Source organism: Devosia sp. Root685, from assembly GCF_001427875.1.
Taxonomy (GTDB): Bacteria; Pseudomonadota; Alphaproteobacteria; order Rhizobiales; family Devosiaceae; genus Devosia.
Window position 1 is genome coordinate 228,961 of the sequence record NZ_LMHK01000001.1, and the last position, 56,318, is coordinate 285,278.

General features: G+C 61.5%; 55 protein-coding genes and 1 other RNA gene (2 of these 56 only partly in view). 37 read left to right on the plus strand and 19 right to left on the minus strand.

All coding sequences use genetic code 11. The features are described from left to right. Positions 1-1,354, minus strand: the 5' portion of a protein-coding gene (locus ASD83_RS01085) for a sensor domain-containing diguanylate cyclase (protein ID WP_156385675.1). It extends 392 nt beyond the left edge of the window; only the first 1,354 of its 1,746 coding nucleotides appear in the window; it begins with the start codon at positions 1,352-1,354; the stop codon falls past the left edge of the window. Positions 1,355-1,456: 102 nt separating this feature from the next. Further along, positions 1,457-3,793 carry an ATP-dependent helicase gene (locus tag ASD83_RS01090; protein ID WP_056307120.1) on the minus strand — a complete coding sequence of 779 codons (2,337 nt, stop codon included), beginning with the start codon at positions 3,791-3,793 and terminating at the stop codon, positions 1,457-1,459. Between the two features lie 199 nt (positions 3,794-3,992). Between ASD83_RS01090 and ASD83_RS01095 the strand changes: the two genes are divergently transcribed. After that, on the plus strand, positions 3,993-6,167 hold the full coding sequence (locus tag ASD83_RS01095; protein ID WP_056307122.1) for an esterase-like activity of phytase family protein: 2,175 nt from the start codon (positions 3,993-3,995) through the stop codon (positions 6,165-6,167). A 170-nt stretch (positions 6,168-6,337) separates the two neighbouring features. Then, complete coding sequence (locus tag ASD83_RS01100) at positions 6,338-9,964, plus strand: AsmA-like C-terminal region-containing protein (protein WP_056307125.1); 3,627 nt, start codon at positions 6,338-6,340, stop codon at positions 9,962-9,964. On the opposite strand, the gene ASD83_RS01105 is transcribed toward ASD83_RS01100, so the two are convergent. The 5 genes from ASD83_RS01105 to ASD83_RS20835 form a co-directional block, all read right to left on the minus strand. Continuing rightward, entirely contained in the window at positions 9,945-10,175 is a 231-nt protein-coding gene (locus ASD83_RS01105) for a ribbon-helix-helix domain-containing protein (RefSeq protein ID WP_056307126.1), read from the minus strand. The two genes, ASD83_RS01100 and ASD83_RS01105, sit on opposite strands and share 20 nt — an antisense overlap. A 15-nt stretch (positions 10,176-10,190) precedes the next feature. Continuing rightward, positions 10,191-10,685, minus strand: a complete 495-nt coding sequence (locus ASD83_RS01110) for an SspB family protein (RefSeq protein WP_056307128.1) — start codon at positions 10,683-10,685, stop codon at positions 10,191-10,193. 113 nt (positions 10,686-10,798) lie between these two features. Continuing rightward, positions 10,799-11,155: a transfer-messenger RNA gene (gene ssrA, locus ASD83_RS20550) on the minus strand. Between the two features lie 82 nt (positions 11,156-11,237). Beyond that, positions 11,238-11,399 carry a hypothetical protein gene (locus tag ASD83_RS20830; protein ID WP_156385676.1) on the minus strand — a complete coding sequence of 54 codons (162 nt, stop codon included), beginning with the start codon at positions 11,397-11,399 and terminating at the stop codon, positions 11,238-11,240. Further along, on the minus strand, positions 11,386-11,547 hold the full coding sequence (locus tag ASD83_RS20835; protein WP_156385677.1) for a hypothetical protein: 162 nt from the start codon (positions 11,545-11,547) through the stop codon (positions 11,386-11,388). Before ASD83_RS20835 ends, ASD83_RS20830 begins: the two co-directional genes overlap by 14 nt. A gap of 146 nt (positions 11,548-11,693) precedes the next feature. On the opposite strand from ASD83_RS20835, the gene ASD83_RS01115 reads away from it, so the two are divergent. After that, positions 11,694-12,224, plus strand: a complete 531-nt coding sequence (locus tag ASD83_RS01115) for a thermonuclease family protein (protein ID WP_244489075.1) — start codon at positions 11,694-11,696, stop codon at positions 12,222-12,224. Positions 12,225-12,226: 2 nt separating this feature from the next. On the opposite strand, the gene ASD83_RS01120 is transcribed toward ASD83_RS01115, so the two are convergent. Together ASD83_RS01120 and ASD83_RS01125 are read right to left on the minus strand one after the other, a co-directional pair. Continuing rightward, positions 12,227-12,466, minus strand: a complete 240-nt coding sequence (locus ASD83_RS01120) for a YdeI/OmpD-associated family protein (RefSeq protein WP_244489076.1) — start codon at positions 12,464-12,466, stop codon at positions 12,227-12,229. Continuing rightward, complete coding sequence (locus tag ASD83_RS01125) at positions 12,463-12,861, minus strand: RidA family protein (protein WP_056307131.1); 399 nt, start codon at positions 12,859-12,861, stop codon at positions 12,463-12,465. Before ASD83_RS01125 ends, ASD83_RS01120 begins: the two co-directional genes overlap by 4 nt. 159 nt (positions 12,862-13,020) lie before the next feature. On the opposite strand from ASD83_RS01125, the gene ASD83_RS01130 reads away from it, so the two are divergent. Genes ASD83_RS01130 through ASD83_RS01140 form a run of 3 tightly spaced genes read left to right on the plus strand, consistent with a single transcriptional unit; the run spans position 13,021 to position 15,255 of the window. Then, positions 13,021-13,593, plus strand: coding sequence for a DUF1003 domain-containing protein (locus tag ASD83_RS01130; protein ID WP_056307133.1), 573 nt, complete (start codon positions 13,021-13,023; stop codon positions 13,591-13,593). A 39-nt stretch (positions 13,594-13,632) separates the two neighbouring features. After that, a complete protein-coding gene (locus ASD83_RS01135; RefSeq protein ID WP_156385678.1) occupies positions 13,633-14,529 on the plus strand; it encodes a thymidylate synthase in 897 nt (298 codons plus the stop codon). Between the two features lie 21 nt (positions 14,530-14,550). Continuing rightward, positions 14,551-15,255: a phosphotransferase gene (locus ASD83_RS01140; protein ID WP_056307137.1), complete on the plus strand. Its 705-nt coding sequence runs from the start codon at positions 14,551-14,553 to the stop codon at positions 15,253-15,255. Between the two features lie 78 nt (positions 15,256-15,333). On the opposite strand, the gene ASD83_RS01145 is transcribed toward ASD83_RS01140, so the two are convergent. The 3 genes from ASD83_RS01145 to ASD83_RS01155 are packed head-to-tail and all read right to left on the minus strand — an operon-like array spanning position 15,334 to position 17,938. After that, positions 15,334-16,932, minus strand: a complete 1,599-nt coding sequence (locus tag ASD83_RS01145; protein WP_056307138.1) for a copper resistance CopC/CopD family protein — start codon at positions 16,930-16,932, stop codon at positions 15,334-15,336. Between the two features lie 51 nt (positions 16,933-16,983). Then, positions 16,984-17,502: a YcnI family protein gene (locus tag ASD83_RS01150; RefSeq protein ID WP_056309774.1), complete on the minus strand. Its 519-nt coding sequence runs from the start codon at positions 17,500-17,502 to the stop codon at positions 16,984-16,986. A 52-nt stretch (positions 17,503-17,554) separates the two neighbouring features. After that, positions 17,555-17,938 carry a hypothetical protein gene (locus ASD83_RS01155; protein ID WP_156385679.1) on the minus strand — a complete coding sequence of 128 codons (384 nt, stop codon included), beginning with the start codon at positions 17,936-17,938 and terminating at the stop codon, positions 17,555-17,557. Positions 17,939-18,131: 193 nt separating this feature from the next. On the opposite strand from ASD83_RS01155, the gene ASD83_RS01160 reads away from it, so the two are divergent. From ASD83_RS01160 to hflC, 5 genes are all read left to right on the plus strand, one after another. Further along, positions 18,132-18,449, plus strand: coding sequence for a phosphoribosyl-ATP pyrophosphohydrolase (locus tag ASD83_RS01160; RefSeq protein ID WP_413813476.1), 318 nt, complete (start codon positions 18,132-18,134; stop codon positions 18,447-18,449). A gap of 45 nt (positions 18,450-18,494) precedes the next feature. After that, positions 18,495-19,544 (plus strand): DUF4424 domain-containing protein, encoded by a 1,050-nt coding sequence (locus ASD83_RS01165; protein ID WP_082560891.1) that lies wholly within the window; start codon positions 18,495-18,497, stop codon positions 19,542-19,544. Positions 19,545-19,563: 19 nt separating this feature from the next. Next, the gene (locus tag ASD83_RS01170; RefSeq protein ID WP_056307145.1) at positions 19,564-20,088 is read left to right on the plus strand and encodes a dihydrofolate reductase; all 525 of its coding nucleotides are present in this window, start codon (positions 19,564-19,566) and stop codon (positions 20,086-20,088) included. A 63-nt stretch (positions 20,089-20,151) separates the two neighbouring features. Next, on the plus strand, positions 20,152-21,249 hold the full coding sequence (hflK, locus tag ASD83_RS01175) for an FtsH protease activity modulator HflK (RefSeq protein ID WP_056307147.1): 1,098 nt from the start codon (positions 20,152-20,154) through the stop codon (positions 21,247-21,249). A gap of 2 nt (positions 21,250-21,251) precedes the next feature. Further along, positions 21,252-22,334 (plus strand): protease modulator HflC, encoded by a 1,083-nt coding sequence (gene hflC, locus ASD83_RS01180; RefSeq protein ID WP_056307149.1) that lies wholly within the window; start codon positions 21,252-21,254, stop codon positions 22,332-22,334. A 765-nt stretch (positions 22,335-23,099) separates the two neighbouring features. Here the strand turns inward: hflC and serB are convergent. Then, positions 23,100-23,972: a phosphoserine phosphatase SerB gene (gene serB / locus ASD83_RS01185; protein WP_056307151.1), complete on the minus strand. Its 873-nt coding sequence runs from the start codon at positions 23,970-23,972 to the stop codon at positions 23,100-23,102. A 27-nt stretch (positions 23,973-23,999) separates the two neighbouring features. On the opposite strand from serB, the gene miaA reads away from it, so the two are divergent. Next, positions 24,000-24,899 (plus strand): tRNA (adenosine(37)-N6)-dimethylallyltransferase MiaA, encoded by a 900-nt coding sequence (miaA, locus tag ASD83_RS01190; protein ID WP_056307153.1) that lies wholly within the window; start codon positions 24,000-24,002, stop codon positions 24,897-24,899. A gap of 2 nt (positions 24,900-24,901) precedes the next feature. Here the strand turns inward: miaA and ASD83_RS01195 are convergent, their stop codons facing one another. Further along, positions 24,902-26,314 (minus strand): MATE family efflux transporter, encoded by a 1,413-nt coding sequence (locus ASD83_RS01195; protein ID WP_056307155.1) that lies wholly within the window; start codon positions 26,312-26,314, stop codon positions 24,902-24,904. Between the two features lie 67 nt (positions 26,315-26,381). Here ASD83_RS01195 and ASD83_RS01200 point away from each other — a divergent pair, with 67 nt between their 5' ends. The 4 genes from ASD83_RS01200 (at position 26,382) to ASD83_RS01215 (ending at position 28,176) form a co-directional block, all read left to right on the plus strand. Beyond that, complete coding sequence (locus ASD83_RS01200) at positions 26,382-26,747, plus strand: DUF423 domain-containing protein (protein WP_056309777.1); 366 nt, start codon at positions 26,382-26,384, stop codon at positions 26,745-26,747. A gap of 77 nt (positions 26,748-26,824) precedes the next feature. After that, positions 26,825-27,100 carry a glycine zipper domain-containing protein gene (locus tag ASD83_RS01205; RefSeq protein ID WP_056307157.1) on the plus strand — a complete coding sequence of 92 codons (276 nt, stop codon included), beginning with the start codon at positions 26,825-26,827 and terminating at the stop codon, positions 27,098-27,100. Positions 27,101-27,392: 292 nt separating this feature from the next. Continuing rightward, positions 27,393-27,608 (plus strand): cold-shock protein, encoded by a 216-nt coding sequence (locus ASD83_RS01210; RefSeq protein WP_056307159.1) that lies wholly within the window; start codon positions 27,393-27,395, stop codon positions 27,606-27,608. A gap of 97 nt (positions 27,609-27,705) precedes the next feature. Beyond that, positions 27,706-28,176, plus strand: a complete 471-nt coding sequence (locus ASD83_RS01215; RefSeq protein WP_162249106.1) for an NUDIX hydrolase — start codon at positions 27,706-27,708, stop codon at positions 28,174-28,176. Here ASD83_RS01215 and ASD83_RS01220 read toward each other — a convergent pair. Beyond that, complete coding sequence (locus ASD83_RS01220) at positions 28,166-29,662, minus strand: inorganic phosphate transporter (RefSeq protein WP_056307163.1); 1,497 nt, start codon at positions 29,660-29,662, stop codon at positions 28,166-28,168. The genes ASD83_RS01215 and ASD83_RS01220 overlap by 11 nt on opposite strands. Before the next feature lie 353 nt (positions 29,663-30,015). Here ASD83_RS01220 and ASD83_RS01225 point away from each other — a divergent pair, with 353 nt between their 5' ends. The 5 genes from ASD83_RS01225 to ASD83_RS01245 all read left to right on the plus strand — a co-directional run bounded on the left by ASD83_RS01225 (position 30,016) and on the right by ASD83_RS01245 (position 36,144). Continuing rightward, positions 30,016-31,785 (plus strand): acetolactate synthase 3 large subunit, encoded by a 1,770-nt coding sequence (locus tag ASD83_RS01225; RefSeq protein WP_056307165.1) that lies wholly within the window; start codon positions 30,016-30,018, stop codon positions 31,783-31,785. A 24-nt stretch (positions 31,786-31,809) separates the two neighbouring features. Further along, complete coding sequence (ilvN, locus tag ASD83_RS01230; RefSeq protein ID WP_056307167.1) at positions 31,810-32,364, plus strand: acetolactate synthase small subunit; 555 nt, start codon at positions 31,810-31,812, stop codon at positions 32,362-32,364. A gap of 103 nt (positions 32,365-32,467) precedes the next feature. Further along, entirely contained in the window at positions 32,468-33,214 is a 747-nt protein-coding gene (locus ASD83_RS01235) for a pyridoxine 5'-phosphate synthase (protein WP_056307169.1), read from the plus strand. Between the two features lie 233 nt (positions 33,215-33,447). After that, positions 33,448-34,062 (plus strand): NADPH-dependent FMN reductase, encoded by a 615-nt coding sequence (locus tag ASD83_RS01240; protein ID WP_056307171.1) that lies wholly within the window; start codon positions 33,448-33,450, stop codon positions 34,060-34,062. A 159-nt stretch (positions 34,063-34,221) separates the two neighbouring features. Next, positions 34,222-36,144, plus strand: coding sequence for a potassium transporter Kup (locus ASD83_RS01245; protein WP_056307173.1), 1,923 nt, complete (start codon positions 34,222-34,224; stop codon positions 36,142-36,144). A gap of 65 nt (positions 36,145-36,209) precedes the next feature. Here the strand turns inward: ASD83_RS01245 and ASD83_RS01250 are convergent, their stop codons facing one another. Both ASD83_RS01250 and ASD83_RS01255 read right to left on the minus strand, forming a co-directional pair. After that, positions 36,210-36,629, minus strand: coding sequence for a hypothetical protein (locus ASD83_RS01250; RefSeq protein WP_056307175.1), 420 nt, complete (start codon positions 36,627-36,629; stop codon positions 36,210-36,212). Between the two features lie 135 nt (positions 36,630-36,764). Beyond that, entirely contained in the window at positions 36,765-37,892 is a 1,128-nt protein-coding gene (locus ASD83_RS01255; protein ID WP_056307177.1) for an NADH:flavin oxidoreductase/NADH oxidase, read from the minus strand. 279 nt (positions 37,893-38,171) lie between these two features. Here ASD83_RS01255 and ASD83_RS01260 point away from each other — a divergent pair, with 279 nt between their 5' ends. Then, on the plus strand, positions 38,172-39,056 hold the full coding sequence (locus ASD83_RS01260) for an alpha/beta hydrolase family protein (RefSeq protein WP_056307179.1): 885 nt from the start codon (positions 38,172-38,174) through the stop codon (positions 39,054-39,056). Positions 39,057-39,344: 288 nt separating this feature from the next. Here ASD83_RS01260 and ASD83_RS01265 read toward each other — a convergent pair whose 3' ends face one another. Continuing rightward, positions 39,345-40,370: a LacI family DNA-binding transcriptional regulator gene (locus ASD83_RS01265; RefSeq protein ID WP_056307181.1), complete on the minus strand. Its 1,026-nt coding sequence runs from the start codon at positions 40,368-40,370 to the stop codon at positions 39,345-39,347. A 238-nt stretch (positions 40,371-40,608) separates the two neighbouring features. Between ASD83_RS01265 and ASD83_RS01270 the strand changes: the two genes are divergently transcribed. The 7 genes from ASD83_RS01270 (at position 40,609) to ASD83_RS01300 (ending at position 49,037) form a co-directional block, all read left to right on the plus strand. After that, on the plus strand, positions 40,609-41,643 hold the full coding sequence (locus tag ASD83_RS01270; RefSeq protein ID WP_156385681.1) for a Gfo/Idh/MocA family protein: 1,035 nt from the start codon (positions 40,609-40,611) through the stop codon (positions 41,641-41,643). Positions 41,644-41,654: 11 nt separating this feature from the next. Further along, complete coding sequence (locus ASD83_RS01275) at positions 41,655-42,551, plus strand: sugar phosphate isomerase/epimerase family protein (protein ID WP_056307184.1); 897 nt, start codon at positions 41,655-41,657, stop codon at positions 42,549-42,551. A 153-nt stretch (positions 42,552-42,704) separates the two neighbouring features. Further along, positions 42,705-43,934, plus strand: a complete 1,230-nt coding sequence (locus tag ASD83_RS01280; protein ID WP_056307187.1) for an ABC transporter substrate-binding protein — start codon at positions 42,705-42,707, stop codon at positions 43,932-43,934. 206 nt (positions 43,935-44,140) lie between these two features. Then, on the plus strand, positions 44,141-45,043 hold the full coding sequence (locus tag ASD83_RS01285; protein WP_056307189.1) for a carbohydrate ABC transporter permease: 903 nt from the start codon (positions 44,141-44,143) through the stop codon (positions 45,041-45,043). After that, positions 45,040-45,867 carry a carbohydrate ABC transporter permease gene (locus ASD83_RS01290; protein WP_056307191.1) on the plus strand — a complete coding sequence of 276 codons (828 nt, stop codon included), beginning with the start codon at positions 45,040-45,042 and terminating at the stop codon, positions 45,865-45,867. Before ASD83_RS01285 ends, ASD83_RS01290 begins: the two co-directional genes overlap by 4 nt. After that, entirely contained in the window at positions 45,864-46,919 is a 1,056-nt protein-coding gene (locus ASD83_RS01295) for an ABC transporter ATP-binding protein (RefSeq protein ID WP_056307193.1), read from the plus strand. Before ASD83_RS01290 ends, ASD83_RS01295 begins: the two co-directional genes overlap by 4 nt. 210 nt (positions 46,920-47,129) lie before the next feature. Beyond that, on the plus strand, positions 47,130-49,037 hold the full coding sequence (locus ASD83_RS01300) for a glycoside hydrolase family 127 protein (RefSeq protein WP_056307195.1): 1,908 nt from the start codon (positions 47,130-47,132) through the stop codon (positions 49,035-49,037). 99 nt (positions 49,038-49,136) lie between these two features. On the opposite strand, the gene ASD83_RS01305 is transcribed toward ASD83_RS01300, so the two are convergent. Then, positions 49,137-49,709: a helix-turn-helix domain-containing protein gene (locus ASD83_RS01305; RefSeq protein WP_056307197.1), complete on the minus strand. Its 573-nt coding sequence runs from the start codon at positions 49,707-49,709 to the stop codon at positions 49,137-49,139. A gap of 69 nt (positions 49,710-49,778) precedes the next feature. On the opposite strand from ASD83_RS01305, the gene ASD83_RS01310 reads away from it, so the two are divergent. The 8 genes from ASD83_RS01310 to ASD83_RS01345 all read left to right on the plus strand — a co-directional run. Then, a complete protein-coding gene (locus ASD83_RS01310; protein ID WP_056307199.1) occupies positions 49,779-50,969 on the plus strand; it encodes a glycine C-acetyltransferase in 1,191 nt (396 codons plus the stop codon). After that, complete coding sequence (gene tdh / locus ASD83_RS01315) at positions 50,969-52,006, plus strand: L-threonine 3-dehydrogenase (RefSeq protein WP_056307201.1); 1,038 nt, start codon at positions 50,969-50,971, stop codon at positions 52,004-52,006. The genes ASD83_RS01310 and tdh overlap by 1 nt, the downstream gene beginning before the upstream one ends. A 407-nt stretch (positions 52,007-52,413) precedes the next feature. Further along, positions 52,414-53,061 carry a TetR/AcrR family transcriptional regulator gene (locus ASD83_RS01320; RefSeq protein WP_056307203.1) on the plus strand — a complete coding sequence of 216 codons (648 nt, stop codon included), beginning with the start codon at positions 52,414-52,416 and terminating at the stop codon, positions 53,059-53,061. 25 nt (positions 53,062-53,086) lie between these two features. Continuing rightward, the gene (ilvC, locus tag ASD83_RS01325) at positions 53,087-54,106 is read left to right on the plus strand and encodes a ketol-acid reductoisomerase (RefSeq protein ID WP_056307205.1); all 1,020 of its coding nucleotides are present in this window, start codon (positions 53,087-53,089) and stop codon (positions 54,104-54,106) included. A 226-nt stretch (positions 54,107-54,332) separates the two neighbouring features. Then, positions 54,333-55,052, plus strand: coding sequence for an NUDIX hydrolase (locus ASD83_RS01330; protein WP_156385682.1), 720 nt, complete (start codon positions 54,333-54,335; stop codon positions 55,050-55,052). Between the two features lie 51 nt (positions 55,053-55,103). Further along, on the plus strand, positions 55,104-55,568 hold the full coding sequence (locus tag ASD83_RS01335) for a GFA family protein (protein WP_056307209.1): 465 nt from the start codon (positions 55,104-55,106) through the stop codon (positions 55,566-55,568). Between the two features lie 5 nt (positions 55,569-55,573). After that, a complete protein-coding gene (locus ASD83_RS01340; RefSeq protein WP_056307211.1) occupies positions 55,574-56,065 on the plus strand; it encodes a heme-degrading domain-containing protein in 492 nt (163 codons plus the stop codon). A gap of 3 nt (positions 56,066-56,068) precedes the next feature. Continuing rightward, positions 56,069-56,318, plus strand: partial view of a PhzF family phenazine biosynthesis protein gene (locus ASD83_RS01345; protein WP_056307213.1) — the beginning only. It continues 635 nt past the right edge of the window; the window shows 250 of its 885 coding nt (coding positions 1-250); it begins with the start codon at positions 56,069-56,071; its stop codon lies beyond the right edge, outside the window.

Genomic DNA, 56,318 nt, shown 5'->3' on the forward strand with positions numbered 1-56,318 from the left:
AATGGTCGATGTCGAACAGCACGACGGCAAGGGATTCCCCGATCCGGTCGGCGCGGCGGAACATGGCGTCCACCCGGCTCAGTAGGGCGCGGCGGTTGAGCTGGCCCGTCAGCGTGTCGGTCTCCGCCAGCCGGCGCAGGCGGCGGTTGAGGCGGCGTTGCTCTTCTTCGAGAACCCGCTTTTCCGCGAGGTTCTGGCGCAAAATATCGAGGCCGTTGAAGATGTTGCCGACTTCGCGCGCCGTGCCGTTCAGCGGCGCGGGGGCTTTGTGATCTCCACTCGCCAGGGCCAGCACATCGTCATGAAGACGCATCAGCGGCGAAAACAGCGTACGCCGGAAGACGACCGCGACGATCACGAGGACTGCGAGAATGGCAGCGGTCAACAGCGCGGCGCTGACCAGAGCTTTGAGGGCATTGTCGGCATTGCGATCCATGGCGGCCACGGCATGCCGGATCACGGCGGTCCTCAAGAGTTCCGAACTGCGCATGCCCGGAACATACTCGGCCGTCAGCACAGCAGGGGAGAGCGAGTTGTCCTCCGCATGATTTTCGGCAGCGTCGAGCGCCAGCAGGAGCGCGCCATCGAAGAAGTCCCGCTGCACGGCCGCTACCAGTCCCGTAATCTCCGGGTCGGGCAGCAGGTTGTCGGCCAGGCTGACGCTGGTGGACCACAGGCTGCGGATAATGCCCTCGGCCGCCTGCATGCGCTGCAGGTACATGGGGTCCCGCTCCGGCGGAGCCACGAGGGCCATGACCACGAAAGAGCCGAGCCGGCCTTCCTGATCGCGGAGGGTGCTGGCGCTATTGGCGAGCATCAGTTCGCCGGCGAGCCCTGGCGTTTCGGCTATGATGTGGCCGCTGACCAGATCGCGCAGTTTAGTGGCGGCGTCGGCGGCCGCAAACATGGCCAGCATGCCTCGACCGATCGCGCGCGGGTCGCGCTCGGCAAAGGGCGAACTGGCGGCGAAGTCTACTTTCCGGCGGCCATTCGCGAGCTCGGATTGCAGCCGCGCATGCGCTGCGTCGCACTCTTGGCCAGCGATGGTATCCTTGAATACCGCTTCCATATTGTAGATGGCGGCGTCAGTTTCGGCGCGTTTGGTGGCCAATTCTGCGTGCCGCGCTGCGGCTTCCGCGTCGGTTGCAGCCATGGCCGAGTTGGCGGGTCCGCGTTCGGCGGAAATGGCATTTACCGCTTCGAGCAAGGCGCTGAAGCGTTCGAGTTCGTAGGCGCCATGGCTGTGGCGCTGATAATCATTGAAATTGCTGAGGACCGCCGCGCCGCCGAGCAAGAGGCAGCCAATTGCGGCCGCGGCGATACCCATCCATTGCAGGTGCTGTATTCTGAACACGACGAACCCCGAGCATTCGCGCCATGAATGCACGAGGGCTTCTGATAAGGCGTGAACGCGATTGGTTAATTCAATCCGACACTTGGCCCGATCCGTTCGCCGCTAGCCCTTCGCCACGAAGCTTTCGAGAACTTTCTTCGTGCCGGCTTTTTCGAAATCGATCGTCAGCTTGTTTCCCTCGACGCTGATAACCTCGCCATAGCCGAACTTCTGGTGGAAGACGCGCTCGCCGACCTTATAGCCGCTCGATTGGCCGCCGAGATCGACGGAGCGCGCCACCAGTTCCCCATCTATCGTCAGCGGCCCGCCGCCCTTGCGATTGGCCTGATTGGCGCGCGCGCGCTGCCAGCCAGGGGTTTGATAGACACTCTCAAACGGATCTGCCTTGTTGAAGCGGGAGCTAGCACCGCCGCCATAGCCATAGCCGCCATAGGCGGAGCCGCGATCGGTCACGACCACCGCATCGGGCGGAAGTTCATCGACAAAGCGAGATGTCAGGGCCGACTGCCATAGGCCATGGATGCGCCGGTTCTGGGCCGACGAAATGCGGACACGCTTTCGGCCCCGGGTGATCCCTACATAGGCAAGCCGTCGCTCCTCTTCGAGGCCGGCACGACCGCTCTCATCCATGGACCGCTGGCTTGGAAAAGACCCTTCCTCCCAGCCCGTGAGGAAAACAGTGTTGAATTCCAACCCTTTAGCTGAGTGTAGTGTCATGATCGTCACGGCATCGCTGGCTTCTGCGCTATCCCGGTCCATCACCAGCGAGATGTGTTCCAGGAAGCCGCCAAGCGTCTCGAACTCTTCCATCGAGCGGCTGAGTTCCTTGAGGTTTTCCTTGCGGCCCTGGGATTCTGCCGATTTGTCGGCGGCCAGCATGTCCATATAGCCGCTCTCTTCAAGAATCTGCTCGACGAGCTGGTAGGGCGGCAAGCTTTCGGCGCGATGGGCCCAATTGTGGAATTGGTCGACAAGGCCACGCAAGGTCGTGCGCTGCTTGGGCTTGAGCTCTTCAGTGTCGATCAGCATGCTTGTTGCCGACAGCAAGGGCACGCGCTGATGGCGCGCTGTTTCCATGAGCGTCTTTACTGTGGAGTCGCCGAGGCCTCGCTTGGGCACATTGATGATGCGCTCAAAAGCCAGGTCGTCCGCCGGCTGTGCGACTAACCGGAGATAGGCCAAGGCGTCGCGGATTTCCTTGCGCTCATAAAAGCGCGGGCCGCCGACGACGCGATAATTCAGCCCCAGCGTAATGAAACGCTCTTCCAACTCGCGCATCTGGTAGGAGGCGCGCACCAGAATTGCCATGGAGTTCAAGGGTTCGCCAAGGCGCTGATATTGCTCGATCTCTTCGCCGACGGTGCGTGCCTCTTCCTCGGAGTCATAGACCTGCGTGAACGAAATCGGCTCGCCGGGCTCCGCGACGTCCGTATGCAACGTCTTGCCGAGCCGGCTTTCATTATTCGCGATGAGCGTTGACGCCGCCTTGAGGATATTGGCCGTCGAGCGGTAATTGCGCTCGAGCTTGATGACCTTGGCGCCCGGAAAATCCTTCTCGAAGCGGAGAATGTTGTCTACCTCGGCGCCGCGCCAGCCATAGATCGACTGATCGTCGTCGCCGACCACACAGATATTGGCTTCCGATGCGGGTTTTCCCTGCGCCAGCAGGCGCAGCCAGAGGTACTGTGCGGTGTTGCTGTCCTGGTATTCGTCTACCAGCATGTATTTGAATTTGCGGTGATATTCGGCGAGGACTTCCGGGTTCTCCCGGAACAGCCTGATACATTCGAGCAGAAGGTCGCCGAAATCGACGGCGTTCAGCGTCTTCAAACGCGCCTGATAGTCGGCGTAGAGGTTCGGGACCTTGCCGTTGGCAAAAAAGCCACTTTCCGCGGCCGGCACATCCTTGGGCAACCAGCCACGGTTTTTCCATGCATCGAGCAGGTTGGCGAACTGCCGGGCGGGCCAGCGCTTTTCATCGATATTCTCGACTTCAAGCAATTGCTTGATCAGCCTGATCTGGTCGTCCGTGTCCAGAATGGTGAATTGCGGCTTGAGGTCCACCAGCTCTGCGTGGGTGCGCAAGAGACGCGCAGACACGGAGTGGAAGGTGCCCATCCATGGCAGGCCCTCAAAGTTCGGCACAAACTCGTGGACGCGCTTCTTCATCTCGTTGGCGGCCTTGTTGGTGAAGGTTACCGCCAGAATTTGGCTGCCCCAAGCCATGCGCTGGTTGAGAATATGGGCGATGCGCGTCGTCAGCACGCGCGTTTTGCCGGTGCCGGCCCCGGCGAGCACCAGCAGCGGCCCCTCGGTCGTCAATACGGCATCGCGCTGTTCCGGATTGAGGCCGAGCAGATAGTCCGGCACCTGCCGGTTGAGCTGGCTCGTGATTGGCCCGCCTTGGGGGCGGGGCAGGGGGTGGGCTTCACCGGACATTGAGGGCCTTTCCTTCGCGCAGGGCCGGGGGCGGCACACTCTGCGCGGGATTGACGAATCTTATTTTGTTCTCGTTCGCAATATAGGGTTCCGGCGCTCAGATGTATAGGACAAGCGGGCGTCACCGATCCGTCATGCGACTGTCACCAGGGAGTCTTGGCGGGGCTCTATGCGAGGGCCATTCATACGGGGACCTCACATGAATATGCCACGTTTGCTGGGGGCGCTGACATCAGCCCTTCTGGCCTCGACCGTTTCGGCCAATGCCGCTGAGTATTTCAATCGCGTTTCCAGCTTCCCGGTTGCGCTCAATGCGCCCGAGGCTGAAGCGACCTCGTCGGAAATCATCACCGCGACCGACGATGGAATGACGCTGATCTATTCCGACAGCCCCAATGGCGGCATCGGGTTTGTCGATATTTCCGACGTAAAGGCGCCCAAGCCGGCCGGCTATATGGATATGGGCGGCGAGCCTACCTCCGTCACCGTGATCGGCGCCAAGGCCTATGTGGCCGTCAACACCTCGGAATCCTTCACCAATCCCTCGGGCAAGCTGGTTGTCGTCGACATCGCCGGCAAGTCCATCATTGGTGAATTCGATCTCGGCGGCCAGCCGGATTCGATCGCCCACAACAAGGACAACACTATCCTTGCCATCGCCATCGAAAACGAGAGGGATGAAGAGGTCAACGACGGCGCCATTCCGCAGGCCCCGGCGGGCTTTCTGGTTCTGGTGACGCTGGCTGACGGCGCGGTGACGCAGGAAAACGTGAAGAAGGTCGATCTGACCGGCCTTTCCGCCATCGCTCCGGATGATGCCGAAGCCGAATTCGTCTCGTTCAACGACAATGACGAAGTCGCCGTGACGATGCAGGAAAACAATTACGTCGTGATCGTCGACGCCAAGACCGCGACTATTGTCGGTGGCTTCGAGGCAGGCGAAACCGGTGTTGCCGGTGTCGATACCACGAACGATGGCAAGATCGATTTCTCGGGCGAGAACAAGGTCGTTCCGCGTGAGCCGGATGCCGTCAAGTGGCTCGACAATGATCGTCTTGTCGTCGCCAATGAAGGCGACTGGAATGGCGGTTCGCGCGGCTTCACCATCTTCAATCGCGATGGTTCGATTTCCTTCGACTCGGGCAATGCGCTCGACGTGAACGCTGCCCAGATGGGCCACTATCCCGACTTCCGCAACAAGAAGGGCGTCGAGCCCGAAGGCCTCGAAGTCGCGACCTTTGGCGACAGCCAGTATATTTTCATCGCCGAAGAACGTTCCTCCCTGATCGCTGTTTACAAAGACACTGGCGCCGAGCCGGAATTCGTTCAATCGCTCCCCTCGGGCATTTCGCCGGAAGGCCTCGTTGCCATCCCCGCGCGCAACCTTCTCGCCACGGCCAACGAAGTCGATCTCCGCGAAGACGGCCTCGGCGGTTCGCATGTCATGGTCTATGAACTCGGCGAGGGCGAACCGGCCTATCCGCAGCTCGTTTCCGAGCTTGGCGAAGACGGCCATCCGATCGGCTGGGCCGCCATTTCCGGCGCCGTTGCCGACGCTGAAAAGCCGGGCATTCTCTATGCTGTCAGCGACAGCGTGCTCTATGGCGCCCCCGCCATCTACGAAATCGACGCGACCGCCCACCCGGCTCGCATCATCAAGAAGACCGTCATCACCCGTAAGGGTCAGGCGGCCCAGAAGCTCGATCTCGAAGGCATCACGCTTGATGGCGAAGGCGGTTTCTGGCTCGCCAATGAAGGCGATAGCGACAAGCTCGTGCCGCATGCGCTGATCCATGTGAACGCCGACGGCGAAATCATCGCCGAAGCCGGCTTCCCCGTTGGCCTCCTCGCGGGCCAGAAGCGTTTTGGTGCCGAAGGCGTCGCTTCGATCGGTACGGGCGACGAACAGACCCTCTGGGTCGCCATGCAGCGCGAATGGGGCGACGACGAGAAGGGCTTTGTGAAGCTCCTCTCCTACAAGCCCGCGACCAAGGAGTGGGCCGCTGTGTCCTACCCGCTCGAAGCCGCGCCGGAAGGTGGCTGGGTCGGCCTCAGCGAAATCACCATTCATGGTGACTATGCCTATATCGTCGAGCGCGACAACCAGATCGCCGATAAGGCCGGCCTCAAGGCCATCTACCGCGTGCCGGTCGCCGAACTCGCCGGTGCCGAACTCGGCGGCAAGCTGCCGGTCGTGACCAAGGAACTGGTCCGCGACCTGATCCCCGATCTCGCGTCGAACAACGGCTATGTCGTCGACAAGGTCGAAAGCTTTGCCGTGGACAGCACCGGCAAGGGCTATGTCATCACCGACAACGACGGGGTGGACGACTCCTCGGGCGAGACCTTCTTCTGGTCCTTCGACCTCAACTAAGTCGCCTCCGCGCGCATAATCAGCGGCCGGACGAAAGTCCGGCCGTTTTCGTTTGCAGGGATTGGATTCTCCTACCGGATTCTTGTGCGGGATTTGCGCCGCGCGCACTTGCACGGGGGCGGCAAGTCCCTACACTCGCGCCAGGAATCTGACAGGCAGTTCGAGAAGCCGTGCTCAATCGGATCTACATCATCGTCGGTATTATCGCGATCCTGGCTCTGGCCGGCGCCTTCATCGCGCCGCGCTTTATCCAATGGGGGGACTATCGCGATCGTATGGAACTGCTGGCAGAAGGCGTCTTCGGCACCGAAGTCACCATCCGCGGCGATATCGATTTTGCCTTGTTGCCGGCGCCGAGGCTTGCTTTCTCCGACGTGGTGATCGGCCCGGCGGACAAGCCCGCCGCGACGGTCGGCGCGGTCGAAGCACAGTTCGCATTGATGGATTTCTTGCGCGACCGGTACAATCTCTCGGCCCTGATCCTCAAATCGCCCGTGATCGCGTTCGATCTCGACGAGAACGGTCTTCTCACCAGCGGCGTCGATCTTTCGGGCGCCGGAGAGGGCGTGGCGCTCGATCAGGCCCGCATCGAAAACGGAAGCCTGACGCTCGCCGATCGCCGATCCGGCTCGACCTACCAACTGTCCGCCATCAATGGTGACCTTCGCCTCGGCAGTTTTGCCGGGCCGTTCCAGTTCCAGGGCAGCGCCACGCGCGATGGCACGGCCTATAGTCTGCGGCTCAATAGCGGCGTGGTGGACGATGTTGGTTCGGCCCGCGTTTCCGCGTTCATCGCCGAAGTCGGTGGGCGCGGCTCGCTGACCCTTGAGGGCGCCCTTGTCACCGGGCAGGCGCCGAAATTCGACGGGACAATGACCCTTAAAGAGGCGCCGCCAACCGCCGAGCGCGCCGAACAGATCCGCGGCAATCTGGTGCTCGAAAGCAAGGTCACGGCCTCGAGCGACCGCGTCGTGCTCAATGGCTATACGCTGCTGCCCGACGAAAACCGCGCCGGCATGCGCCTCACGGGGGCCGCCAGCATTCAGCTTGGTGCCCGCACATCCTTTGAGGCGGTGGTGTCGGGCGGTGTTTTCACTCTGCCGCCACGCGATGCCGACGAAGACGCGAGCGTGATGCCCTATGAGCTGGTGCGCCTGCTCAACGAATTGCCCGCGCCGCCCTTGCCGCCCATTCCGGGTGAGATCGGCATCGACCTGGCCGAAATCGGCCTGCGCGGGGCGGCGCTGCGCAATGTGCGTGTCGATGCCAGCACCAATGGCGATATCTGGACGATTTCGCGAGCCGAAGCCGAATTGGCCGGGAATAGCAAGGTCAGCCTTTCCGGGGCTCTGCGCAACGATAGTGGCGTCGCCGGTTTCAACGGCGACATCACCATTGCCACCACGCGCCTCGATGCCCTCAGCCAACTCTGGCGCAAGTCGGGTGAGAACAGCCCCCTGTTCAACGTTCCGGCCGAGCTTTCCGGCCAGGTGATGCTGGCCGGTGACGCGCTGGGCTTTTCTCATGGCCGCCTGGTGCTGAACAACAAGGCGCATATGCTCGAACTGCGCCTTGGTTTTGGCGAGGAACCGCGTCTCGATCTGGTCGGGCGCTTTGACGACCTGGCCCCTGGCGACAGCGCCATTCTGGCGGCCATGTTCCCCGATCCCAATAGCGACCGCACCTTTGGCCGAAGTTTCCCCGAAGGCAGCTTCTCGTTCAACAGCCAGACGATCCGTATTTTGGGCCTTGAAGCGCAGGAGCTTGTGGCCGAGGGAAGCTGGTCCGGCGCTGGCCTCCATTTTTCCAAGCTCGTCAGCAGCGATTGGGGCGGCATTGGCATCAATGCGTCAGGCGATCTGGCGGGGACGCTGGCCAAACCTGCGCTTTCCGGTTCCGGCCATGTCGATATTGGCGCGGCCAATGCTCCGGCGCTCGGAGCGATCTACGGCTTTCTCGGTGTCCCGTTCAATTGGCGCCCGGTGCTTGATCGGTCCGTGCCGGCATCGCTCGATTTTGCACTTACCGATGGCGACAATCCCGGAGCCCAGCGGTTTACGCTCAACGGCACCGCTGGCGTCGCGCACCTCGATCTCGCCGTCGATATGGCCGGCGGCCTTAGTGACGTTAGAGAAGGCCATGTCCAGATTATCGGCTCGCTCGAAGCCAGCAATGGCAGCGATCTCGTTCGCCAACTCGACGCCACCGATACGCCGCTGTTTTCGATCGATGAATCCGCCTTCGTGAGCCTTTTTGCCCAAGGGGATGCGGCGGCTGGCTTCGATGCGCGCTTGTCTATCGGGCAGGGCAACGAACTTCTAGCCTTCGGCGGCGAGCTTTCGGTGCTTGAGAGCGGCGAACTGACGGGCACCGGCACACTCGATGTGGCGCTCGATGATGGTTCCGGCCTTGCTGCGCTGGCCGGGGGCACAGGTATTGGCCTTGGTTCGCTTGAGGCCAGCGCCGGCGTCGAATTTTACGGCACACAATCCATCGCCATTACCGGCATTGCCGGCGCCTCTTCCGGCACCGCCTTTTCGGGCGACATTGCCGTGGAACAGGTGGCACAGCGCCCGAGCGTTCAGGGCGCGCTGCATTTCGACCGCCTGCCGGGCGAGGGCCTGGCTGCTGCATTGCTCTCTCCTGCGGCGCTTATCTCCGGTGACGGCGTATGGCCGGAAGGTCCCCTCGCCGCCAGCAACAGCACCCGCGCCACCCGCGGCTCGATCTCCGTAACGGCGGGCGAGATCGCGCTCGGCGCCTCCGTGCTTACCGATGCGGGCTTTGACCTCACCTGGGACCAGCAAACGCTCGCCATTTCAAACCTCAAAGGCGCCATAGGCGGCGGTAGCCTCAACGCCACGCTCAGCCAGTGCTGCGCGGGCCCGCTGACTGATCGGACGATTAACGGCCGCGTGTCGCTCGATAATGTTCAGGTATCGTCTCTCTTGACCGCGGAAGCGGCCTCGGGCCTTTCCGCTCGGGTCACTGGCAGCGGCAGTTTTGCGGGCACGGGCGCATCGCTTGCCGAGGTTGTTTCGAGCCTTGCCGGCGAAGGCAATTTCGCGCTTGCCGATCTGTCGTTGGCCGGTCTCAATCCCGGCGTTTATCCCGCCCTTGCCGGGCTCGACGATGTGCTCAATATCGATGCGGAAGCCCTCGGTATTCTCGTCGATCAATCGCTGGGGCAGGGGCCGTTCACTGCGTCCACCGCCAATGGCGCCTTCGCCATCGCTGGCGGAACGCTGCGCCTCGCCAACCTGATCATCGAGGGCAATGGCGCACGGCTGGCCGGGGGGATCGATTTTGCTTTTCCGACGCTTGGGCTTAACGGCAGCTTCGTGCTGACCCCGTTCAGCTATACCGATCCATCCGGGCTGATCGAAAACGACGCGGCGCGTATACTTGCGCGGCTGAGCGGCACGGTTCTGGCGCCGGTTGTCGCGCTTGATACCACCGAACTGATCGCCGCCATTCAGGTCCGCGCCAATGAACTCGAGGTCGATAGGCTCGAGGCCCTGCGGATCGAAGACGAGGCCCGCCAACGTGCCGCCGCCGCAGAGCGCAACCGGCTTATCGAGGAGCAGCGCCGTAAAGCCGCAGAGGAAGCGGCCGCCCGTGCTGCGGCTGAAGAGGCTGCCCGTCAGGCGCTGGAGGGGCAACAGGGCACTGACGCACCCGTGCCGGTTGAGCCAGCAACGCCCGAAACGACCGCGCCCACCTTCCCGCTCAACCTCGGCTTTCAGCCCGGCGTGAACAGTTCGCCGTCCGGCCCGGTCAATCTGCTGTTTCGATAGGCTCTGCGGGCCGCGCCCGATACCAGGCAAGGATGAAAAGGCGAATGGCGGAAGAGAGGTTTGCCGCCTCCCGCGTCTCGTCGATCTCCCGCACCAAGCCAGCAAGGCTCAGCGCGCGTGCTGATGCGATCTCTTCGAGCGCCAGCCAGAATTCGGGCTCAAGGGCGATGGAGGTGCGGTGGCCGGCGATCGAAAAGGACCGCTTCTGCATCACGCGGCCTGAAGGTCAGGGCTTCTTGCGGAAGGCGTCGAGGCTGACGACTTTTTCGCCGCTCTGTTCGCCATCGGCGGCAGTTTCGCCCTTTTCGGTGCGCTCTGCCTTTGCATCGGCCGCTTCTTCTTCCGAGCCATCCTCGCGCGGAGCGGTGGTCGGGTCGAACTGCAGGCCGAACTGCACGGAGGGGTCGAAGAAACCCTTGATGGCGGCAAAGGGGATGCCCAGCGTTTCCGGAATGCCGTCAAAGCTGAGGCCGACTTCAAAGCCGGTCTCGTTGACCTTGAGGTCCCAATACTGGTTCTGCAGCACGATGGTCATTTCCTTGTCGTACTGCGTCAACAGTTTCTCGCTCAGGCGCACGCCGGGCGCGCGCGTGGCGAAGGAAATGAAGAAGTGATGTTCGCCGGGAAGGCCAGTGCGGGACACTTCGGCCAAAACCTTGCGCACGACGCCGCGCAGGGCTTCCTGGGCGAGAATGTCGTAACGCATATGATCTTCGGCCATTTCAGTTCCTTGGTCGTCGGTTTGCCCGGCAGAATCCGGAACGGCACATATCAGCCTCACGTTCCCGAACTTTTCAAGAACTAAGACATAAGTGCCGGGCGGAATAGAGGAAAAGTGCAGGCTTCTGTTGCCAGGTGCCTGCGAACCCCGCCTGTCGCCCGGCTAGGAGCGGAGGACTTAAATTCCCAGTGCTAGCACCGCTTACGCGGCGAGAGCGACCGGAGCCTTATGGTTGTCATTTGCAACTATAAGTTTTGGACCGATAACGGTGGTACCTCACCGAGCAAAAGCACACTCTTTACGCCCTCGTCGATCCTATTTCGTCCCCATTGGCTCACCTCGAAGAGGGGAGATGGTGGAGACGCCGGGTACCGCCCCCGGGTCCGAAAGGTTTATTACAATGACAGTTTATCGCCATAGCCCCGAAGGGCAGGTTCTATATAGGTCAGGGCCGGGCGAGATGCAAATGCGGCGAAGGATAATTTCCGCAACGCCACTCTGCGGACTCCCGAAACTCCCTGCGCACACCGCCACATTTGGCGGTGAAACGCTTCAAGACGGGGCGACTTCCATCTCGTCATTGGTCTGATCGGGAACGCTGCCGGATCCGCCGCCCTGGCTTAGGACGACATAGGCGATGGCAGCAATAGCAGCGGCCACGAGGATAATGATCAGAACGCGGCCAATGCCGCGATTCCCGCTAGGATTTCTCATTGCCATCCTCCTGTTTCTGCTTGCGATTGGGGTCGGGCGGAACTCCGCTCCCCTCGGGCGTTTCGTCGGCATCGCTGCCGGGCTCGACATCTTTCAGGGCGGGGTCGCGGGGTGGTTGCTTGCCATCGGGCTTGGGACTGTTCTGCATTGGAACCTCCATGGGTTTCCAATGGCCCATGGCCTCGACAGTTCCACAGGCTGCCGTTTTAAGGGCACGCACCTAGGGATTAACCCCGAATATACCCCGCAAGTGTCATCTGCCAAAAACCGACTGGCTTGGCGGGTGGATTCGGCGTGGCAACTGGCAGGCAGTTTTTTGGTGGCAGGATCAGGCGGCGCAAAAGACGCGCCTGGTTCAATCTGCCGCTGGCGCCATTGCTCTTTGGCGGCCTGATCGTCATGGCCGCCGCCGGTGTCCGCGAAACCGGCCTCGACACATTCCTCCTCGATCCGCCATCGCAGATCGTCGGCACCATAACGCCCCGCAGCTTTGGGCTTTGCGCAGGTGGAACGCGCAGAACCTGCGTCGTCGATGGCGACACATTCTGGCTCGATGGCACGAAAATCCGCATCGCCGACATCAACACGCCGGAAGTGAGCCAGCCCCAGTGCTCCAGTGAAGCCGCGCTGGGCCGCAAGGCTTCCGTCCGCCTCGCCGAACTCCTCAGCGGCACGTCGCTCGATTTGCGTGCCGCGGATCGCGACGAAGACCGATATGGCCGCAAGTTGCGGATCGTGGAGCGCGATGGCCGTTCTGTCGGCCAAATGCTCATCGCCGAGGGCCTCGCGCACGAATGGCGGGGCCGCCGCGAAAGCTGGTGCTGATTTCAGCGGTTCCAGTCCATCCGCATATAGACATAGCGAGCTTCGAGCTCTTCAAGCATCTGGCCGAGCCGCTTCTGCTTGGTCGCGTCCTGTTTGGCACTGTTGATCCACATCAGGTAGTCGTTGCGCTGATAGGGCGGGCGAGCCTGATATTGTTCGCTGAGGCCACGCTCTTCGAGAGCCACCCGCACGAATTCGGGCATGTCCTCGCGCTTGCGCAGCGGACGCAGCACCGGGCTCACGGCAGGACGGCCTGGGCTTCGATTTCGATGAGGAAATCGGGATTGGCAAGGCTAGCCACGCGCATGCCTGTCACCGTCGGCGGATTGGGCCGATTGTCCCAGACCGCCATCCAGGCGCCGAATGCGGCCCTTAGATCGATATCCTGCTGCATGACGATCGTTGTTTTCACAAGGTTTTCGAGGCCAGCGCCGGCTGCCTCCAGCACCTTCTGCATATTGGCCAGCGCCTGCGCCGTCTGCTTGGCGACGTCGCCCTTGAACACGACCTCGCCCTTCTCGTTGACGCTGTTCTGCCCGCCAATGAGCAGGATGCGGGCGTTTGCCGGCAGGATGATGCCTTGGGAAAAGACCGGGCTGCGATACATTCCCGGCGGATTTACATATTCCACGGCCATGATGTTCTCCTCGATTCTTGCGATACCCCGGTTTAACGCAAGGCTCCTGCCACGCCCTGTCAGCAAATCGGGCGGTATTCTATTACCTCTTGGTCACCGGCGTGTAGTGGCGTCGATCTCGCGCTAGAATGGGGCAGTTTACCGCTTCGCGAGTCCGAAATGTCAAACGACAAAGCCGACAAGTTTACCCATGCCGCCGAGACCTTTCTGGGCAAGGCCGAACATGCCCTGACCGAGCGGGAACGGATCGTCGTCGAAAAGGCAATCCGGCGGCAAACCCTGGCGCGTGACTCCGGCGCCACCTTCGATGAGCGGCTCACCTTCGGGCAGAAACTGGCCGATGGCGTGGCCGCATTCGGTGGCTCCTGGGCTTTTATCAGCGGCTTCGGCATCTTCCTCGTGCTCTGGACCGGCACCAATATTCTCCTCGCCGGCGGGGCCTTCGATGCCTATCCCTTCATTTTCCTCAATCTCTTGCTCTCCATGCTGGCGGCCATGCAGGCGCCGGTGATCATGATGAGCCAAAACCGGCAGGCGGCGAAGGACCGGGAAGTGTCCACCCATGACTACGAGGTCAATCTCAAGTCCGAGATCGAGATCATGGCGCTGCACGAAAAGCTCGATCACATGCGCAACGCCGAGCTGCGCGAACTCATTTCCAAGCAGCAGGAACAAATCGATCTGTTGACGAAACTGGTCGAGGGGCATCTCAAGCAGGTGGAATCGAAGTAGGCTGTAGAGGCAGCCGTCCGACAGCGCAGGAGCAGCACCGTGCGTCATCCCGAATACCAGTATCTGGACATCATGGAGCAGATCCTGGAGCGCGGCGACGAGCGCATGGATCGGACCGGCGTCGGTACCAGGTCGATCTTCGGGGCGCAGATGCGGTTTGACCTGTCCACCGGGCAGGTACCTATCCTCACGACCAAGCGGGTCTACTGGAAGACGGCCATCAAGGAGATGCTGTGGTTCCTGACCGGCGGCACAAATATTCAGCCCCTCCTGAAGGACAATGTGCGCATCTGGAGCGATTGGCCGCTCGCCGCGTATCGCCGGGCAACGGGCGACGCCATCGCACAGGACGCCTTTGAGGCCCGCATCGTCGAAGATGACGAATTTGCCCGGGAATGGGGCGAGTTGGGCCCTGTCTATGGCAAGCAATGGCGAAGGTGGCTCGGTGCCGATGGTAAGGAATATGATCAGATTGCCCAGCTGATCGACACCCTCAAGACCAATCCGTCCAGTCGCCGCATGTTGTTTCACGCGTGGAACGTTCCCGAGATCGGCAGCATGGCTCTGCCACCGTGCCACATGGTCTACCAGTTCCATGTGACGACGAGCGGCAAGCTCAGCATGCTCTGCTTCCAGAGAAGCTGCGACTGGCTCCTGGGTGCGCCCTTCAACTGTGTGGGGGCAGCTGCTCTCCTGTTGATGGTGGCGCAGCAGGCCGGCTACGAACCCGGGGACTTCATCTGGTTCGGTGGCGATGTTCATCTCTATTTGAACCATCTGGAGGTCGCCCAGGTGCAATTGGCGCGCGAGCCCCGGCCATGGCCGACAATGAAGCTCGTCCGGCGCCCCGACACCATCGATGACTATCGCATCGAGGATTTCCTGGTCGAGGATTATCACCCCCATGATGCGATCAAGGCCGACGTAGCGGTGTAGCGATTCACCTGTGGGGGCGACATGGCTGACGAGGAAGTAGCCCTGCACGGAGGTCTGGTGAATGGCGTCGTGCGCGTCGGCAACACCGTGCGCCGTCGCCATAGCGGCGACTTTTCCGTGCAGCACGCCCTTCTTGCTCATCTGGCCGCAAAGGGGTTTGGCGCCGCGCCTCGCTTTCTCGGATATGACGAGCAGGGCCGCGAAATGCTGACCTATCTTGAAGGTCACGTACCCGTTGGCGAGGGTAATTTCACCGACAGCCAATTGGCCGCCGCCGCCCGCCTACTTCGGGCTTTTCACGATGCAACGGTGGATTTTCCACTGGTGCTGGCCGGCGGCCACGAGGTCGTGTGCCACAATGACTGGACGCCGACCAATACGGTGATGACCGATGGCGTTCCCACCGGCATGATCGATTTCGACACCGCCCGGCCAGGCCTGCGCCTTTGGGACCTGACCTACTCGGTTTGGACCTGGCTCGATTTCGGCGAGCCACGCTGGGACCCGGCGGAGCAGCGCCGACGCATGGCGCACTTTATTGCCGCTTACGACCACCCCTCCTGCACCCCCGGGTTGGTGACCGCCTGCTTGCCGGGGCGCCAGGCGGGGCGAGCCCATTGGGCGGAGCAGCGGGGCATGCGCGAGGCGGTTGATTGGTGCCAGCAATGCATGAGCTGGACACTCGACAACATCACCGCCCACTTCCACCCTGACGGCCTTCACTAGATCGTTTTGCGATCCCCCGTAGCCCTCATGGCGAGGTGCTTTGCGGAGCAAAGGCTCGAACCACGAGGGCGTGCCCGCTCAAGGGATCAAAACCTCCCCGCGCGGGCGGGTGAGTTCGAACCGGCTAATGCGGATTTCAGTCTCAAGCTGCCAGGTGCCGGCGACCGGTATCGTCAAATCGTCCACCCGCCAGACGCCGTCGGCTTCCGTCGCCGCGCGTTGGATGGGCTCGACGCCAAGCTCCGGGCTGGACACGATGACGGTAACGCCGAGGACCTCCTTGGGCACATGCTCGATGTCGGAGACCATGACCTCGATGGTTACGGGCCCGGCGCTGCCGGGCGAGATCGTCACCATGGCCATGGTATTGCCATCGATCAGGTGCTCCATGATCGGCTCGGCGGCCTGTGGCGCAGGCATGTCAACGAGTGCGCGCGGCGGCGGGGTAAATCGCCAGCCCGCGACCAATGCCAGAATGGCGACGATAAGCACCATTTCCCAGCCGATGGAGCGCCGCAGCCGTTGGAGGGCCGCGGCGTTGCCAGCCAGGGCAGGCTCGGTCAGCCAATGCCGGTTCCACACCGCAAGACCAAACAGAATAAACAAAAGCAGCAGCTTGCCCGCGAGAATAAAGCCATAGGGCGTCACCCATTGTGGCCCCGGCGCTCCCATTTGAACGACTGCCAGGATCAGCCCCGAGAGCGCCAAAGGAGCAACGGCAAAGGGAATGCTCTTTGAGAAAGACGCCAGGGCCCGGCTTGCCTGCTCCGTTCCATCGCGAAGCAGTAGCCACAGCGGCAGCAGTGCTCCGGCCCAGAACAGCACACCGGCGATGTGGAGGAACACCGCCGGCCGCGTGAGCCATTGCGGCGACGCCGCGCTGGCGTGGCCGCTCAAGGCCAGCGACAAGGCCGCCAATGCGGCGGCAGCCACACCAAGCGATGTCGGGATCCTTCCCGGCGGCATTTTGAGGGCGCCGGCCGCCCAGGCGAAGGCGACGGCCGCAGCGATGGCCGTTGCCCCGTACGAGGTCGACAAGCCCGCTCCCCAGACCTGGCCATCGAAAAACGACGGCAAGGAGAGACCAAGCGCATCGAGCCCCTGTAGTCCAAGCGTGATCGGCGCAATGGCGATCCCGAGGACGGTCAGGCCAAGGGCAATTCGGCGACCTTGCGGGGGAAGTGGCGCCAACACGCCAAAGGCAGCGCCGCCAATCCCCGCAAACATGGCGACGAACAAGAGCGCTTTTCCCGCCCAGAGCGCAGTCGATACCGCGCCATCGCTTGCCACATCTGCATCGACGCCGCCGCTGACCCGTCCAATGGAAAACACCAGAGAGCCCGCAATAGGGTGTCCGTCAGCCGAGACGACGCGCCAACTCAGCACATGCGTACCAGTTGCCATGTCGGCGGGCAGGGGTGTCGTCGCGGTCGCGCCGCCCTCCGATTGCCCCGTCAGATCGACCGCGCTGCCATCAGGCCGGATCAGGCGGATTGCTAACGGCGTGACCGGCTCGTTGAAAGTAAGCTCGATCGCATCCGGAGCGACATCGACCACCGCATTGTCCGGCGGCGTGGTTGAAAGCAGTTGAGCATGCGCGAATGCGCCCTCTGCCGGCAACAGGACCAGCAGCAGAAGCAAACCGGCGAGCAGCCGCAAACGGGGAAGCAAATGCATCCCGCCCTCCTTGGAGAAATGGGGCGCGGCTGACCGCGCCCCGTAGCAACCTTAGTGGCCGGTGCTTTCAGCGGGAACAAGCTTGACGCTCGGCGCAGGCATCTCGGCGTTCTCGTCGCCGGTCACGTCGATCCAAGCCTCTTCGCCCCCGGCGCATTCCTGGATGGCGGGGAAGTAGAACTTGCCGGGCTCCAGAGTGCCGGCAAAAGTGCCGCGGAATACGAACTCGTCGTACCATTCGTTCGGCAGGTTACCGTCTTTCCAGACGATTTCCTTGACGCCTTCGGTCAGGGCCGTGCCGTGATTGTCATAGCTCTGCGCATAGGGGCCGGTGACGATCTCGAGGGTCCAGCCGGCCTTCGGCATCGGCTTGACGTTGTAAAAGCCTTCCGGGATTTGCACGCGAACCACATTGGTCGCCTCAGTGCCGCAGCCATGGGGAATGCGAAGCACGGCTTTATAACTCGAGCCAATCTTGGCCTGCGGGGTTTCAAAGGTCACGTGAGCGAAGGCGGGCGTGGCAGTCAGGACGACAGCGATGGCGGCCGAAACAGCGAAAAAGCGGATCATGATGATTTCCAGTAGCAATGTTGGTCAAAAGTCCGGCGAGGTGCCGGTTTGTTCAGACCGTTACTGGCGGCGCTCGAGCCTGACCCACGAAAGGCGGGCGCTGCAAGTGGCCGATATCGGCCGGGGCGGGATAGAAGACTTCTGACGCAATGTCGGGTGCAGCAAGGTCGATGGTGTTCGGGGTCAGGAGGGCGACCTCGTACTTCCCGATTCCCGCTACGGGACATTTTGCGACGTCAGGCTTTTCTTGCGTCTGGTCCACTGTCAGTGGCTGGCAGATCGACCAGAGATCGAGCGAGGCATAGCCCAGCGCGTCGAGATCGCGCTGAAGGCCGGCGGACTGGTGCAGCGGCGCGAGCAGAATCAGGACGTAAAGGGACAACACCGCCATGGCGGCGCCGATTTCCCTGACGATCATCCTGGCGCGATGCGGCACTTCGTTCTCCCGATAAATGCCCCTTACGATCAAACGGCGGCACGCTCAAGTGCGCAATGGTCGCGCATGTGCGCGAAGCCCTTTTGGGTGCAAGGAGGGGGAGGGCGCTTTATGATCCTGCGATGTGCGCGATTCTCGGATCGCTGAATCCAGCGGGGGCGAGAATGACAGCGATTTTGCGGAGGGCCGCCCTATGAGCCGCACCCTTGCCGATCTTACAGCCCTCGCCGCCCAGGTTTCCGATATGTACGAGCGCGAGACCGGCGTGCGCCGCGACGATGATTGGTACGCGCTGAAGATGCAGGAAGAACTGGGCGAGCTCATCGCCGAGCACCTGCGCCTTTCGGGCCGGGGGCGCCGGAAGAATTTCACCGATGCCGAAATTGTCGAGGCGCGGGACAATGAGGCCGCTGATTTGCTGGCTTTCCTGCTGCTCTATGCGCGGCAAAACGGCATCGATCTTGAGGCGGCGCTGGACCGGAAATGGTTCTCCTATCTTCGCTCCGACTGAGATACCGGCTAGAAATAGCCGCATAGAGGGACAGGGAATCAAATCATGCGGGTTTATGCGGCAGCTATTTGTGCACTGATGCTTGCGGCGCCGGCCGCCGGCAATGACACGATGGCGCAATTGGGAACGGGTGGTCTGGTCTTCGTCACCAATGATCAGATCAAGATGGCCTCGGAAGACCTCTATATTTCGCCCACAGAAGTGCGGGTGACTTACGAGTTCGAGAACACCTCTGCGGAAGACCAGCACATACTCGTGGCTTTCCCCATGCCCGATATCCAGGGCAGCGGCGATTTCATGGTCGCCGTGCCGATTCACAGCGCGAATTATGGCAATGGCGAGCCCATTGAGGACCCCGATAATCTCTTTGGCTTCGAAACGACCTTCAATGGCGCACCGATCGACGCCGAACTGCATCAGTATGTGTTCAACAACAATATCGACTACACCAAGCTCCTCAAAAATCTCGGTGTACCCCTCGAACCTTTTGGCGAGGCCACCTTCAACGCGCTGGCAAAACTGGATGCGGACGACATTCAGAACCTGACCCGGCTTGGACTGATTTTTTCCTACGAATTCGAAGCCGGCAAGGGTCCCGAGGTGGATATCGTCCCGCTCTGGACCCTGCGTTCGACCTATAGCTGGGAAGCCACTTTCAAGCCCGGCATTTCCGATGTGGTGCACACCTACCGTCCCAGCGTCGGCGGCACCGTGGCGACCACCTTCCTGCCCCGGCAGGATGACGAGGATTCCGAACAGCGCTTTGCCGATTACGCAAAAAAGTACTGTATCGAGGACAGTTTGGTCTCGACCCTGCGCAAGCAAGCGATCACCCAGGACGGCTGGACCAATTACCCCTATTATGAAAACTGGATTTCCTACATCTGGTCGACAGGCAATAACTGGTCCGGGTCCATCGGCAAATTCACCCTGACGGTCGACAAGGGCCATACCGACAATCTCGTCTCCTTCTGCGGCGAGGGCGTCAAGAAGATCGGCCCGACGACTTTCCAGATGACCGCGACCGACTGGTGGCCGCCTTATGAGCAGGAGTTGGAAATCCTCCTCCTCAAGAAGGTCGAAGACATCGAGTAACAGGCAGAAAGGGCAGGGGATGAACCAGCGCATTTCGCTCATCGCCGCGGTAGGGGCAAACGGTGTCATCGGCAAGGATGGTGACATGCCTTGGCGCATCCCCTCCGATTTCGCCTGGTTCAAGCGCACCACCATGGGCAAGCCCATGATCATGGGCCGCAAGCAGTTCGAGACGTTTCCCAAGCCGCTTCCCGGCCGCCCGCATATCGTCGTCACCCGTCAAAACGACTACGCGGCCGAGGGCGTAGACGTCGTGCACGATCTCGATGCCGCTTATGTGCTCGCCTCGCGCCTGGCCTCCGAGGCCGGCACTGATGAAATCATGGTCATCGGCGGGGGCGACATTTACGCGCAGGCCATGACGAAAGCTGATCGGCTCTACATCAGCCACGTCGCGCTATCTCCCGATGGAGACGTCCGTTTTCCGTCTATCGACCCCGAAATCTGGGCAATTGTCGATACGCCGGAGGTGACGCCCTCCGAAAAGGACGCTGCGCCATATATCATCAAAATCTACGAAAGACGAAAACGCCCCACGCATTGATCGTTTCGACGCCTTGCCTATATAAGTTTGCAATCAAAATACGCAGGAACCGAAAGGAACGAGATGCCTTGGGAGAATAATGGAGGCGGAGGCGGCCGCAATAACGGCGGTCCCTGGGGCCAGGCACCCGGTGGAGGTGGTGGCGGCCCGCGCCGTCCCGGTGGAAATACTCCCAATCTCGAAGACATCCTCAATCGAGGACGCGACCAGTTTCGCGGTGGCGTCCCCGGTGGCCGCTGGGCCATTGTCGGCGGCATCGTCGCGCTGCTTGCCTTCTGGGGCATCAATTCGGTCTACACCATCAATCCGCAGGAAGTCGGCGTCGAGCTGCGCTTCGGCGCGCCCAAGCCGGAACTGTCCGGTCCGGGCCTGCACTTCCTGTTCTGGCCGGTCGAAACCGTTGAACGCGCTACCACGACCGTCAATCAGACGCAGATCGGCGCAGCCAATGCCAGCGGTAACGCTCGTGCGGTGGCCCGTGACGGCCTGATGCTCTCGGGCGATCAGAACATCGTCAATGTGCAGTTCTCGGTCTTCTGGGCGATCAATGACCCGGTGGCATACCTGTTCAACGTGCGCGATCCGGAATCCATGGTTCGCTATGCTGCCGAAAGCGCCATGCGCGAAGTCGTCGGCCGCCGTCCGGCGCAGGACATCTATAGCGACGACCGTTCGGGTATCGCCGCAGAGGTGCAGCGCATTACGCTCGCCACGCTTGAAAGCTATGGCCTCGGCGTCTCGGTCAACCAGATCCTGATCGAAAATGCCGGTCCGCCGTCCGAAGTTATCGATGCCTTCAACGAAGTGCAGCGTGCGCGTCAGGACGAAACGCGTCTCCAGGAAGAAGCCCGGTCTTACGCCAATACGCTTCTCGGCGATGCCCGCGGCCGTGCTGCGGCTCAGCGTGAAGACGCTGCCGCTTACACCAACCGCGTCGTTCAGGAAGCAACCGGTGAAGCCGAGCGCTTCAACGCCGTTTACGCCGAATACGTGAATTCCCCGGAAGTCACGCGCAAGCGCCTCTACCTTGAGACCATGGAAGAGGTTCTCGGCGGCTCCGAAAAGGTGCTGATCGAAAACGGTGCCGGAGGCTCCGGTGTCGTCCCCTATCTGCCGCTGCCTGAGCTGCGCTCTCGCTCAACGACATCGACGGGGAACTGATCATGACGAACCGCCTCTTTATTATCGGCGCCGTCATCGTTGCGGCTCTCTACATTCTCTTCTCCTCGCTCTATGTCGTTGACGAGCGCGAGCAGGCCATCGTCATGCGCTTCGGCCAGATCACCGATGTGCGGACCGAACCCGGTATCTATTTCAAGATCCCGACAGATGTGGTCGATAGCGTGCAGATCATCGAAGATCGTCTGCTGCGCTATGACATCGCCAATATGCGCGTGCAGGTTTCGGGCAACGCCTTCTACCAGGTCGATGCTTTCCTCACCTATCGCATTTCCGATGCGCGTCTCTTCCGCGAACGCGCTACCGGTCAGCTCTCGGTTGCCGAAGATCGTATCGGCGCCAGCCTCGATGCTGCCCTGCGTCAGGTCTATGGTCTGCGTGAATTCAGCGCCGCCCTGTCCGACCAGCGCGCCCAGATGATGCGCGAAACCCGCGAACTGATCCGTCCGGACCTCGCCGGCCTCGGGATCGACGTCGTCGACGTGCGTATCCTGCGCACCGACCTCGACGAAGACGTCTCGGCCACGACCTTCGAGCGTATGCGTGCCGAACGTCTCGCCGAAGCCGCTCTCCTCCGCGCCCGCGGTGAAGAACAGGCCCAGAGCCTGCGCGCCATCGCCGATCGTCAGTCGGTCGAAATCGTCGCCGCCGCAACCCGTGATGCCGAAATCATCCGTGGTACGGGCGACGCCGAGCGTAACCGCATCTTCGCGGCCGCTTATGGCCAGGATCCGGAATTCTTCGAGTTCTACCGCTCGATGGAATCCTACCGCTCGGCTCTGTCCAATACCGGCACCACCATGGTCCTCTCGCCCGATAGCGCCTTCTTCCGCTACTTCGGTTCGAGCGGCGAACTGCCGGCAGCCAGCACGACCTTCTCGACGCCCCTTCCGCCGCAGAGCGCTCCGGCAGCCGTAACCCCGAGCACTGAACCGGCGCTCGACGGCCTCGGCATCGAAGAAACCGTGGCCCCTCCGGCGATCACGCTGGAAGACGGCTCAGAACTGACCCCAACCGTGGGCACGGAAGCCCCCGCTCCTGTCGCGCCCCCGGCCACCGGTCAGTAAGCGCTCGATATGAAACAGAAAGCCCGGCATTCGTGCCGGGCTTTTTTGTTTTGGGGCGCTTGCGCCAGAGCCGCGATCGCCCCCAGCCTCCCCCGCTAAGAGGGAGGTGTGCCATCGAGTATCGGGTAACATTCCGTCACAACCACCAGCTTGGGGGAGGATGGGAGGGGGTGACGGGAGCGACGAACCTGACAATTGCCGACAATCTATCCCGCTTATCCCGGTCCACCTCATCTCGTGCCATTCTCTCTCCATTCCCGCCGATAACACGCGGCACCGACGAAGCGCCGGGCGGGAAGTCGGGTCGCTCGGGGGCGCCTGGGCGAGTGCGTGGATGCTGACCACCGGTCAAGCGGCAGAGAGCCCCCGTTGCATCTTAGAATGCTTCTGACGGCGATCTGGACCGCAAAACCTCAAAAGGGGACCGCTCGATGCATGCGCAAAAAATCCCGGACGTGCGAAGCGGCTTTCGCCTCTTCTTTCTATCCAAATTTCGGGGCGAAAGCCGCTTTCCACCGTGCGCCCACGGGCGTCGCGACCCGTGCGCCCACGGGCGTCGCGACCCGTGCGCCCAACGGGCGTCGCGCCGTGCAACCGCAAGCCGAGAGGCCGGGCGGCGTTTCGTGCTGAGTTTGGCGCGGAGGTCACCAATGACACCCCATGCACCGGCTGTCATCCCGGCGAAGGCCGGGACCCATCTTGAGATCTCAGGCTGGGCCCCGGCCTTCGTCGGGGTGACAGTCGAGGGTGTGAATGTCGAATGCCCTAGCGAACGAAATCCTCGTCCGAATATCCCTGCAAATAGAGGAGTGCGGTGAGATCGCCATGATCGATCCGATACCCCGCGGCCGCAGCTACGGCAGGCTTGGCATGCAGCGCCACGCCAAAACCGGCAATGGCGATCATGTCGAGATCGTTGGCGCCATCGCCCACGGCAACGGTCTGGCTCAGGTCGAGGCCGCGTTCGGCGGCCAGCGCTTCCAGCCGCTCGCGCTTGGTGTTCTTGTCGACGATCGGCTTTTGCACCGTGCCGCTCAGCCGGTCGCCGTCGAATTCGAGCACATTGGCAATGGCCTCGTCAAAGCCGATCCGTTTGCCAAAGTAGTCGGCGAAAAATGTAAAACCGCCCGAAACCAGCGAGGTATAGGCGCCATAGGCTTTCATGGTGTGAACCAGCGCCCGGCCGCCGGGCGTCAAGGTGATGGTCTCGCGCCGAATCTCCTCGATGGTGGCGCGTTCGAGACCCTTGAGCAGGGCGACGCGGGTGTTGAGCGCCTGTCCAAAATCCAGTTCGCCGCGCATGGCGCGCTCGGTGATTGCGGCGACCTGGTCCTTGAGACCAAGCGCGGCCGCCAGTTCATCGATGCATTCCTGCTCGATCATGGTGGAATCCATGTCGGCAATCAGCAATTGCTTGCGGCGCCCTTCGGTGGGCACGACATTGGCGTCAACGCGCCGGCTCCCGATGATCTCGCGGGCGATCGCCAGCGCGTCAGTCGCCTTGGGTTCGAGAATGTCGCAGGCCACCTGATGGTGCAGCCAGTTGAGTTCTCCGCCGGTTTGCTGCACCACTGCGGCCGCAAGCGAGACGTCGAGGTCGGAATCGGCGGGATTGGCGATGAGGCTGAGAACCGGCATGGCGGAAATGACTTTCGGGAGAGTAGGGTGACGCGCCAGAGAAGCGCCGTCCTGATAGCGGGTCCGACTGCCAGCGGCAAGTCGAGCATGGCGCTCGGCCGCGCGCGGGCCAGCGGCGGCATTGTGGTCAACACCGATGCCATGCAGGTCTATGACACGCTGCGCATCGTGACGGCGCGGCCCTCCGCCAAGGACGAATCCCTTGCCGAGCACCACCTCTACGGTGCCATTCCCGCATCGCAGCGGTTTTCCACCGGACAATGGCTCGAAGCTGTCCGCAAAATCCTCTCTGAAATCGATCCCTCCCGAGAGGTGATTTTCGTTGGCGGAACAGGGCTTTATTTCGAAGCGCTGACAAATGGATTCGCGGATGTCCCGCAAATCTCATCGGCGTTGACCCTGCAAATCCAGCGCGAAATCGAAGCCCTGGACGAAGCCGGCCGCATGGCGCTGCTGACGCTGGAAGATCCCGAAACCGCGCGCCGCCTGAAAGTTGCCGATCCGCAGCGGGTGACACGTGCCCTGGCGGTCAAGCGCGCCACCGGCAAGCCACTCTCCGCCTTTCAGGATAATCCGCAGTCTGGCCTCCTCACCGGTTGGAACATCGAGCGCTTCGTCCTCTCGCCCGATCGCGACGTGCTCCGCGCGCGCATCGCCCTGCGCTTCGAAGCCATGTTCGCCAGCGGCGCGGTTGAGGAGGTCGAGGCGTTGCGGGCGCAACATCTCGACCCATCGCTCCCGGTGATGAAGGCCATCGGCGTGCGCGAGATCAGCGACTGGCTCGACGGCGTGCAGACGCGTGACGAAGCCATTAACCTCGCCATCATCGCGACGCATCAATATGCCAAGCGCCAGCGCACCTGGTTTCGCAATCGCATGGGCGATTGGCCTCGGCTTGGGCTGGAGGGCCGGCCGATCGAGGCCTGACCTCAGGCCGGCTGCCGCATCCTGTCGAGCAGCCCGATCCGCTCGCGCAGCACGAAGCGGGTCACCAGCACCACGGCCACGAAGGCGAGACCCGCCGCCAACCCGATCCAGATGCCGACACCCCTCCAGTCGGCGATAAAGCCGAGGATATAGGCGACGGGCAGCCCGACCATCCAATATCCGACAATGGCCAGCACCATCGGCACCTTGGTGTCGCTGAGGCCACGCAGCGAATGCGCCGCGACCACCTGGGCGCCATCGACGAGCTGGAAGACGCCGGCAACGATCAGGAAAGACGCAGCGAGGGTCAACGAATTGGCATTGGCCGTGACATGGGGATCAAGGAACACCGTGACGATGTGTGGCCCCAGGGTCAGGAACGCGATGCAGGACAGCGTCATGAACGCCGTTCCCATGGCAAAGGAGGTCCAGCCGGCCTTGCGAATGCCTTCGACATCGCCCCGGCCGTACGCCATGCCGACACGTACCGTCGCAGCCACGCCCAGGCCAAGCGGCACCATGAAGGCCATCGAGGCGCATTGGAGGGCAATGGCATGCGCGGCCACCTCATCAGTGCCAAGCCTGCCCATCAGCAGCGCTGCCGCCGTGAACATGCCGACTTCGGCGACAACGGTGAGGCCAATCGGCGTGCCGATGCGGAAGATTTCGCGGAACCGCGGCCAATCCGGCTTCCAGAACCGCACCAGTACGTGGAAGCGCTTGAGCTTGGGGTGGCGCAGTACATAGAGCACCATGGCAATGAGCATCACCACATTGGTCAGCGTCGTCGCAATGGCTGCGCCCCGCAGTTCAAGACGCGGAAAGCCGAAGTGGCCGAAGATCAGCACATAGGCAGTCAAGGCGTTCACCAAAACGCCGATCAGGGTGATAATTAGAATCGCGCGAGTGGCCTCGTAGGCCGACATGAGCGAGCGGAAGGAGATGATGCCAAAGGCCGGCAGCAGCGACCAGGCCGCAATTTGGATGAACTGGTTGGCCATCTCGGTCGCCACGGGATCCTGGCCGAGCGCCTGGTAGATCGGCTTGATCTGCAGAACCAGCGGAATGAGCACGGCGGCCAGTACGATGGCCGCCCAGCACCCCTGACGCACGACGCGGCGCACGGCCTTGATATTCCGCGAACCGCGGGCTTGCGCCACCAGCGGCGCAACTGCGCCCACCACGCCGATGCCGCCGACGAGGAAGGGCATCAAAAATGTCGCCGCCAAGGTGCCGGCCGCCAGATAGGCCGACCCCAGCCAGCCGAGCAGAATCACGTCGGTCGTATGCAACATGTTTTGGGCGAGCTGGGCGATGACCAGCGGCCAGGCGAGCGCGAAAGTCGAGCGGAATTCAGCCGCCCAGCTTGTCGAGCCGTCAGTGCTTGTACCCTGCGCCGCCACAGTGTCAGTCATTTTCGATTCCCACGCACACTGCCATGCTCTAGTCGAAAGGCACCTGGCTTGGAAGATGGGGACGGAAATGGCGGATTGGATGCGGCGTGTTCTGGTTGGATTTGCAGGTCTGCTCGGGGCCATTGGTGTCGCGACGGCGGCGATGGCATCGCACGGCGAGGATGTGCGAAATCTCGCGGCCATTTCCGCCATGGCCCTGGCTCATGCTCCCGTCCTGCTTGTCCTGGGTCTGGTGGGGCGGGGCAGGGGCCTGTCCCTTGCCGGCCTCGTGCTTGCCGCAGGCTGCGCCATCTTCGTAGGCGACCTTGCCATGCGACACTGGTTCGGCACCGCGCTGTTTCCCGGTGCGGCACCCATGGGCGGGGGCGGTATGATCGTGGGCTGGCTCGGGGTGGCGGTCGCAGGAATTTTACGGGGTTTACTTAACGAATGATTCAACATTTCTTGAGCGACGGTTGGAACTAAAATTCCGACCGAACATTAATCGTCCGATCAGTTCTGGAGGATCCCATGCATAAGTTCCTGATTATCGTTGCCGCTACGCTTTCGCTGGCTGCTTGTACGTCGACCCAGCAGGGTGCGACGGTTGGTGCCCTTGGCGGCGCTGTTGTCGGTGCCAGCGCGACCGGCGGTAGCCTTCTGGGAACCGTTGTAGGTGCCGGCGTTGGCACCGTCGTTGGTGCAGCCGCAGGTGACGTGCTCGGTCGCGTCCAAGGCAGCAACAACCGTTGCGTCTATCAGCGTCGCGATGGCAGCCAGTATATCGACACCTGCCCGCGCGGCTAAGTTTCGCTGAGGCGGTAGTCGTCCCCAAACCGCCATCATGCTGCGAAGACACCCGGCCGGCGCCCCCACCGACCGGGTGTTCTGCGTCCAACTATCGATATCGCCTTGATAATTTCATGGCGGATCGCAATAATCCCGACATACGTGCCACTCGTCTTGCGTTACCTGAATGACCGGCCTGCCGGAAACTGGGATACCTCCTGATCTATCGCATCGTACGTTCGGGTTCATTATGTGGGGCCGAATAAACCCTTTTGCCGCAAGTGCGGTGCAACCGACTACGAGGTTCAACATGGCTCCCATTACCGGTACCGTGAAATTCTTCAACACGACCAAGGGCTTTGGCTTCATCTCGCCCGACAATGGCGAGAAGGATGCGTTCGTGCACATCTCCGCCGTTCAGCGCTCGGGCCTGCAGGGCCTCTACGAAGGCGACAAAGTGAGCTTCGAGCTCGAGACCGGCCGCGATGGCAAGGTATCGGCAAGTGCTCTGGCGCTTCTGAGCTAATCGGCAAGCCGAATCGACCAATAAAATCTATGTTCAGGGGGCGCACGTCCCCTGAACTTTTTTTGCCTTTGACCGGCCGGTGCCTTCGGAGTTCCTCTTGCTACGCGATTTTCTGAACAATTGGAGCCCCAGGGTCGAAACCGCCAGTGGCCTACGTCAGGCCGGGGCGCTGCCTTATGCCGTCGTCGAAGGTCGTTTGGCATTCCTGCTCATCACGACGCGGCGGACAGGGCGGTGGATATTCCCCAAGGGTGGAATCGAGCCCGGCACCACGCCCTGGGAAAGCGCTGCGGCCGAGGCCGTGGAAGAGGCTGGAGTGGTCGGTGAGATCGATCAGGTCGCGATTGGAAGCTACCGCGCAAGCACAGGTGGAAGCACCGCAACGCTGATCGACGTCGATCTCTACCCTCTGCGCGTGACCCAACAGCTGGACGATTGGCGCGAGAGGGGGCAGCGGTTGCGGCATTGGGCCACGTTGGACGAGGCCAAGCGACTGCTTGCCGACCGCTCGCTCGCGCGCCTTGCCGAGAAGGTGGAGTTCTCCCGCTCCGGGCCGGCTAGCCGATAATCAAATCCATCCCGAGATAGACGACGGCGGCCAGCAGGGCCGAGGCGGGAACGGTTACCACCCAGGCCGCCGCAATGCTGTAGACGTGATTGCGGCGCACGAGCCGACGGCGCTCGACCTTTCGAGTTTTCGCCAGCGCATCCTCCGGCGTCGCATTCAGCGTCTCCGGATCCACAAATCGCGAATTGGTCGGCACGGCTGAACCTTCCATGTCGCGTTTGGAAATGTATTCGCGCAGGAAGCCGACGCCGAAAATGGCTCCGACCGCAATGTGGGTCGAAGAAACCGGCATGCCCAGCGCCGAAGCAACCAGAACCGTCAGAGCTGCGGACAGCGCCGCGCAATAAGCCCGGATTTCGTTCAGGCGGGTAATGTGCTCGCCAACGGTGCGGATCAACCGGGGGCCAAACAGCGCGAGGCCCAGCGATATGCCGATGGCGCCAATTGCCAGAACCCAAAGCGGGAGGGCGACGCCCGCGACTTCGCTGTGACCGCTTTGGAGGCTGGTCACGACGGCAGCAAATGGTCCAATGGCGTTGGCCACATCGTTTGCGCCATGGGCGAAGGAAAGCAGCGCTGCCGAAATGACCAGCGGCAGCCGGAACAATGTCGACACGTGCTTCTTGCGATTTTCCATATGCCTGGACTTGTGGCGAACCCACGGCATAGCCGCCACCCAGCCCAGGAGGGCGAAGGCGATCCCGAGCAGGATCGTCAGGGGAAGCCCCGGCGTCCAGACTCTGCTGAGCCCCTTTGTCGCGAGGTACATTGCAAAGATGCCGGTCATGGCGGCAACGAAAATGGGAACCCAGACGCGCGCGGCCGAGATTTTGTCCAACCGCGTCGTGATAGTGATGCGGATAACGACCAGGAACACGGCAGCGATCACGCCGCCCATTACGGGCGAAATCACCCAACTGGCGGCGATGGTCCCGATCATCGGCCAAGCCACGACCGAAAAACCGGCCGAAACGATGCCCGCGCCAACAACGCCGCCGACGACGGCGTGGGTCGTGGACACGGGCGCGCCGATATAAGTCGCGACATTTACCCATAGAGCAGAGGCCAGCAACGCGGACATCATGACCATGATGAATGCGCTGCTCTCCATTTCGGGGACGGTCAAAAGGTCACGCGCCACAGTTGCAACGACGTCGCCACCAGCGAGCAATGCGCCGGCCGCTTCGAAGATCGCGGCGATGATGAGGGCGCCGGTCATTGAGATCGCTCGGGAGCCGACCGCCGGGCCCATATTGTTGGCGACGTCGTTGGCGCCGACATTGAGCGCCATATAGCCCGCGATAACCGCGCCGATCACGACGATATAGGTGGTTGGACCTTGCCCGGCGGCATAACTGGCCCAAACGCCGGCGGCCAACAGGAAAACCAGTGCGATTCCCGGCGCGGCGAGGGTGCGCGACAGGTTGTTCGTTGCTGTTTCGATGCCTACGACCTGCTGGAGGTCCTTGTCGAGTGCGTTTGCCATGTCACCGGGTTGTCATAAAGTGCTGTGCGGGCTTTATCATTCCGAGCGCCGTCTGCCAGCCCCAAAACGCCTCGATCGAGCCGCGCTTGATCCTGTCAGCAAGACTTGACAGCTTTGCCGCAATGCTCCTATCAATGCGCAACTAATTTTTAGGAGAGGTCCCGTGCGGGCACTCATTCTCGTAGTAGGTAGGCGCATCGGCAACGTGGGATAAAATCCCGCGCGATAGCTGGTGCGCCGAACACAGGTCCCGAAAGGGGCCTTTTTTATTGCCTTTTTTCCGCCGGGGCGGTTTTAAAGGCGTCAAGGACGTAATGCTCGTTACGGCGGGCCCGAGGAGTAGGAAAGCGCAAATGGCCGAGAAAATGACCGGCGCGGAAATGGTGATCCAGGCGCTAGCGGATCAAGGTGTTGAACATATCTTCGGCTATCCGGGCGGTGCTGCCCTGCCGATTTATGACGCGATGTTCCAGCAGGATGTCGTTCAGCACATTCTGGTTCGCCACGAACAGGGCGCGACCCACATGGCCGAAGGCTATGCGCGTTCGACCGGTAAGCCGGGCGTGGTGCTGGTGACCTCTGGTCCGGGTGCGACCAATGCGGTGACCGGCCTGACTGACGCGCTGCTCGATTCCATTCCCCTGATCTGCATAACCGCCCAGGTTCCGACAACGCTGATCGGCTCGGACGCGTTCCAGGAATGCGACACCGTCGGCATCACCCGTTCCTGCACCAAGCACAATTACCTGGTGAAGTCGGTCAACGATCTGCCGCGCATTCTGCACGAAGCCTTCCTGATCGCGACTACGGGTCGTCCGGGCCCGGTTGTCATCGATATTCCCAAGGACGTGCAGTTTGCCGTTGGCGAGTATTATCGGCCGGAGGTCGAGAGCCTTCGCCACCAGTCTTACCGCCCGCGCGTCGATGGCGACCTCAAGGCGATCGAAGCTGCCGTTGACCTTATGCTCAAAGCCGAGCGCCCGGTGTTTTATACCGGCGGCGGCGTGATCAATTCGGGTCCCGAGGCGTCCGAAAGTCTGCGCGAGCTGGCCGAGTTGACGGGTTTCCCGGTCACTTCGACCTTGATGGGGCTCGGTGCTTTCCCGGCGTCCAACCCGCAGTGGCTCGGCATGCTGGGTATGCACGGCACTTACGAGGCGAACCTCGCGATGCATGACTGCGACGTCATGATCAATATCGGGGCGCGTTTTGATGACCGTATCACCGGCCGCATCGATGCGTTCTCGCCCAATAGCCGCAAGATTCACGTCGATATCGACCCGTCCTCGATCAACAAGGTCGTGCAGGTTCACGTGCCGATCGTGGGCGATTGCAATCGCGTGCTCGAGGAAATGATCCGCATCTGGCGGAGCAAGACCAATCAGCCGCGCACCGAGGCGATCGCGCCGTGGTGGGCCGAAATTGCAAAATGGCGCGCCGTCGGCTCGCTCAATTTCAAGAACTCCGACACGGTGATCAAGCCGCAATGGGCTATTCAGCGTCTCTATGAGGCGACCAAGAAGCAGTCCAAGGAGGTCTACATCACCACCGAAGTCGGCCAGCACCAGATGTGGGCCGCCCAGCACTTCCACTTCGACAAGCCCAACCACTGGATGACCTCCGGCGGCCTTGGCACCATGGGTTATGGCCTGCCGGCCGCTGTGGGCGTGCAGGTGGCGCATCCGGACGCACTGGTGATCGACATTGCCGGCGAAGCTTCGGTGCAGATGACCATGCAGGAGATGTCGACGGCAGTGCAATATCGCCTGCCGATCAAGATCTTCATCTTGAACAACGAGCGTATGGGCATGGTTCGCCAGTGGCAGGACCTGCTGCATGGCTCGCGCTACGCCCATTCCTATTCGGAATCGCTGCCCGATTTCGTCAAGCTGGCCGAGGCCTATGGGGGGCGGGGTATCCGCTGCGAGAACCCAGCCGAGCTCGATGCCGCCATTGCCGAAATGCTCGACTATGACGGCCCGGTGCTCTTCGACGTTATCGTCGAAAAGGACGAGAACTGCCTGCCGATGATCCCGTCGGGCAAGCCGCATAACGAAATCATCCTGCCCGATACCGCTAATCTCGGGTCCATCATCGACGAGAAGGGACGGCAGCTGGTCTAGGACCGGTTGCGGAGGATTTTAGAAATGAACGCACATCTCCAGCCCACCGGCTCGGCCTATTTTCTGACCCAGGAAACCCAGCAGACCGAGCGCCACACGCTCTCCGTGCTCGTCGACAACGAGCCGGGAATCCTGGCCCGTGTCGTGGGTCTGTTCTCGGCCCGCGGCTACAATATCGAGAGCCTGACTGTCAGCGAGACGGAACACGGGCGGCGACTTAGTCGCATCACGGTTGTGGTGGTGGCGACGCCCAAAGTTCTCGTCCAGATCAAGTTGCAGCTCGAGCGCCTGGTGCCGGTGCATCGCGTGCACGACCTGACAGCGGAGGGCAACTATGTCGAGCGTGAGCTCGCGCTGATCAAGGTCCAAGGCACAGGCGAGCACCGTGCCGAGACGCTGCGTCTTGCCGAAGCCTTTCGTGCGCACATCATCGATGCGACGGTCGAAAGCTTCGTTTTCGAAGTTACCGGCAAGCCCGACAAGATCGACAGCTTCATAGCTCTGATGTCGCCGCTCGGGCTCGTTGAGGTGGTTCGCACCGGTCTTGCCGCCATCGGGCGCGGCCCAGTGGGCATGTGAGGGCCAAGGCACTCACATTTCTCATCGGTCTCATCACAAGGTTCGATTGGGCGGCGCGGGCAATCCGGTATAGGAAAAACAAAATCCTATCCGAGTCCGCGCCATGACACTGCTCTCAGTCAATCTCAATGCCGTCGCCCAATTGCGCAATCGGCGTGATCTTCCCTGGCCGAGCGTCACGGGCATTGCCCGTGTGGTGCTGGATGCTGGCGCGAGCGGCATCACCGTGCACCCCCGGCCGGACGAGAGGCATATCCGTCGTACGGACGTTTATGATCTCAGCGCGCTTCTGCGCGCGGATTATCCGGAAGCCGAATTCAATATCGAAGGCTATCCCAGCGACGACTTTCTCGCGCTGATCGAGGACGTCAATCCGCAGCAGGTTACCCTCGTGCCCGATGATCCGGCTCAGGCGACTTCCGATCATGGCTGGGATTTTGCCGGCAAGGGCAATTTTCTGACCTCGGTCGTGCAGCGCCTGAAGCGCGGAGATCGCCGCATTTCGTTGTTTTGTGATCCAGATGCGCGGCTGGATGGCGTGACTGCCGCGAAGGCGACCGGTGCAGATCGGATCGAGCTGTTCACCGGCCCTTATGGTGCCTGCTTTGCCGATCCCATGCGGGCGCAGGCGGAACTGACGGCGCTTACGGAGACAACTGCCGCGGCCCTGTCCATAGGGCTCAGCGTCAATGCAGGGCACGACCTGACTCTTGAAAACCTGCCAGCGTTCCAACTCGCGGTGCCTGGCGTCGCGGAGGTGTCGATCGGCCATGGAATCACTGCCGACGCGTTGCTGCGTGGTTTTGCGGAAGCGACCCGGCTTTACATCGACGTGCTCAGCGAAAAATAGTGCCGGATTGATCTTGTTTGTTGAACGCTGAGTTGGCGTAGATGAGACAAGTCCACTGTCCTTTCCTGCAGTGACCACAAAATCCGCGATAAACGTGAGATTTCCTATACTTACACCGATGTGACTGGGGCACGTTTGTGTCTCTGGCCCACAACCGGGTGCCCTCTTGAGCAAATCTGAGGCAGGCACATATATCGCCTCAGTTACGTTTTGTTACCAAGGAGGGCACTCAAATGTCCAAGCTCAAGATCGGCGTTATCATCTCGTCCACCCGTCCTACCCGCTTTGGCGAAAAGCCCGCCCAGTGGATCCTGGACAAGGCCAACGAGCGCCCTGAAATCCACGCCGAAATCGTTGACCTGCGCGACTTCCAGCTGCCGTTCTTTGACGAGATGGCCTCCAATGCCTGGATGCCGTCGCAGAACGCTGAAGCTGTTCGCTGGCAGAACAAGATCTCCGAATTCGACGGCTTCATCTTCGTCGTTGCCGAATACAACCGCGCCATCACCGGCGCCCTCAAGAATGCCCTCGACCAGGCCTATGTGAACTGGAACAAGAAGGCCTTCGGCGCTGTCGGTTACGGCACTGTCGGTGGTGCCCGCGCCATCGAAAACCTCCGCACCATTGGTATCGAACTGCAGATGGCTTCGACCCGTTCGGCCGTCCACATTGCCGGCGCCGATTTCATGGCCGTTCACCCCGGTTTCGGTGGCACCAAGGCCATCAGCGAAATCGAAGCTTCGATCGGCAACTCGGCCAAGGACATGCTCGACCAGCTCATCTGGTGGGGTGAAGCCGCCAAGTCCGCTCGTGAAGACGATGCTGCGACCGCCAAGGCCGCTGAATAATCAATACGAAGACCTCCAAGTCTCGTTTGCCTGACAGGGGTCGTTCCGAAAGGAGCGGCCCCTGTCGGCGTTTTTGATTCTGTTACTGTTATGGTGTTGTGTGGGTCAGGTGACGGGTGTATAGCCCGCCGGCCTTTGAAACAGAGAGCCCCAAAGCTCATGACGCATGCGGACACTTCCGGCCACGACGCCGGTGTCGTAGCGACCGACCAGGCCGGCCACGCCAAAAGTAACTTGCCGATCCTGACGCTGGGCGCCATCGGCGTGGTCTATGGCGATATCGGTACCAGCCCGATCTACGCCTTCCGGCAAGCGATGCAGGTGCGACCTGGCGCGGCGGCATCCAATATCGAAGTTCTCGGGCTGCTCTCGCTGATTATCTGGGCGCTGACGCTTACGGTGGCGGTGAAGTACGTGTTCTTCGTTACCCGGGCTGACAATAAGGGCGAGGGCGGTACGCTTTCGCTTATGGCCTTGGCGCGGCAGACTTTTACCAATCCACCGATCTGGATCACGACCCTTGGCGTGCTCGGCGCGGCGCTGTTTTTCGGCGATGCCATCATCACGCCGGCGGTTTCAGTGCTCTCGGCCGTCGAAGGCCTTGAACTCGTGCAGCCGGGCATGACCCGCTGGGTCGTTCCGATTACGCTCGTTCTCATTCTGGGCGTTTTCGCGGTTCAGAGATTCGGGACGGCGAAAGTATCCATTGTCTTCGGGCCCGTGACCGCGATCTGGTTCCTGACGCTGGGGATTGCAGGCATTTCCAACATCATCCAGCACCCGGAGGTTCTCTGGGCGATCAATCCGTTGCTGGGCGTACAGTTTCTCCTCACCCATTTCGGTATCGCTTTCGTCGTCATCGGCGCCATCTTCCTCGCCGTGACCGGCGCAGAAGCGCTCTATGTCGATCTTGGGCATTTTGGGCGCAAGCCGATCGTTCTGGCCTGGTTTGGGCTGGTGTTTCCGTGCCTGTTGCTCAACTATTTCGGGCAGGGCGCTTATGTGATTAGCCATGGCGTCGACAATGTCGCCAGCCCGTTCTTCGAGATGATTCCGGAATGGGGGCTGCTGCCGTTCGTGATCCTTGCCACCATGGCGACGATTATCGCGAGCCAGGCGGTGATCACCGGCACATTCAGTCTCACTCAGCAGGCGATCGCTCTCAACATGCTGCCGCGTATGGTGGTGCACCACACTTCGGCGACGCAGAGCGGCCAGATTTATATGCCGCAGATCAATTCCATGCTGATGATCGGCGTGCTGGTCCTGGTGGCGACATTCGGTAGTTCCGCTGCACTTTCAAATGCTTACGGCATTGCGGTGTCGGGTGTGATGATCGTGACACTGCTGCTGCTGGTTGTCGTCATGTGGCGAAACTGGAAGTGGCATCCGATTGCCGTGGTGCTTTTCGGCCTGGCCTTCCTCTGCATCGATGGCGGGTTCTTTGCGGCCAATGTCTCCAAGCTTTTCCAGGGCGGCTGGGTGCCGGCGGCGGTGGCGCTGCTGGTGGCGCTGACTATGTGGAGCTGGATGGCTGGGCGGCGGCGGCTGTCGGAGAAGACGCGGCGTGATGAGGTGCCGCTTGAATTCCTCGTCAATAATCTGGCGAAGAAAAAGCCGACGACGGTGCCGGGAACGGCGATTTTCCTGACCAGCGATATCGAGGGTGCGCCGACGGCGCTGCTGCATTCTCTCAAGCATTACAAGGTGTTACACGAGCAGAATGTCATTCTGACGGTGCGAACTTCGGCTTCGCCGCGTGTGCCTGATGATGAGAAGGTGACGATCGACGCCTATAATGAGCTTTTCTTCCGGGTGGTCGTGACGTTCGGTTATATGGAAACGCCAAATATTCCGACGGCTTTGGCGCTGGCGCGGAAGCTTGGGTGGAAGTTCGATATTATGTCGACTTCGTTCTTTCTGTCGCGGCGTTCGCTTAAACTTGGGAAGAAGACCGGGTTGCTGCGCTTCTGGCAAGATCGACTGTTTATTCGTCTTGCCCGCAATGCGAGCGATGCGACGGAATACTTCCATATTCCCACCGGGCGCGTGGTGGAAATCGGCACTCAGGTGGTGATCTAGGCGCTTTGGCGTCACGCTTGGGATAGCAGACTGTTACCCTTGAGCGTCGCGCTTGGCCTAATAGGTTAGCGCGGCATATCCGGGCATACGGTCGGGACAACGGCGGGCGCAAAACGCTGTTCGACCACGTCGCTGCCGAGCTTGAGCGAGAGGACGAGTTCATCGGCCGTCAGGGACGAAATATCGGCATTGATGGTCATGCCGTCTTCTTCCCACGAGATCGATGTGTCGGAAACCTGCTGCCATTTGGAGAGGCGATAGGTTTCCCAGCAGCTGTCGCTGACGAGCGTGCCATCGGCGAGGAAGATTTGCATGGTGCCGGGGCTGGCCGACTCGCCCTGCTGGACCCAGACCTTGTTGAGCAGCGGATTGTCTGTGTCGCCTTCATCTTCGAGCGCGGTATCTTCCGCCTGCGTGGGGATGCAGGTGGCGGCGCTTACGCCCCAGACGCTCATGAGTGCAATGATGGCGGCCTTGGTATCCATGGTCTGCTTCCCTCCAGATGAGACGAACTTGGGTGTTGTCCGCGTCAAGCTCAAGGGTGATTCCGCCATGCGGCGAAATTTCGATGGTGCCGTGAAATAGTTGGGGCGATGGCGTGGTGCCATCGCCCCATGAGTTTATTCGCCCTGGAGGCCGAGCAGGCGGTCGTGTTCGGAAACGCGGCGGGTCTGGACGGGCCAGAGCGAGTAGTTCTTGTCGCCGAGATGGCGCTGGGCGTGGACGGGCCAATTTGGATCGTTGAGAGCGCCGCGGGCGAGGGCGATGAAATCGGCGTCGCCATTGGCGATGATCTCATTGGCTGAATCGACGTCGCCGAGGAGACCGACGGCCATGGTGGGGATATCGGCGCCCTTCTTGACGGCGCTGGCGAACGGCACCTGGTAGGCGGCCGAGGACGTGATGCGGCCTTGGGCAAAGCCGCCGCTCGAAGCGTCGATGGCGTCAACGCCGCGGGTCTTGAGTTCACGGGCGAGGACCACGCTGTCTTCGACGGTCCAGCCGCCTTCGGCATTGTCGCTGACGGAAAGGCGGACAAGGAGAGGCTTGCTCTCTGGCCAGACGGCGCGAACGGCGTCCGTCACCTCGAAGAGGAGGCGCATGCGGTTTTCTCTGGAGCCCCCATATTCGTCGGTGCGGTGATTGGCGAGCGGCGAGAGGAACTGATTGAGCAGGTAGCCGTGGGCGGCGTGGATTTCGACGGTGTCGAAGCCCGCCTTGTCGGCGCGTTTGGCGGCGGCGACGAAGCCGTCGATGACGCGCTGGATGCCGGCTTTATCGAGGGCCAGCGGCACCTGAAAGTTCGGGTCGGCGGGATTGTTGGATTCGGCCGAGGGAGCGACGGGCTGCCAGTGTTCGTAACCGGCGGCGCGGCGCTGTTCTTCGGTCACGAGGTCTTCAGGCTTGCGCCAGGAAACGGGGGTGGATGCCTTGCGGCCGGCATGGGCGAGCTGGATGCCGACGGCGGCACCCTGGCTGTGGAGGAAATCGACGATGCGGGCGAGGGGGGCGATCTGCTCGTCCTTCCAGAGGCCGAGATCGCCATAAGAAATGCGGCCTTCGGGGACGACGCCTGTTGCTTCGAGGAGAACCAGACCAAAACCGCCAATGCCGAAACGCGCGAGATGGGCAAAGTGCCAGTCGTTGGCGAAGCCATCAATGGCCGAATACTGGCACATGGGGGCGACGACGGTCCGATTGCGCAGGGCGAGATCACGCAGGGCGATGGGGGAGAATAGGTCGGTCATGGAAGTCTCTCATTAGGCGCGGCCTAGGCCGGCGGTGGCCGGCCGAAACCAGCCAACGAGCGCATAGATGCACATGCGCTGCTTTATCGGCAAGTGCCGATGGAGTGATTTGTAGCATAGCATTGCAGCAATGCGGAGAGGTGGAGGCTAGTCCATAAAAATCGCCGGGTTCTCCGCTCCGAAACGGGGATTCCCGCTTTCGCGGGAATGACACGGTGGATAGTTGCCCTTCCGGTTCCTCCTCCGTTAGGTTCGCCGCGACTATGCCGGGAGGAAACCGTGTCGATTACCCGTTCTCGATTTGCTGAACTGCTTGGCTTTGCGCCGCCCGAAATCGGGTTGATTTCGGCCCATGAGGAGCATGTCGAGGACTATGTGGTCGAGCATTTGCGGCTGCGGATCGGGGAAGAAGAGGTGCGCGGCATTGTGACCAAGCCGCGCGGCGCGACGGGGCGCCTGCCGGCCATTCTCTATGGGCATTCGCACGGTGGCGGTTACGCGATCGGGGCGCGGGAATTGCTGGATGGGCGGGAATATCTGGTGGGGCCGCTGGGGCCGGTTTTTGCCCGGGCGGGCTATGTGACCCTTTGCATCGACATGCCGATCTTTGGCGAGCGGGCGACGGTGAGCGAGAGCTTTGCGGCCAAGGCGCTGCTCTGGCACGGCAAATCACTGTTTGGGCAGATGCTGTCCGACCACGCGGCGGCGCTGACTTATCTGGAAAGCCGCGATGACGTGGACCCGGCGCGGATCGGGGCGTTCGGACTCTCGATGGGGTGTGTGCTGAGCTATTGGCTGGCGGCGCTCGATGATCGGATCGCGGCGGTGGCGCATCTCTGCTGTTTTGCCGATTTCCGGACCATGATCGAGCTTGGGGCGCATGATGGGCATGGGATTTATCTGACGGTGCCCGGACTGTTGCGCGAGGCGGATGGCGGGACGATTGCAGGGCTGATCGCGCCGCGGCCGCAGTTGATTTGTGTGGGCGAGGCGGATCATTTGAGCCCGCCGCTGGCGGTGGAGCGGGCTTGGGCGGAGTTGGTGCCGGCTTATGCGGGGGTGCCGGAGAGGCTGGAAAAGGTGAGTGAGCCTGGGGTTGGGCATCAGGAAACGGTGCGGATGCGGGAGGCGGTGCTGGCGTTTTTTGGGAAGTGGTTGGGGTAGGAAAAGGACCCCCACCTAACCTCCCCCTGGTAGGGGGAGGGATGCATCCAGTTTGCCGCCGTGCCCGTGAGCCACTGCAAGATTCCTCCCCTACCAGGGGGAGGTTAGGTGGGGGTATTCTTGCGAGCCGCTCTGCTGCTTCTCTGCGGAGACCCGGCCATTTGAGCGTAGCTCAAATGGCTTTCTCACCCTGACATTTCTGCTGGACGCAGAAAGTGTCTGTCCCTCTCCCGCAAGGGGCGAGGGTAGGGGTGGTGGCTCTCAAACGCTTTCGACATAGCCGTCTATCTAAATCCCGTCGCTTTCGCCCGGGATCAGTTCCATTGGCCACACCCTTTGTACGGTTCCGAGCGGATAGGCATCGGCATAGGCTGGCATGCTGGCCAGCAGGGATTCTGCCAGGGCCATGCCGAGGTCGCGGAGGGAGAGGCGGAAGCAGGTGAGGCGGGGGGACATGAAGCGCGAGACCGGATTTTCGCGAAAGCCGATGATGGCGAGGTCGCGGCCGGCTTGAAGGCCTGCTTCGGCCAATTGGCGATAGAGGCCGAGGGCGAGAAGCTCGTAGTTGAGGATGACGGCGGTGGGGCGGTTTTTCATGGCGAGAATGTCGTGGCCCAGTTGATAACCGCCAAGCTCGGACGAGGGGACGCGCATTACCAGCGATGGATCGAATGGTAGGCCGTGGCGCTTTAGCGCCGCCTTGTAGCCATCGAGGAAGACGAAGCCGAGATTGATGTCGTTGCTGGGCACGGCGGCGGCGATGCGGGTATGGCCGGCGGAGACGAGGCGATCGACGCCGCGGCGGGCGACGCCGTCGAAATCGAGATCGAGCCATGGGTAATCGCCCGGTGTCATAGACCGTCCGAGGGCAACGAAGGGAATGCGGGCCTTTGTCAGCAGGTCAATGCGCGCATCCTTGCGATGCGTGGCCGAGATGATCAGCCCATCGACGAGGCGCCGGCCGATCATGCGCTGAAGATAGGCGGTGGGGTTTTCGTCGGTCGGGCAGGGCAGGGCGACGAGGTCGAGATGGTGGCGGGCGAGCACCGCCTGCACGCCATCGAAAACGCCCATGAAGAAGGTGTCGCTATTGCCGTTGATGTCGGCGCCAAGCTCGATCATGAAGCCTACGGCATTGGTGCTGCCCTGGCGGAGGCTGCGGCCGGCCTGATTGGGCACATAGCCCATCTCGGCTGCGGCTTCGAGCACGCGCCGGCGGGTTTCGTCGCTGACGTCGGCGCGGCCGTTCAGCGCGCGGGAAACCGTGCCGATCGAGATATTCAGCTCCTGCGCCAGGCGCCTGATGCCCTTCATTTTCCCCCCGGTGCGTTCCGCCTTTTGCGGCTCAGTATGTCGCTGAAACGGTGAGCGATCTCAAGGGGTTCGAGCGGTGTATTCCAGCGGGAGCATTTTTCGAACTGCGCACTTAAAACGTTTACGGAGACGTCTTGACACGGATTTCAACTCAATTGTAGCGTCGTAAACGTTTACGCCAACGTTCCGCGAACCTGCAATCAGACAGAGTGCGGGGCGTTGCAGGAGGATTTCAAACGTGCAGTTTACGGCCGTTCTCGTGGGTTGCGGAGCCATGTCCAAAGGTTGGCTCAATGCTCTGACCGGGCATCCCTTGCTTAAGGGCAGGGTGAAGGTTGTGGGCCTTGTCGACCTGGACCCCAAAGTGGCCGAGGCGCGGGCGGCAGAGTTTTCGCTCGGCGACGTGGTGATCGGGACCGATCTCGACGCTGTGCTGGCCAAGACCAAGCCGGACCTGCTGTTCGACGTTGTGGTGCCGAGCGCGCGGCCGGCGCTGGTGGCGACGGGATTTGCTCATGGCTGCCACGTTCTGACCGAAAAGCCGATGGCGCCGACGCTGGAGGCTGCGCGGGTCATGGTCGAGCAAGCCAAGGCGGCCGGGCGCGTGCATGCCGTGGTGCAGAACCGGCGCTATGTGCCGGGGGTCAGGCGCATTCGGCAGCTGATCGCGAGCGGCGCGCTGGGGCAACTGACGTCGATTAATTGCGACTTCTTCGTCGGGGCACATTTCGGTGGGTTTCGCGAGCAGATGGAAAACGTGCTGCTGCTCGATATGGCGATCCACACGCTTGACGCGGCGCGCTTCATGGCTGGGACGGCGCCCAAGGCGGTCTATTGCCTCGAGATCAACCCGCCGGGCTCCTGGTACGCCCATGGCGCGGCGGCCAACGCGATCTTCGAATTTGAGGACGATATCGTTTTCAACTATCGCGGCAGTTGGACGGCCGAAGGGGCCAATACCAGCTGGGAGGCTTCCTGGCGGATCGTTGGGACGCGCGGCACGCTGCTTTGGGATGGCTATGACCGGTTCGAGGCGAACCGGGTGGTGGCGTCAGGCGGGCTCTTGTGGACGCCGGAGCCGTTCGAGGTTCCGCAGATTTCGGACGCTGCCCAGACCGAGGGCCATGCCAGCGTCATTGCTGATTTCCTCGACGCCATCGAGGCCGGCGGCGCGCCCGAGACGGTGGGCAGCGACAATATCAAGAGTTTGGCCATGGTCTTTGCGGCTATCGAGAGCGCCAAGCTCAAGCAACGTATTTCAATTTCAGTCTAGGATTTTGTTTCGTGACCAATCCCGCCAAATCCATTCGTATCGGCACCATGATCCAGTCCACCGAGGGCAAGGCGCCGGAGAATATCGCTCGGATAGCCGATCTCGGTTTTGAGAGCTTTGAGCCGTTTTTCTGGCAGACGACCAATGGTCAGGACCTGGCGGAACTGGGCAAGCGCTGCCGCGAGGCGATTGGGGATCGTGACATCACGATTTCGACCATCGGCATGTTCGGCAATCCGCTGGAAACAGAGGAAAAGGATCTGCTTACGCTCGAAGGGTGGAAGCAGTGCATCGATAATGCGCACCATTTTGGCGCGACCTGTGTGGCCGGTTTTACCGGGCGCATTCGTAACACGGTGCTGACCGATAGCCTGCCGCGGTATAAGGAAGTTTGGAGCGAACTGGCCAAGCGGGCGGCGGACAAGGGCGTTAAGATCGCCTTCGAGAACTGCGCGATGGACGGGAATTGGGCGAGTGGCGACTGGAACATTGCGCACAATCCCGATGCCTGGGAGCTGATGTTCAACGAGACGCCGGACGACAATATCGGGCTCGAATGGGAGCCGTGCCATCAGATGGTCTATCTGATCGAGCCAATCCCGCAGATCCGGAAATGGGCGCACAAGTTTTTCCACGTGCACGGCAAGGACGCGACGATCCGCTGGGATGTGATCAAGGAGCGCGGCGTTTTCGGCAAGGTGCCGTTCGTGTTCATGCGCACGCCGGGCTTTGGCGACACCAACTGGACCGACGTGATTTCGGAACTGCGGCTTGCTGGGTATCAGGGTTCGATCGATATCGAGGGCTGGCATGACCCGGTCTATCGCGGCGATCTGGAGATCACCGGACAGGTGCATGGGCTCAATTATCTCAAGGCTGCGCGCGGTGGGGAATTTGTCGGGTTTTAAGCCGGGCAGCCTGAGAATTTTCCGCAGCGGGGAACGCTGCGGTTACGGAATGTCGCGGCGGGGTCTGGCCCGTCGCCGACTAACTGCTGGATTGGGGCAGGAGGGCCCCGTGCAGCAATTTTTGCGGCGATTGTGCCGCTAGGGAGGAAGTATATGAAACTGCATCTTACCGGTCTTCTGGCTGCCGTGAGCCTTGGCGCGATGAGCCTTGCGACACCTGCCTTTGCGCAGGTGACGCTGAAAATCTGGTCGATCGACGGGGTGGATCGCGTCGGCATTGCCGATACGTTCTCCAAGGAATTCGACGACGCCAATGAGGATATCGTCGTCGAGTATCGCGCCATTCCGTTCGACGATCTGGTCAACGAAACGCTGCGCGCTTTTGCGACGGGCAATGCGCCCGATATCGTGTCGTTCGACAATCCGGACTTCGCGCTGTTCTCCTCGCGCGGGGCAATGCTCGACATTACCGACCGCGTTGCGGCTTCGAGCGTGATCAAGGCCGACAACTATTTTGAAGGTCCGCTGAATTCGGTGAGCTGGGACGGCAAGCTCTTCGGTATCCCGAAATATACCGACACGATCGGCGTGTTCTACAACAAGGACCTGTTCGCCAAGGCCGGCATCACCGAGCCGCCGAAGACCTGGGCGCAGCTGACCGAATATGCCGAAAAGCTGACCGATCCCGCCAATAACGTTTATGGCGCGACCTTCTCGGCGCGTGCCGGCGAAGAAGGCACGTTCCAGTTCCTGCCGATCATCCAGATGTCGGGCGGCGGCTATGACAATGTGAATACCGATGGCGCAGCCGAGGTGCTCGATCTGTGGAAGAAGATGATCGATAATGGCTGGGCGTCCAAGGACGTGCTGAGCCTCGGTCAGTGGGATTCCACCGGCACGTTCAACTCGGGCAATGCCGCCATGGCGATCTCTGGCCCGTGGGAAGTCGACCGCATGGTGGAAGACGCCAAGTTCGACTGGGGCGTGGCGCTGCTGCCGACCATTACCGAGGGTGGCGAACGCTCTTCGGCTCTCGGCGGGTTCGACTGGGGCATCATGTCGACCACCAAGCATCCGGACGAAGCTTTCCGCGCGCTCGAATATTTTGCGAGCCAGGACAACCGGATTTTTGAAGAATTCGGCAGCATTCCGGCGCGCAGCGATATCGCACTGCCGGTGACCGGCGTCGAAAAGAAGGACGCGGCTCTCAAGGTGTTCCAGGAACAGCTCAAATATGCCCAGCCGCGTGGTCCGCATCCGGAATGGCAGAAGATCTCCAAGGCCATCTATGACGCCGAGCAGGCTGCGCTGACCGGCCAGATGTCGTCCAAGGATGCACTGGCTCAGGCCCAGACCACCATCAACGGTATCCTCGGGAAGTAAGGGCTCTTCACCTCTCCCTTGGGGGAGAGGTCGGATTGCGAAGCGTCACCGAATTCGCGTTGGCGAATTCGGTTGGGGTGAGGGGGCCTTATAGCCAGCGTTTGCCGGAAGGCCCCCTCACCCGACGCTATGCGTCGACCTCTCCCCCAGAGGGAGAGGTGGTGCGAACCGCGAGTTTACTGAGCGCCGCCTGGTCTGGAGGTCTTATGCGACGATTTTTGGCTTCCCTGCGCGATGGCGTGGGTTTCGATATTCTGCTTGTTGGCGCGGCGATGGTTTTTCTCCTCGCCATGGCTGGTTTGCCGCTGATCTATAATGTGCTGATGAGCTTTCAGCAGGTGGACATGTTCACCCTGGGCTCGCTGATCCGTCCATGGGCGGGGTTCCAGAACTATATCGACGTCGTGCGGGCGCCGGAATTCTGGATGGTGACGCGCAATACCATCATCTTCGTCTTCTTCTCGATGGCGGGCCAATTCGTCATCGGCTTTGCGCTGGCGCTGTTCTTTGCGCAGAATTTTCCGGGCGCATCGACTATTCGCGGACTGTTCCTCGTTTCCTGGGTGATGCCGGGCCTCGTGGTCGGCGCGATCTGGAGCTGGATTCTGGCCGGTGATTTCGGCGTGCTCAATACGATCCTCAAGAGCCTCGGGATCATCCAGTCGAACGTGTTCTGGAAGTCGGACCCAAGCTTTTCCATCTGGGCGGTGGTCATCGCCAATATCTGGCTCGGTCTCGCCTTCAACATGCTGCTGCTCTCGGTGGGGCTCGCCGCCATTCCGCGCGATCTCTATGAGGCCGCTGAACTGGATGGCGCCAATGCCTTCCAGCGATTCCTAACGATCACTCTGCCGATGATGCGCTCGACGATCGGCGCGGTGCTCTCGCTCGGGTTGATCGGTACCTTGCAGCAGTTCGACCTTTTTCCTGCGATCACCGAGGGCGGCCCGGCCAATACCTCGACGGTTGCTCAATACTGGTCCTGGCAGATGAGTTTCCAACTCTATGATTTCGCCAAGGGTGCGACGATTTCGGTGATGATGCTGGTGCTCGTGCTGATCGCGTCCATCATCTATGTGCGCTCGACCCGGCATGAGGTGCGCGGATGACCCGGCCCTATATTCCCTGGCTGCTGCTTGCCGTCGCGCTGGCGCTGGCCGCCGTCTATCTGTTCCCGCTCTACTGGATGTATGTCACCAGCGTTAAATCGGGCTCGGAAATCTTCGCCAATCCGCCCACGTTCTGGCCGCGCGAGATTGATCTGTCGATCTATCCCAATGTGTGGACGCGCCGGACCATGCATGTGTTCCTCTGGAACTCGACGCTGATCGCGGCGGGGGTCACGGCCATTACCGTGATTTTCGGCACCGGCTGCGCTTATGTGCTGGCGCGGTACCGCAACGTCTGGGTCGATATCGGGCTCTTTTCGGTGCTGATGCTGCAGGTCTTGCCGGCTTCGGTGATGGTGACGCCGCTGTTCGTGGCGTTCAACCAGTTCGGATTGCTGAACTATCCGCGCACGGCAGTGGTGCTGGCGGCGGCGGCCAAGGCCATGCCGTTCTTCGTGGTGCTGGTGCGCGCGACCTTCATGACCGTGCCGCGCGAGCTTGAAGAGGCCGCGCTGGTCGATGGCAATTCGCGCGTCGGGGCGTTCTTTTCCATCGTCCTGCCACTGGCGCGGAATGGCATTCTGGTCTGCGCCATCCTCACCTTCATGAGTTCGTTCGGCGAATATATCTATTCCAAGTCGATCATCCAGGCGCCGGCCCTTCAGCCGGCCAGCGTTGGCCTTTCCGGTTTCCTCGGGCCCAACTCGACCGACTGGAATTCCATCATGGCCTATTCGGCGATCTATGTGACGCCGATCCTCGCCGTCTTCGTCCTGCTGCAGCGCCGCATCGTCTCCGGCCTCACCTCGGGAGCACTCAAATGACTGCCCAGATCGACCTCCAAAATATCGACAAGCACTATGGCGCTTTCCATGCGCTGAAAGGCGTCAGCCTCTCGATCGAGAAAGGCAGCTTTGTTGCGCTGGTTGGGCCTTCGGGCTGCGGCAAGTCGACCTTGCTGCGGTCCATTGCCGGGCTCGAAACCATCACCTCTGGCGAGATGTCTATTGCCGGGAAGGCCATGAACGGGGTGCCGCCGCGCCATCGCGATATCGCCATGGTGTTTCAGAGCTATGCGCTCTACCCGCATATGACGGTGGAAGAGAACCTGACCTATTCGCTGCGCCTCCACGGTGTGGGGAAAGCCGAAGCCAAGGCCAAGGCGGCCGAGGTGGCGGCGACGACGGGGCTTTCGGCGCTGTTGTCGCGCTATCCGCGGCAGCTTTCGGGCGGGCAAAGGCAGCGCGTGGCCATGGGAAGGGCGATCATCCGCAATCCCAAGGCGTTTCTGTTCGATGAGCCACTGTCCAACCTCGACGCGGCGCTGCGCGTGCAGATGCGCAAGGAAATCCGCGCGCTGCATGATCGGCTGGGGGCGACCTCGGTCTATGTGACGCATGACCAAATTGAAGCCATGACCATGGCGGACTGGGTTGTGGTGATGCGCGATGGGGTGATCGAGCAGCAGGGACGGCCGCTCGATCTTTATGATCGGCCGGTCAATCGCTTTGTGGCTGGGTTCATCGGCTCGCCGGCGATGAATTTTGTCGAGGCGACGGTGTCCGAGGACGGCGGTGGCGTGGTGCTGGCTGGTGGTGAGCGTATCCCGTTGGGGACGCCTGTTGAGCCCAACCGCAAGGTGCTGGTGGGCATGCGGCCAGAGAACCTGCGCGTGGCGCAAGGGCCGGCGAGCTTTCACTTCGAGGTGGGCAATGTCGAGTCGACGGGATCGGCGACTTATCTCACCTCGACCGATGGCGCCCTGCAACTGGTGCAGACCGAGAGGCTGGGCTTTTCGGTCGGCGACCGCGTTGGCCTCGATATTGATCCGGCACTGATCCATCTGTTTGATCCGCAGACCGGGGCGAGGATCTGAACTTTGCAAAAGTAGCCCTCACCCTGAGGCGCCGCGCAGCGGCCTCGAAGGGCGGGGGCGTGCCCCAGTGCAGCGCCACGCCCTCGTGGTTCGAGGCTGCGCTGCGCTCCGCACCTCACCATGAGGGCTACTGGGGCGACGAGAACAAACACTGGAGTGCCGGAGAGGAACTTGCGGCACTCGCCACTCCAACAGCGAAAAGGTTTTCTCATGTCTCGTTATGCGCCCGTTCCGTTTCCCGATGTTCGGCTTGAAGGCCAGTTTTGGCATGAGCGGCTCGAAACGGTGCTCGACCGTACCGTGCCCAGCCAGCACAGGAAGCTGGGTGAATATGGGATTTTGGACTCGCTGAAACTGCCGAACCCGGCGCCGCCGCTGCGGTTTCCGCGGCATGGCAATGGGTTCACCGTGCAGGTGTTTTGGGACAGCGATGTGGGCAAGTGGATCGAGGCGGCGAGCTATGCGCTGGCGCATCGGCGCGATGCCGATATCGAGGCCAAGATCGAGGCGGCTGTGGACGATCTCGAAAAGGCGCAGGCGCCGGATGGGTATCTCAATTGCTGGTATCTCGGGCGCGAGCCGGAGAACCGCTGGACCAATCTGCGCGATAATCACGAGATGTATAATGCCGGGCATCTGCTCGAAGGTGCGGTGGCCTATTTTCAGGTAACCGGACGGCGACGGTTTTTGGAGGTGATGGAGCGCTATCTCGACCACATCTATGCGACCTTCGGCACAGAGCCGGGCAAGAAACGGGGCTATGATGGGCATGAGGAAATCGAGCTGGCGCTGATGAAGCTCTACTACCTCACGGGGGAGAAGAAGCATCTCGACTTTGCCACCTATCTTATTAACGAGCGCGGGCGGCCAAACCCGCATTATTTCGATATCGAGCGAGAGGCGCGCGAGGGCGGGGACGCCAAGCAGCGCTATGTCTTCGGCAATTACGAATATTCGCAGAGCCACAAGCCGGTGCGCGAGCAGGAGAAGGTCGTCGGGCACGCTGTGCGCGCCATGTATCTCTATACCGCCATGGCGGACCTCGCCGCAGAGCTGAACGATCCGGCGCTGAAGCGGGCCTGTGAGGTACTTTGGGACGATGTGATGGAAACCAAGATGTATGTGACGGCGGGCCTCGGCCCTTCGGCGCATAATGAGGGGTTTACGCATGATTTCGACCTGCCAAACCAGACGGCTTATGCCGAGACTTGCGCTTCGGTGGCGCTGATCTTCTGGGCGCAGCGTATGCTGCATCTCGATCTCGACGGGAAGTATGCGGATATTCTTGAACTGGCGATGTTCAACGGCGCGTTGTCCGGGCTGAGCCGGGATGGCGAGCAGTATTTTTATGCCAATCCGCTGGAGAGTGACGGCACGCCGACGCGGTGGGACTGGCACATGTGCCCGTGCTGTACGATGAATGTGTCGCGGCTGGTGGCTTCGGTGGGCGGGTACTTCTTGTCCGCGGCCGAGGACGGGGTGGCGTTTCATCTCTATGGGGGGATTGGCTCGACGGTTGAGATCGGCGGGCAGAAGGTCGCGCTCAAGGAAGTGTCGAATTATCCGTGGTCGGGGGACATCAGGATTTCAGTCGATCCGGAAAGCCCGGCGGCGTTTGACGTAAAACTGCGCATTCCGGGTTGGTGCCAGGGGGCGAGCGTTTCGGTGAATGGGCAGAGGCAAGATGCGAAGGCGGTGAACGGTTATGTCACCATTCATCGGACATGGGCGAAGGGCGATGTGATCGCGCTCGATCTGCCGATGCCGGCGGAGCGGCTTTATGCGCATCCGGGGGTGATCATGAATGCCGGGCGCGTGGCGCTGAAGCGTGGGCCGCTGGTGTACTGTGTCGAGGAGGTCGATAATCCGGGTGGGCGTGTGCAGCGGCTGAAGATCAAGCGCGATGCGGCGCTGGAGGTGAAGACCGAGCCGGGGCTGTTCGATGGGGTGGTGACGCTGAAGGCGGCGGCGACGGCGATTGATGAGGGGGAATGGGCCGGGCTCTATCGGACGAAGCCGCCGGCGGAGCGGGAGGCGAACCTGACGGCTATCCCGTACTATTTGTGGGCGAACCGCGGGCAGGGGAGCATGGTGGTTTGGATACCGGAGGTGGTTTGAGGTTCGGCCGGACACACGATGCTGCACCAAATACCGGCTGTCATCCCGGCCTGCGCCGGGGTGACATGCTGAGGTTGGGACAGCCGACAGGGAATTCCCTCAATTGCGATAGTGCACAACCATCAGCGCTCTTGCGGGCGCGGTGGATTCGTTGACAATTTCGTGGGGGAGGTCGGCGCGGTAGCGGGCTGTTTCGCCTTTGCTCAGGGCTTGCCGGCCGTCGCCGCTGATGACGGCGAGGCCGTCGGTCCAGGCGGTCAGGTGTTCCGTTGTGCCGGGGGAATGAGGCGAGCTGGCAAGGCTTTTGCCCGCGGCGATTTCCACTTCGTACCATTCCACCTGGCTCGCGAGACCAGGTGGGCTCAGGATGCGGAGGGTCCAGTCGCCTTTGGGCGAGCGGATTTCCGGGGTGTGGGCGAGACTCACCACTTCGATGGGCTCGGGCTGTTTTTGCGATATGCCGCCGCCGACCAGTTCGGCAAGATCGAGTTCGAGCGCCTGGGTGAGGCCCCACAGCACGGCGAAGGTCGGGTTGGCCTCGCCGCGCTCGATTTGCGACAGCATGGATTTTGAAACCCCCGAGCGCGCCGCCAGTTGTTCCAGCGTCAGGTGGCGGGCTTTGCGCTGCGCCTGAATGATGGGACCGAGTTGGGGCGCGGACTCCGTGCTCATATAAATTCCATTGTAGCGGATTAAAATATCCAATATATTGGAATTTCCATTATAGCGGAGGATGCGGCGGTGGATAGCAGATTTCTGGATCACGTGAACTCGGTGCTGGCCGAGATCGAGGCGGCGGGTCTTCGCAAGGTCGAGCGGGAGATTTCCGGGCCGCAGGGCGGGCGGATCGCGGTTGGTGGGCGCGAGATGCTGAACCTTTGCGCCAACAACTATCTCGGGCTCGCGAACCATCCGGGCATTCGCCGCGCGGCGGCTGAGGCGCTGGATAGCCACGGGTTTGGCATGGCCTCGGTGCGGTTTATCTGCGGGACGCAGGACCTGCATCGGGCGCTGGAGCGGCGGATCGCTAGGTATCTCGGCAAGGACGATGCCATTCTCTTTGCGGCGTGTTTCGATGCGAATGGGGCGCTGTTCGAGACGTTGCTGGGGCCGGAAGATGCGGTCATTTCGGACTCGCTCAACCATGCGTCGATTATCGATGGCGTGCGACTGAGCAAGGCGAAGCGATATCGCTTTGACACTTCGGACATGGATGCGCTGGAAACCCAGCTCAAGCAGGTGGAGGCCGATGGCTGCCGGTTCAAGCTCATCATCACCGATGGCGTGTTTTCCATGGACGGGCATGTCGCCAAGCTGAAGGAAATCTGTGCGCTGGCCGAGCGGTTTGGCGCGCTTGTGGCGGTGGATGATTGCCATGCGACGGGGCATCTCGGGGAGAAGGGCATGGGGACGCCCGCGCTTACGGGCGCAGGGAACGGTGTCGATATTGTTACGGGTACGCTGGGCAAGACGCTCGGTGGCTCGATGGGCGGGTTTATCGCGGCGGCGCAGCCGATCATCGATCTGCTTAGGCAGCGTGCGCGGCCTTATTTGTTTTCCAACAGTCTCGCGCCGGCCGTGGCTGCGGGGTCGCTGAAGGCGATTGATATTGCAGAGTACGCGGATGATCTGCGGGCCAAGCTGGCGGGGCATGCGGCGAAATTCCGCAAGGGGCTTGGTGAGGCGGGGTTTTCGCTGATCGATGGGCAGACGCCGATCATTCCGGTGATGCTGGGCGATGCCGTTCTGGCGCAGCGCATGGCTAAGGAGCTGGATGCGCGGGGCGTTTATGTCGCCGGATTCTTTTATCCGGTGGTGCCGCAGGGCAAGGCGCGCATTCGCACGCAGATGTCTGCGGCGCTGAGTGATGACGACGTGGATTTTGCAATTGCTGCATTCAGCGATGCTGGCCGCGCGCTGGGAGTGATTTGATGAAGGCGCTGGTCAAGGCAAAGGCGGAACGAGGCATTTGGATGGAAGACCGTCCGGTGCCCGAGATTGGGCCGGATGATGTGCTGATCAAGGTCAAGAAGACCGGCATCTGCGGTACGGACGTGCATATTTACAATTGGGACGAGTGGGCGAGCCGTACGGTGCCCGTCTCGATGATCACCGGGCATGAATATGCCGGGGAGATTGTCGCCGTGGGCGGCAATGTGCGCGGGCTGAAGATCGGGCAGCGCGTGTCGGGCGAGGGCCATGTGGTCGGCGGCAATAGCCGCGCGGCGCGGGGCGGGAAGTATCACCTTGATCCTGATACCAAGGGGATCGGCGTCAATCTGCCGGGGGCATTTGCCGAGTTCGTGCGCATACCGGCTTTCAACGTCGTGCCGCTGCCGGACAGTGTCGACGATGAAATCGGGGCCATTCTCGATCCGCTGGGCAATGCGGTGCATACGGCGCTGTCGTTCGACATTGTGGGCGAGGATGTGCTTATCACGGGTGCTGGGCCGATTGGCATCATGGCTGGTGCGGTGGCGCGGCATGTCGGGACGCGGCATGTGGTGATTACCGATATCAGCCCGCAGCGGCTGGAATTGGCGGCGAAGGTGGCCGATGTGGTGCCGGTCAATGTGGCGCAGGAAGACCTGCGCGAGGTGATGAACCGGCTTGGCATGCGTGAGGGTTTTGACGTTGGGCTCGAAATGAGCGGCGCGCCGGCAGCGCTCGACCAGATGATCGACCATATGGTGATGGGCGGGAAGATTGCGCTCTTGGGTATTCCGGCGCGGCCGTTCCCGTTTGACCTCGGCAAGATCGTGTTTCGGATGATCACGCTCAAGGGGATTTATGGGCGCGAAATGTTCGAGACCTGGCACAAAATGCTGGCCATGCTCGAAAGCGGGCTGGATGTGCGCGGGGTGATCACCGGGCGGCGGCCGGCGGGGGATTACGCGGCGGCGTTTGAAGAGGCGGCGTCGGGGACGGGGGGGAAGATTGTGTTGGATTGGGAGAAGGTGGGGGAGTAGTCGCACTTTGCCTTCTCCCCTTGTGGGAGAAGGTGCCCCGAAAGGGTCACCGAATTCGCACTCGCGAATTCGGTTGGGATGAGGGGGATGTGGTCTAACCACTCGCTCCTCTGCGGAGGCCCGGCCATTCGAGCGCAGCTCTCATGGCCTTCTCGCCTCAAATCATGCCACTGGCATGATTTGCCCTGCGGGACGGCTCGAAGCCCCTCACCCTGACTTTTCGCTGACGCGAAAAGTCTGTCCCTCTCCCGCAAGGGGCGAGGGGAGGTTCAGTGCGAGGGGCGAGCTATCACACCAAAATCCGCTCCAAATCCAAAAATCCCCCTTGCGCGGAACCGTACCGTACGGTACGCCTGCGGACGGAAATTGCCGAAAGCGTTCGGCTATGCGTCTGCGGGGGACGACCAGTGCCTTTGCCCATCAAGATCAGCGAAGAAACCTTCACGCCCCGCCAGCAGGCGGTGCTGACGGCTGCGCTCGATTTGTTGGTCGAGAACGGCGATGGTCTGACCATGACGGCCGTGGCGCGGCGCGCTTCGTGCTCCAAGGAAACGCTCTACAAGTGGTTCGGTGATCGCGATGGGTTGCTTACGGCGACCGTGCAATGGCAGGCGGCCAAGGTGCGCATGCCGCATGTGGATCGCAGCCATCTCAGTGCGAAAGTGCTGCGCGAAAGCCTCGAGCAGTTTGCGCGCGATTTACTCACCACCATCATCGGTGAAGTGTCCATAACGCTCAATCGTACGGCCATTACCCATGCTGCCCAGGAGAAGGACAGCCTTGGGAACATCGTGCTCGAAAACGGGCCGATGGCGATCCGGCGGCGGCTGAAGCCGATTCTGGAAGCGGCCCGCGATGCGCGGCTGTTGCGCTTCAATTCGAGCGAAGACGCTTACCGTATCTTTTTCGGCCTTGTTGTCCGCGATGTGCAGATCCGTCTGCTGCTCGGCGACAAGAGCCTTACCCAATCCAATGTCGAAGCCAATATCGAAGCCGATGTCAGGGCCGCGACGGATCAATTCCTGGCCCTCCACGGGGCCAAGGCCAATACCTAAAAATCGCTATTGAGGGGAGTTTCCCATGCGCGTTTATTACGATCGTGATGCCGATATCAACATCATCAAGTCCCGCAAGGTTGCCATTATCGGCTACGGTTCGCAGGGCCACGCGCATGTGCTGAACCTGCGCGATTCCGGCGTCACCAACGTGGCCGTTGGCCTGCGCCCCGGCTCGCCGTCGGCCAAGAAGGCTGAGAGCGAAGGCCTCAAGGTCATGAGCGTTGCCGAGGCTTCCGCCTGGGCCGACGTCATCATGCTGCTGACTCCCGACGAACTGCAGGCCGATATCTACAAGAAGGACATCGAGCCCAATATTCGTGACGGCGCTGCCCTGGCATTTGCCCACGGCCTCAACGTGCACTTCAACCTGATCGAACCAAAATCCACCGTCGACGTGATCATGATCGCGCCGAAGGGCCCGGGCCACACCGTTCGCGGCGAATACCAGAAGGGTGGCGGCGTGCCTTGCCTGATCGCCGTGCACCACGACGCTTCGGGCAATGCCCATGACATCGCTCTCGCTTACGCATCGGGCGTTGGTGGCGGCCGTTCGGGCGTCATCGAAACCAACTTCCGCGAAGAGTGCGAAACCGATCTTTTCGGCGAACAGGCAGTGCTTTGCGGCGGCCTCGTCGAGCTGATCCGCGCTGGCTTTGAAACGCTGGTGGAAGCCGGCTATGCGCCAGAAATGGCCTATTTCGAGTGCCTGCACGAAGTGAAGCTGATCGTCGACCTGATCTACCAGGGCGGCATCGCCAACATGAACTACTCGATCTCGAACACGGCCGAATGGGGTGAATATGTCACCGGTCCGCGCATCATCACCTCGGAAACCAAGGCCGAGATGAAGCGCGTTCTGCACGACATTCAGTCGGGCAAGTTCACCTCGGACTGGATGCAGGAAATCAAGGCTGGCGGTTCGCGCTTCAAGGCGACCCGTCGCCTGGCCGACGAGCACCAGATCGAAGCCGTCGGTTCGCAGCTGCGCGACATGATGCCCTGGATCAAGGCTGGCGCGCTGGTCGACAAGGCGAAGAACTAAAAGCCTGAAATCACTCGGTTCACGTCATCTGCTGACTGCCATCCCGGCCCTCGGATCAAGTCCGAGGGTAAACTGCGGGGAACCATCCTGAGATCTCAAGATGGGCCCCGGCCTGCGCCGGGGTGACAATCGAGGGTTGAGTGAACTAGGTGTATTGTCTGGCGTTCAGCGAATAGTAACGGGGGCCTTGTGCCCCCGTTTTCTTTTCTCAACTGCGAAGGTCCCCATGAGCATTCGCGTTATTCCCATCACTGGCGTCCATATCCGTTTCGTGCCCGGAGCGTGGCCTATGCCGGATGATCTACGAGCGTCCGTGCCGGGGCGGTGGGCGGCGATGCTGGAGGCCAACTCGCACCTTTGGGACGGGCGGATTTTGGGCGTGTCGCCGCCGGTCGTGGGCGAAGATGGTATCTTGCGCGCCGAGGCGCGTGAGGATGCGTTTTCGTCTTTCCTGACCTGGCGCGAGGCCGGGTTTCCGGAGATGGGCATTCGCAACCTTTTCGGGTCGGCGCTCATCGTTTCAGCCGATGGATTTTTGATCCTTGGTGTGATGGGCGAAGACACTGCGAATGCCGGACGAATTTATCCGCCGGGTGGGTCGCTGGAACCGCGGGATGTGATGGAAGATGGGCGGGTGGATGTCGCCCGATCGACGGCGATCGAGCTGACTGAAGAGACTGGTCTCGATGCGGCCAATGCTCGGCTGGGCAATCTGATTGCGGTGCTCGACGGGCCGCGAGTGTCGGTAAGCCGTGCCTTTCATTTCGATGCTTCGGCGGAGGAGCTGGTGGCTGAGATTCGGAGAAATCTGGAGAAACAGGAGCATCGCGAACTGGGCGATGTCGTTGCGGTCAGGCGTGCCGAAGACGCGGCGGGCAGGGGGCAGGTGATGGCCTATACGGCCGCCTTGCTAGATCACTGGCAGGGCGGAAAGATTTCGCTTTAGGACAGCATTGCCAATGCAGTAGAACCGAGATCGCTTGATGGAGGGGTGTTTATGGCTTTGCCGGATTTTCCTGTTGAGGGTGGGTGCCAATGCGGAGCCACGCGCTATCGCCTGAAGACCTCCCCGCTTTCGGTTTACAATTGCCACTGCAAGGACTGCCAGCGCTTTTCGGGCGCCGGCTGGTCGATGTCGATGATCGTCCGGAATGATGATTTCGAATTGTTGCAGGGCGAAATCGCCCGTTACGACCGCACGGCGGATAGCGGCAATGTCGTGCGCATGAACTTCTGTGCCCATTGCCATGGCTGGCTGTGGAACGATCCGCCGGCCGGGACCATCAAGGTGGTGCGGGCCGGCACGCTGGACGACCTGGATTGGGCCGCGCCGGTGGGAAATATCTGGACAGACAGCAAGGCCGCCTGGGCTCATATTGATCCCGCGCAGGTCAATTTTCTAAAAGGCGCGGCTGATCGGACACCTTTGTTCGAGGCCTGGACGCGTTCGCATCAGGATTGAGTGACATGACCACTGAAGACGATATTGCCCTCGTGAAGCGTCAGGAGCTGGACCTGGTTCTGCCGGCGCTGGATGAGGCCGTGGCTTTCGAGATCGGCGCGAGCATTCGGGCGCGGGCGCTGGAGGAAGGTCTTTCGCTGGTGGTCGATATTCGCACCTGGGATCGGCAGCTGTTTTTCTCGGCGACGCCGGGGACGAGTGCGGACAATGCCGAATGGGTGCGGCGCAAGATCAACACGGTGCGGCGGTTTCAGCGGGCCAGCTATCGTATGGTGCTGGAGCGGGGCGAAGCGCCGTTTTCGCCGCAGTCCGGTGCCGATCCGGCTGATTATGTGATCGCCGGCGGCGGCTTTCCGCTGCGGGTGAAGGGGGCGGGTATCATTGGTTCGCTGACCATTTCCGGACTGCCGGGCCGCAAGGATCATGGCGTGGCTGTTGATGCACTTTGTGACCATCTTGGACGCAATCGTGCCGATTATGCTTTGCCCGAGGCCTGAAAGATGAAGCTCGACTATCTGCTGCTCGACGTGTTTACGCGCGAGCGTCTGCAGGGCAACCAGCTTGCCGTGGTGCTGAAGGCGGATGGCCTCCTCGACAACGAGATGCAGGCCATCGCGCGGGAATTCAACCTCAGCGAGACGGTGTTTCTGAGCAAGCCGCAAAGCGAGCGGAATTCCGCGGGTGTGCGCATTTTTACCCCGCATGAGGAATTGCCGTTTGCCGGGCATCCGACTGTTGGTGCCGCCGTTG

Coding starts and splice junctions, on each gene's coding strand:
- ASD83_RS01240 (WP_056307171.1), top strand. CDS start 33,448: ATGTCCAAGCTCAAGATCGGCGTTATCATCTCGTCCACCCGTCCTACC.
- serB (WP_056307151.1), bottom strand. CDS start 23,972: ATGCCGGTTCTCAGCCTCATCGCCAATCCCGCCGATTCCGACCTCGAC.
- ASD83_RS01170 (WP_056307145.1), top strand. CDS start 19,564: ATGAACCAGCGCATTTCGCTCATCGCCGCGGTAGGGGCAAACGGTGTC.
- ASD83_RS01105 (WP_056307126.1), bottom strand. CDS start 10,175: ATGCAGAAGCGGTCCTTTTCGATCGCCGGCCACCGCACCTCCATCGCC.
- ASD83_RS01295 (WP_056307193.1), top strand. CDS start 45,864: ATGACTGCCCAGATCGACCTCCAAAATATCGACAAGCACTATGGCGCT.
- ASD83_RS01300 (WP_056307195.1), top strand. CDS start 47,130: ATGTCTCGTTATGCGCCCGTTCCGTTTCCCGATGTTCGGCTTGAAGGC.
- ASD83_RS20830 (WP_156385676.1), bottom strand. CDS start 11,399: ATGAGAAATCCTAGCGGGAATCGCGGCATTGGCCGCGTTCTGATCATT.
- hflC (WP_056307149.1), top strand. CDS start 21,252: ATGACGAACCGCCTCTTTATTATCGGCGCCGTCATCGTTGCGGCTCTC.
- ASD83_RS01305 (WP_056307197.1), bottom strand. CDS start 49,709: ATGAGCACGGAGTCCGCGCCCCAACTCGGTCCCATCATTCAGGCGCAG.
- ASD83_RS01140 (WP_056307137.1), top strand. CDS start 14,551: ATGGCTGACGAGGAAGTAGCCCTGCACGGAGGTCTGGTGAATGGCGTC.
- ASD83_RS01205 (WP_056307157.1), top strand. CDS start 26,825: ATGCATAAGTTCCTGATTATCGTTGCCGCTACGCTTTCGCTGGCTGCT.
- ASD83_RS01095 (WP_056307122.1), top strand. CDS start 3,993: ATGAATATGCCACGTTTGCTGGGGGCGCTGACATCAGCCCTTCTGGCC.
- ASD83_RS01200 (WP_056309777.1), top strand. CDS start 26,382: ATGGCGGATTGGATGCGGCGTGTTCTGGTTGGATTTGCAGGTCTGCTC.
- ilvN (WP_056307167.1), top strand. CDS start 31,810: ATGAACGCACATCTCCAGCCCACCGGCTCGGCCTATTTTCTGACCCAG.
- tdh (WP_056307201.1), top strand. CDS start 50,969: ATGAAGGCGCTGGTCAAGGCAAAGGCGGAACGAGGCATTTGGATGGAA.
- ASD83_RS01210 (WP_056307159.1), top strand. CDS start 27,393: ATGGCTCCCATTACCGGTACCGTGAAATTCTTCAACACGACCAAGGGC.
- ASD83_RS01225 (WP_056307165.1), top strand. CDS start 30,016: ATGGCCGAGAAAATGACCGGCGCGGAAATGGTGATCCAGGCGCTAGCG.
- ASD83_RS01280 (WP_056307187.1), top strand. CDS start 42,705: ATGAAACTGCATCTTACCGGTCTTCTGGCTGCCGTGAGCCTTGGCGCG.
- ASD83_RS01235 (WP_056307169.1), top strand. CDS start 32,468: ATGACACTGCTCTCAGTCAATCTCAATGCCGTCGCCCAATTGCGCAAT.
- ASD83_RS01290 (WP_056307191.1), top strand. CDS start 45,040: ATGACCCGGCCCTATATTCCCTGGCTGCTGCTTGCCGTCGCGCTGGCG.
- ASD83_RS01340 (WP_056307211.1), top strand. CDS start 55,574: ATGACCACTGAAGACGATATTGCCCTCGTGAAGCGTCAGGAGCTGGAC.
- ASD83_RS01265 (WP_056307181.1), bottom strand. CDS start 40,370: ATGAAGGGCATCAGGCGCCTGGCGCAGGAGCTGAATATCTCGATCGGC.
- ASD83_RS01110 (WP_056307128.1), bottom strand. CDS start 10,685: ATGGCCGAAGATCATATGCGTTACGACATTCTCGCCCAGGAAGCCCTG.
- ASD83_RS20835 (WP_156385677.1), bottom strand. CDS start 11,547: ATGCAGAACAGTCCCAAGCCCGATGGCAAGCAACCACCCCGCGACCCC.
- ASD83_RS01285 (WP_056307189.1), top strand. CDS start 44,141: ATGCGACGATTTTTGGCTTCCCTGCGCGATGGCGTGGGTTTCGATATT.
- ASD83_RS01165 (WP_082560891.1), top strand. CDS start 18,495: ATGCGGGTTTATGCGGCAGCTATTTGTGCACTGATGCTTGCGGCGCCG.
- ASD83_RS01245 (WP_056307173.1), top strand. CDS start 34,222: ATGACGCATGCGGACACTTCCGGCCACGACGCCGGTGTCGTAGCGACC.
- ASD83_RS01250 (WP_056307175.1), bottom strand. CDS start 36,629: ATGGATACCAAGGCCGCCATCATTGCACTCATGAGCGTCTGGGGCGTA.
- ASD83_RS01145 (WP_056307138.1), bottom strand. CDS start 16,932: ATGCATTTGCTTCCCCGTTTGCGGCTGCTCGCCGGTTTGCTTCTGCTG.
- ASD83_RS01090 (WP_056307120.1), bottom strand. CDS start 3,793: ATGTCCGGTGAAGCCCACCCCCTGCCCCGCCCCCAAGGCGGGCCAATC.
- ASD83_RS01335 (WP_056307209.1), top strand. CDS start 55,104: ATGGCTTTGCCGGATTTTCCTGTTGAGGGTGGGTGCCAATGCGGAGCC.
- ASD83_RS01150 (WP_056309774.1), bottom strand. CDS start 17,502: ATGATCCGCTTTTTCGCTGTTTCGGCCGCCATCGCTGTCGTCCTGACT.
- ilvC (WP_056307205.1), top strand. CDS start 53,087: ATGCGCGTTTATTACGATCGTGATGCCGATATCAACATCATCAAGTCC.
- ASD83_RS01330 (WP_156385682.1), top strand. CDS start 54,333: ATGAGCATTCGCGTTATTCCCATCACTGGCGTCCATATCCGTTTCGTG.
- hflK (WP_056307147.1), top strand. CDS start 20,152: ATGCCTTGGGAGAATAATGGAGGCGGAGGCGGCCGCAATAACGGCGGT.
- ASD83_RS01220 (WP_056307163.1), bottom strand. CDS start 29,662: ATGGCAAACGCACTCGACAAGGACCTCCAGCAGGTCGTAGGCATCGAA.
- ASD83_RS01130 (WP_056307133.1), top strand. CDS start 13,021: ATGTCAAACGACAAAGCCGACAAGTTTACCCATGCCGCCGAGACCTTT.
- ASD83_RS01255 (WP_056307177.1), bottom strand. CDS start 37,892: ATGACCGACCTATTCTCCCCCATCGCCCTGCGTGATCTCGCCCTGCGC.
- ASD83_RS01195 (WP_056307155.1), bottom strand. CDS start 26,314: ATGACTGACACTGTGGCGGCGCAGGGTACAAGCACTGACGGCTCGACA.
- ASD83_RS01160 (WP_413813476.1), top strand. CDS start 18,132: ATGAGCCGCACCCTTGCCGATCTTACAGCCCTCGCCGCCCAGGTTTCC.
- ASD83_RS01125 (WP_056307131.1), bottom strand. CDS start 12,861: ATGGCCGTGGAATATGTAAATCCGCCGGGAATGTATCGCAGCCCGGTC.